This is a genomic window from Mesorhizobium sp. WSM4849 (assembly GCF_055811385.1).
Map to the genome: position 1 here is coordinate 1 of NZ_JBVVPW010000009.1, position 47,575 is coordinate 47,575.

At 61.7% G+C, this 47,575-nt stretch carries 45 protein-coding genes and 1 pseudogene; 23 read left to right on the forward strand and 23 right to left on the reverse strand.

What is annotated here, in order from left to right; translation table 11 throughout:
• Together AC0L3L_RS11590 and AC0L3L_RS11595 are read right to left on the reverse strand one after the other, a co-directional pair.
• Positions 1-320: pseudogene (locus tag AC0L3L_RS11590) on the reverse strand (terminase); the annotation flags it as partial.
• A 545-nt stretch (positions 321-865) separates the two neighbouring features.
• Positions 866-1,024 (reverse strand): hypothetical protein, encoded by a 159-nt coding sequence (locus tag AC0L3L_RS11595; protein WP_258117762.1) that lies wholly within the window; start codon positions 1,022-1,024, stop codon positions 866-868.
• Between the two features lie 112 nt (positions 1,025-1,136).
• Between AC0L3L_RS11595 and AC0L3L_RS11600 the strand changes: the two genes are divergently transcribed.
• Positions 1,137-1,316, forward strand: a complete 180-nt coding sequence (locus AC0L3L_RS11600) for a DUF3606 domain-containing protein (protein ID WP_258117761.1) — start codon at positions 1,137-1,139, stop codon at positions 1,314-1,316.
• A gap of 121 nt (positions 1,317-1,437) precedes the next feature.
• On the forward strand, positions 1,438-1,902 hold the full coding sequence (locus AC0L3L_RS11605) for a hypothetical protein (protein WP_473489897.1): 465 nt from the start codon (positions 1,438-1,440) through the stop codon (positions 1,900-1,902).
• Positions 1,903-2,014: 112 nt separating this feature from the next.
• Here AC0L3L_RS11605 and AC0L3L_RS11610 read toward each other — a convergent pair whose 3' ends face one another.
• Positions 2,015-2,293 (reverse strand): hypothetical protein, encoded by a 279-nt coding sequence (locus AC0L3L_RS11610; RefSeq protein ID WP_473637654.1) that lies wholly within the window; start codon positions 2,291-2,293, stop codon positions 2,015-2,017.
• A 296-nt stretch (positions 2,294-2,589) separates the two neighbouring features.
• On the opposite strand from AC0L3L_RS11610, the gene AC0L3L_RS11615 reads away from it, so the two are divergent.
• Positions 2,590-3,012, forward strand: coding sequence for an ATP-dependent DNA ligase (locus AC0L3L_RS11615; RefSeq protein WP_473489895.1), 423 nt, complete (start codon positions 2,590-2,592; stop codon positions 3,010-3,012).
• Between the two features lie 421 nt (positions 3,013-3,433).
• A complete protein-coding gene (locus tag AC0L3L_RS11620) occupies positions 3,434-3,775 on the forward strand; it encodes a hypothetical protein (RefSeq protein WP_473637655.1) in 342 nt (113 codons plus the stop codon).
• A 693-nt stretch (positions 3,776-4,468) separates the two neighbouring features.
• On the opposite strand, the gene AC0L3L_RS11625 is transcribed toward AC0L3L_RS11620, so the two are convergent.
• The 4 genes from AC0L3L_RS11625 to AC0L3L_RS11640 all read right to left on the reverse strand — a co-directional run bounded on the left by AC0L3L_RS11625 (position 4,469) and on the right by AC0L3L_RS11640 (position 9,061).
• A complete protein-coding gene (locus AC0L3L_RS11625; RefSeq protein WP_473637656.1) occupies positions 4,469-5,722 on the reverse strand; it encodes an O-antigen ligase family protein in 1,254 nt (417 codons plus the stop codon).
• Entirely contained in the window at positions 5,719-7,254 is a 1,536-nt protein-coding gene (locus AC0L3L_RS11630) for an undecaprenyl-phosphate glucose phosphotransferase (RefSeq protein ID WP_473637657.1), read from the reverse strand. Before AC0L3L_RS11630 ends, AC0L3L_RS11625 begins: the two co-directional genes overlap by 4 nt.
• Positions 7,255-7,361: 107 nt before the next feature.
• Positions 7,362-8,492, reverse strand: coding sequence for a glycosyltransferase family 4 protein (locus tag AC0L3L_RS11635; protein ID WP_473637658.1), 1,131 nt, complete (start codon positions 8,490-8,492; stop codon positions 7,362-7,364).
• 5 nt (positions 8,493-8,497) lie between these two features.
• A complete protein-coding gene (locus AC0L3L_RS11640; RefSeq protein ID WP_473637659.1) occupies positions 8,498-9,061 on the reverse strand; it encodes a polysaccharide biosynthesis/export family protein in 564 nt (187 codons plus the stop codon).
• A gap of 350 nt (positions 9,062-9,411) precedes the next feature.
• On the opposite strand from AC0L3L_RS11640, the gene AC0L3L_RS11645 reads away from it, so the two are divergent.
• Positions 9,412-11,598, forward strand: coding sequence for a GumC family protein (locus AC0L3L_RS11645; protein WP_473637660.1), 2,187 nt, complete (start codon positions 9,412-9,414; stop codon positions 11,596-11,598).
• A 25-nt stretch (positions 11,599-11,623) separates the two neighbouring features.
• On the opposite strand, the gene AC0L3L_RS11650 is transcribed toward AC0L3L_RS11645, so the two are convergent.
• The gene (locus tag AC0L3L_RS11650; RefSeq protein ID WP_473637661.1) at positions 11,624-12,853 is read right to left on the reverse strand and encodes a GNAT family N-acetyltransferase; all 1,230 of its coding nucleotides are present in this window, start codon (positions 12,851-12,853) and stop codon (positions 11,624-11,626) included.
• A 91-nt stretch (positions 12,854-12,944) separates the two neighbouring features.
• Here AC0L3L_RS11650 and AC0L3L_RS11655 point away from each other — a divergent pair, with 91 nt between their 5' ends.
• Both AC0L3L_RS11655 and AC0L3L_RS11660 read left to right on the forward strand, forming a co-directional pair.
• Positions 12,945-14,000, forward strand: coding sequence for a polysaccharide deacetylase family protein (locus tag AC0L3L_RS11655; protein WP_473637662.1), 1,056 nt, complete (start codon positions 12,945-12,947; stop codon positions 13,998-14,000).
• Positions 14,001-14,456: 456 nt separating this feature from the next.
• On the forward strand, positions 14,457-19,067 hold the full coding sequence (locus AC0L3L_RS11660) for an nSTAND1 domain-containing NTPase (protein ID WP_473637663.1): 4,611 nt from the start codon (positions 14,457-14,459) through the stop codon (positions 19,065-19,067).
• Between the two features lie 446 nt (positions 19,068-19,513).
• Here the strand turns inward: AC0L3L_RS11660 and AC0L3L_RS11665 are convergent, their stop codons facing one another.
• The gene (locus AC0L3L_RS11665) at positions 19,514-19,732 is read right to left on the reverse strand and encodes a DUF2842 domain-containing protein (RefSeq protein ID WP_029353452.1); all 219 of its coding nucleotides are present in this window, start codon (positions 19,730-19,732) and stop codon (positions 19,514-19,516) included.
• Positions 19,733-19,884: 152 nt separating this feature from the next.
• Between AC0L3L_RS11665 and AC0L3L_RS11670 the strand changes: the two genes are divergently transcribed.
• Entirely contained in the window at positions 19,885-20,976 is a 1,092-nt protein-coding gene (locus AC0L3L_RS11670; protein ID WP_473637664.1) for a COX15/CtaA family protein, read from the forward strand.
• Here AC0L3L_RS11670 and AC0L3L_RS11675 read toward each other — a convergent pair.
• From AC0L3L_RS11675 to speB, 3 genes are read right to left on the reverse strand one after another with little or no spacing between them, the layout of a single operon-like run.
• Positions 20,966-21,805: an aminoglycoside phosphotransferase family protein gene (locus AC0L3L_RS11675; protein ID WP_473637665.1), complete on the reverse strand. Its 840-nt coding sequence runs from the start codon at positions 21,803-21,805 to the stop codon at positions 20,966-20,968. The two genes, AC0L3L_RS11670 and AC0L3L_RS11675, sit on opposite strands and share 11 nt — an antisense overlap.
• On the reverse strand, positions 21,806-22,738 hold the full coding sequence (gene argC / locus AC0L3L_RS11680; RefSeq protein WP_473637666.1) for an N-acetyl-gamma-glutamyl-phosphate reductase: 933 nt from the start codon (positions 22,736-22,738) through the stop codon (positions 21,806-21,808).
• Between the two features lie 23 nt (positions 22,739-22,761).
• Positions 22,762-23,769, reverse strand: a complete 1,008-nt coding sequence (gene speB, locus AC0L3L_RS11685; RefSeq protein WP_473637667.1) for an agmatinase — start codon at positions 23,767-23,769, stop codon at positions 22,762-22,764.
• Positions 23,770-23,945: 176 nt separating this feature from the next.
• Here speB and AC0L3L_RS11690 point away from each other — a divergent pair, with 176 nt between their 5' ends.
• Together AC0L3L_RS11690 and AC0L3L_RS11695 are read left to right on the forward strand one after the other, a co-directional pair.
• The gene (locus AC0L3L_RS11690; RefSeq protein WP_473637668.1) at positions 23,946-24,113 is read left to right on the forward strand and encodes a hypothetical protein; all 168 of its coding nucleotides are present in this window, start codon (positions 23,946-23,948) and stop codon (positions 24,111-24,113) included.
• A 93-nt stretch (positions 24,114-24,206) separates the two neighbouring features.
• On the forward strand, positions 24,207-25,265 hold the full coding sequence (locus AC0L3L_RS11695; RefSeq protein ID WP_473637669.1) for a glycerophosphodiester phosphodiesterase family protein: 1,059 nt from the start codon (positions 24,207-24,209) through the stop codon (positions 25,263-25,265).
• Positions 25,266-25,332: 67 nt separating this feature from the next.
• Here the strand turns inward: AC0L3L_RS11695 and AC0L3L_RS11700 are convergent, their stop codons facing one another.
• Complete coding sequence (locus AC0L3L_RS11700) at positions 25,333-26,205, reverse strand: aldo/keto reductase family oxidoreductase (protein WP_473637670.1); 873 nt, start codon at positions 26,203-26,205, stop codon at positions 25,333-25,335.
• 94 nt (positions 26,206-26,299) lie between these two features.
• Between AC0L3L_RS11700 and AC0L3L_RS11705 the strand changes: the two genes are divergently transcribed.
• On the forward strand, positions 26,300-27,208 hold the full coding sequence (locus tag AC0L3L_RS11705; protein ID WP_473528366.1) for a LysR family transcriptional regulator: 909 nt from the start codon (positions 26,300-26,302) through the stop codon (positions 27,206-27,208).
• A 78-nt stretch (positions 27,209-27,286) separates the two neighbouring features.
• Here the strand turns inward: AC0L3L_RS11705 and rpsI are convergent, their stop codons facing one another.
• The 5 genes from rpsI to AC0L3L_RS11730 form a co-directional block, all read right to left on the reverse strand.
• A complete protein-coding gene (rpsI, locus tag AC0L3L_RS11710) occupies positions 27,287-27,769 on the reverse strand; it encodes a 30S ribosomal protein S9 (RefSeq protein ID WP_023717316.1) in 483 nt (160 codons plus the stop codon).
• Position 27,770: 1 nt separating this feature from the next.
• The gene (gene rplM / locus AC0L3L_RS11715; RefSeq protein WP_023798353.1) at positions 27,771-28,235 is read right to left on the reverse strand and encodes a 50S ribosomal protein L13; all 465 of its coding nucleotides are present in this window, start codon (positions 28,233-28,235) and stop codon (positions 27,771-27,773) included.
• A gap of 280 nt (positions 28,236-28,515) precedes the next feature.
• Positions 28,516-28,914, reverse strand: coding sequence for a type II toxin-antitoxin system HicB family antitoxin (locus AC0L3L_RS11720; protein ID WP_473637671.1), 399 nt, complete (start codon positions 28,912-28,914; stop codon positions 28,516-28,518).
• 24 nt (positions 28,915-28,938) lie between these two features.
• Entirely contained in the window at positions 28,939-29,118 is a 180-nt protein-coding gene (locus AC0L3L_RS11725; protein ID WP_473637812.1) for a type II toxin-antitoxin system HicA family toxin, read from the reverse strand.
• A gap of 51 nt (positions 29,119-29,169) precedes the next feature.
• Complete coding sequence (locus AC0L3L_RS11730) at positions 29,170-29,625, reverse strand: PaaI family thioesterase (protein ID WP_473637672.1); 456 nt, start codon at positions 29,623-29,625, stop codon at positions 29,170-29,172.
• A gap of 178 nt (positions 29,626-29,803) precedes the next feature.
• Here AC0L3L_RS11730 and AC0L3L_RS11735 point away from each other — a divergent pair, with 178 nt between their 5' ends.
• From AC0L3L_RS11735 to AC0L3L_RS11760, 6 genes are all read left to right on the forward strand, one after another.
• Complete coding sequence (locus tag AC0L3L_RS11735) at positions 29,804-30,625, forward strand: enoyl-CoA hydratase (protein ID WP_473637673.1); 822 nt, start codon at positions 29,804-29,806, stop codon at positions 30,623-30,625.
• Positions 30,626-30,641: 16 nt separating this feature from the next.
• Positions 30,642-31,064 (forward strand): VOC family protein, encoded by a 423-nt coding sequence (locus AC0L3L_RS11740; protein ID WP_473528363.1) that lies wholly within the window; start codon positions 30,642-30,644, stop codon positions 31,062-31,064.
• A 12-nt stretch (positions 31,065-31,076) separates the two neighbouring features.
• Positions 31,077-31,853 (forward strand): AAA family ATPase, encoded by a 777-nt coding sequence (locus tag AC0L3L_RS11745; protein ID WP_473637674.1) that lies wholly within the window; start codon positions 31,077-31,079, stop codon positions 31,851-31,853.
• Positions 31,850-32,371 (forward strand): CoA-binding protein, encoded by a 522-nt coding sequence (locus tag AC0L3L_RS11750; protein ID WP_258117695.1) that lies wholly within the window; start codon positions 31,850-31,852, stop codon positions 32,369-32,371. The genes AC0L3L_RS11745 and AC0L3L_RS11750 overlap by 4 nt, the downstream gene beginning before the upstream one ends.
• Positions 32,372-32,544: 173 nt before the next feature.
• Positions 32,545-33,825, forward strand: a complete 1,281-nt coding sequence (locus AC0L3L_RS11755) for an O-acetylhomoserine aminocarboxypropyltransferase (protein ID WP_473637675.1) — start codon at positions 32,545-32,547, stop codon at positions 33,823-33,825.
• 21 nt (positions 33,826-33,846) lie between these two features.
• The gene (locus AC0L3L_RS11760) at positions 33,847-34,197 is read left to right on the forward strand and encodes a cupin domain-containing protein (protein ID WP_473637676.1); all 351 of its coding nucleotides are present in this window, start codon (positions 33,847-33,849) and stop codon (positions 34,195-34,197) included.
• Here the strand turns inward: AC0L3L_RS11760 and AC0L3L_RS11765 are convergent, their stop codons facing one another.
• Positions 34,198-35,451, reverse strand: coding sequence for a cytochrome P450 (locus AC0L3L_RS11765; RefSeq protein ID WP_473637677.1), 1,254 nt, complete (start codon positions 35,449-35,451; stop codon positions 34,198-34,200).
• Positions 35,452-35,609: 158 nt separating this feature from the next.
• On the opposite strand from AC0L3L_RS11765, the gene AC0L3L_RS11770 reads away from it, so the two are divergent.
• Positions 35,610-36,707 carry an NAD(P)/FAD-dependent oxidoreductase gene (locus tag AC0L3L_RS11770; RefSeq protein ID WP_473637813.1) on the forward strand — a complete coding sequence of 366 codons (1,098 nt, stop codon included), beginning with the start codon at positions 35,610-35,612 and terminating at the stop codon, positions 36,705-36,707.
• A 245-nt stretch (positions 36,708-36,952) separates the two neighbouring features.
• On the opposite strand, the gene AC0L3L_RS11775 is transcribed toward AC0L3L_RS11770, so the two are convergent.
• On the reverse strand, positions 36,953-37,198 hold the full coding sequence (locus AC0L3L_RS11775; RefSeq protein WP_473488883.1) for a hypothetical protein: 246 nt from the start codon (positions 37,196-37,198) through the stop codon (positions 36,953-36,955).
• A 335-nt stretch (positions 37,199-37,533) separates the two neighbouring features.
• Between AC0L3L_RS11775 and clpP the strand changes: the two genes are divergently transcribed.
• From clpP to AC0L3L_RS11795, 4 genes are all read left to right on the forward strand, one after another.
• Positions 37,534-38,163, forward strand: coding sequence for an ATP-dependent Clp endopeptidase proteolytic subunit ClpP (gene clpP / locus AC0L3L_RS11780; RefSeq protein ID WP_292393103.1), 630 nt, complete (start codon positions 37,534-37,536; stop codon positions 38,161-38,163).
• Between the two features lie 293 nt (positions 38,164-38,456).
• Entirely contained in the window at positions 38,457-39,731 is a 1,275-nt protein-coding gene (gene clpX / locus AC0L3L_RS11785; protein ID WP_029353486.1) for an ATP-dependent Clp protease ATP-binding subunit ClpX, read from the forward strand.
• A 284-nt stretch (positions 39,732-40,015) separates the two neighbouring features.
• On the forward strand, positions 40,016-42,427 hold the full coding sequence (gene lon, locus AC0L3L_RS11790) for an endopeptidase La (protein WP_473637678.1): 2,412 nt from the start codon (positions 40,016-40,018) through the stop codon (positions 42,425-42,427).
• A 193-nt stretch (positions 42,428-42,620) separates the two neighbouring features.
• The gene (locus AC0L3L_RS11795) at positions 42,621-42,893 is read left to right on the forward strand and encodes an HU family DNA-binding protein (protein WP_023798342.1); all 273 of its coding nucleotides are present in this window, start codon (positions 42,621-42,623) and stop codon (positions 42,891-42,893) included.
• A 104-nt stretch (positions 42,894-42,997) separates the two neighbouring features.
• Here the strand turns inward: AC0L3L_RS11795 and AC0L3L_RS11800 are convergent, their stop codons facing one another.
• Positions 42,998-44,020, reverse strand: coding sequence for an aldo/keto reductase (locus AC0L3L_RS11800; RefSeq protein ID WP_473488884.1), 1,023 nt, complete (start codon positions 44,018-44,020; stop codon positions 42,998-43,000).
• 298 nt (positions 44,021-44,318) lie between these two features.
• Here AC0L3L_RS11800 and AC0L3L_RS11805 point away from each other — a divergent pair, with 298 nt between their 5' ends.
• A complete protein-coding gene (locus tag AC0L3L_RS11805; protein WP_473637814.1) occupies positions 44,319-45,062 on the forward strand; it encodes a creatininase family protein in 744 nt (247 codons plus the stop codon).
• 276 nt (positions 45,063-45,338) lie between these two features.
• Here AC0L3L_RS11805 and AC0L3L_RS11810 read toward each other — a convergent pair whose 3' ends face one another.
• On the reverse strand, positions 45,339-46,256 hold the full coding sequence (locus AC0L3L_RS11810; protein ID WP_029353494.1) for a carbohydrate ABC transporter permease: 918 nt from the start codon (positions 46,254-46,256) through the stop codon (positions 45,339-45,341).
• A 13-nt stretch (positions 46,257-46,269) separates the two neighbouring features.
• Positions 46,270-47,391, reverse strand: a complete 1,122-nt coding sequence (locus AC0L3L_RS11815; protein WP_123150058.1) for a carbohydrate ABC transporter permease — start codon at positions 47,389-47,391, stop codon at positions 46,270-46,272.
• Positions 47,392-47,575: the final 184 nt, after the last annotated feature.

Sequence of the window (47,575 nt, forward strand, 5' to 3'; positions counted from 1 at the left end):
TTTCGCCGACCTTGACTGGCGATGTAGTTCTGGACGTAGGGCTTGCGGTGATCGGGGTGACCCGGATCGCCGAGGTCCTTGCCGCTGCCGGTCTCCAAGTTCTCGATCCAAGGCAGGCCGAGGTCGTCGATCTGCTCGCGCGTCAGACCGATGCGCTCGACGCGGATCGGCGACGGATCGAAGTCGACGCCCTTGACGTTGGCGCAGTCCATCAGGTTCGACTTGATGACATCGGAGATCAGCAGGCCAGCGGGATCGTGGTCGCCGACGTAGAGCAGCACGCACTTCCGCACGGCTTCGTGGTGGGTCTTGAACCGCATCAGCATTCGGCGGCGCAGGTTGATGTCGGCGAAGCCCTTGCTGGGTCAAGGGGTCGTCGGTTCGAATCCGGCCACTCCGACCATTAAATCCTTGAGATCCCTAGTTTTTATTGAAGGCGCTTCTGGCGCCTTTTCCATTTTCGGAACGAAAGGCGCTCAAATCGCCCGTTTTCGGAACTCGGAGTCCCGAAAAGTCCCGAAGTGAAAGCCCGAATGTTCTGCATTCGTGGGCCTCGGCTACTCCGAATCTAGCCTGCGTAACTCCTCTAAGGGAACCCGAAATGCGTATCCTTTCTGTTGTGCTCGCCACCAACCCTGGTCTGTTGTGCTCGCCACCAACCCTGGCGACGCGCGTTTTCCGGGCGTCGCCAAGTTCGATGCAGAGATCACAGCCGCCTCGAGCGCCATCCACGAAGCCCCCTATGACCACTTCCCACGCCGTCACCATCGGCGACGGCACCGTTCAAGCTCGCCGCATAAGTTGGAACGAATTCTGGAAGATCAGGCCAGACTTGAAGCCCGCGAATGACGATGAGCAAGCGCCCCTATGGCGGCTCGCCGAACTCTGCTTCGTCGCTTGCCGTCGGGCGATGCTCGTCATCGACAGGCGGCGATAGCAACGCTTCGGCTTCGGCGCGGCCGTATTCTCTACCAATTTGGAATGCCGCGTAGAGGGCGCCTGCAACGAGCAACAGTCTAAGCATAGTTGTCTCCCTTAGGCGGTAGAAACCATGCGGCCGGCAGATAGTTCCACATGGGTGGAACCTCAACGTTCGACACTCGTTGCCACTGACCGTGGAGCAAGGAGGCGCAGAGGTGGCCCGAAAGAAATCGACCGATACGAGCCGGGTCAAGAAAGGTGCAGAGCTTGAGGTTGAGCACTTGACGGAGGTCACAGACGTGACGCCGAAACAAGCGCGAGCCCTGCTTCGCAAGCACGGGGCCGACTGGCAAAAGCTAAGAGAAGAAGCCGAGATCCAGAAGGAAGACGACTAGGGGCCTTCCGATCCTTGGCTGGCGCGTTTGATTTTTCTACCGACACGCACTTTGCGGAAACGGACTGCCCGGCCTGGCCGGTTCACCACCATCCTGGCGGATGACTTCATGGGGAAATCCAATGTCTTTCAAACAGCTCGATCGACTTGCGCTCGAGGCCGGTATCGCTGTTGATGACAATCGTAGAAAGCCCGAGACCGATGAGATCGAATGGTCGCCATGCCGCGTCAAACGTCCCCTAGGAACGCCTATCACTCGCTCGGGAGACGGCCCTTCACCGGAGCAATTTATCGCGTCGGGTTTGGCTTGGTATGCCGGCGAGCCACGCGAAGCAGCCAATGACAACTGGCCGCTCGCGAAGGTGCTGCGCCGGAACGGCTTAGATCACTGCCTTACATTGGCCGAACGATATCTTGAAGAGTTTCAAATCGCCCATCGTTATGAACTCTGGGTCCGCTGCCTCGACAGCGCGGCCGACGGCCTGTTCGAGCACCCTGACCGCACGCTGCATTTGTTGCATGGGGGAGGTTGTCGCGTCGGATCCTCCGGATCATCCAGCTTAAAATCGTACCTTAGGCGTGTGTAGTCATTTGAAAGAGTGCGCGAGTGGATGAACTTCTCCACGGCCTTTGGCACCACAAGCCCGAGGCTTGCTCTCATCAAGCATTTTGCCGAAATGGTGCTGGTACTCGCGGACTTCATCCGGCGTTTTTGCCCTGGAGCAGAAGGAAGCACCGGAGATAGTTTTCTAGCGCCTGGAAGTAGAGAAACGTTCTCGGGTGATCGGACAGGCTTGGCCCGATCTGTGGGACCACTAGGACATCGGCGTTCAACCTGTAGGTTTTGGCGAAGATGAACACGCCATAGGGCGTCATATCGGCGCCGTAGACCGTCTTTGGCTCTTTCGCTGCAACATCCCCCATGGCTAGGAAGATGCCGCTTTCGAGCCGCGAGGGCAAGACGAGCCGCAAGGGCAAGACGGGCTTCCGCCCGGACGAGGCGAGGCCTGTTCCATCAAAGTCTAACGACTGGGAAAACGCACTGGAAAGCACGTGCAGTAACAGTTGATTCAACCATTACTGGTATTTTGGAGGAGTGTGGTAGCGGCTCCGACAGTGGCGCGGGAAGGCGAATTGCCGGAGCCGCCAGCGCAGCCCGTTTGGGGTTTAGACCGCGCCGTCCTGTTCTGGGACAGCGCGGTCAACGATTCATTAAAATTTTCCGGAACTAATTAAGAGCATGCTAATTGAATCGCGGTTTTGCGAGTCAAAGCATGCGTTTGAAGTTTGTCCCGCCACTAATGCCGACCTTGGTCGACAAGCCGCCCAAAAGTGACGATTGGCTTCATGAAGCTAAGTTCGACGGCTACAGGTCACAAATCATCATCGAAAACGCGGACATTCGCATTTTCACCCGGCGCGGCCTTGATTGGACTGCCAAATACCGCGACCTAGCGACGGCGGCCAAGACGATGGACGTCGAGAGTGCCATTATCGACGGCGAAATCATCGTCTTGAACGAGGATGGTATTTCGCTGCGAAGAGAGCGGGAAAAGCAAATCTTAAACCAAGTTAAGCTTGGTCCGCGCGGTCTAAGCATGATCCTGCTTTGCGCAAAATTCAAGCCATCTCTAATATGGGTAGTTGGTCAGTTTGAAATCCAAAAGCCGGAAGTAGATCTCATCCGGCTGGATTGAACTTGTGCCATTGGGCGCGAAGAAGCACGTCCATCTGAATCTGTGATAGGCCTCGAACTTCATATGGGGAATGATCGTTCGATAAAACGTCGTTAGCCGTTCGCAGATATGGTATCGATCATCAGGCGAGGTCTGGACACGCTCTCTGGGGATAAACCACTCCGCTTCCTGGGTTTCATTCAAGTAAGCGGGGCGCGGCAGCCTGACGAAATAGCCGTCTTTAGTCATCCTGACGTCGTTGGAATCGATCGGGTGGCAATCCTTGTTTCCGCAGCAGTCATAGTGAAGAACGGGATCAGTCTTGCCCGTATACCAATCATGGGCGTCTGCATCGCCGGGCAGCACAAGCCACGCCAATGCAATGTGTCCTAGCAACTGTCTCATGGAACTAGCCCCTCACCATTTTGCGTATAGCATATTAGTGAGAGCTAATCATAGCGCTGAAAGTTGCATTGATTTCACGCAGAGGTCGACGAAGCTCGACATCGAGGCGCTGACTGACAGGCTCGGCCGTGACCACGGCTCGATGCATGACGACCTGGTCGGGCTCTTTATCTGCTCAAATTGCAAGGCTGCCGGCCGTGTCCGCCGGCAGGTGTTCTTCACATGCATTCCTGACTACGAAGGCCAGCAGCGGGCGCGCAATCGCGACTGGAAGCCGACCTTCGAAAGTGAAGGGCTCGAAACGCGGGAACCTTTCATCCGCGAGCCGCTTTGTGTGCATGTCCCAAGCCGTGCAACCACCCATATTGCCAAAGGGTAGCCCAGATCGGGACGTCAACTGTGAAGTCGCCTTGGAAGTCGCATTTGCAGCCCTGGTGACCGCCTCGGAAGCGCAGGGGTGGACGCCGCGCGAAACGGCTGCAGCCCTACTTAAAATCGCAACGGAGCATGCCCAGCGGTTCAGGCTTGTGCCGGCTGAGCCGCCAAGGTGGCGAACGCGAAGAGGTATGTTGATCGCGGGTGCCGCGCTCGTGTTTTTGCTGTGTGCGGCCATCGTTTGGTGGGGTGCTTAGATGACGATCAACGTTTCGCCCCCCGGATACGGCCGTTGCCGCGGTCGTGTTGATGGCGTTGCCGCCTGGACGTTAGATTGCGCGACGCCTAAGTTCATCCGGCCAGCGCCATGCCGACAGCTATGCCTATGCCCATCACCAGCCCTGCTGCGAGTTCGCGCTATATTCGACGGCAATGGCTAAGACCACCACTCGCTACGCCTACGTGCTGAACGAAGAGCTGGCCGCAGCGATGGACTTGCTCCAAAACGCTGCCGCGAAGTCCCGAAAAAAGCCCCGAACTAGGAAGGGGAAAACGGCATAACGCGATGACTTAAATAGAAATCCGCGTTGCGCCCAATTTCCTCGGGGTCAAGGGGTCGCCGGTTCGATTCCGGCGACTCCGACCATTTCAAAACTTAGACTTGCCCCCAAAAACTTAGACTTGCTTCAGAAATCCATCATGCCGCCGGCGCAGGCAGCGCCAGCGGTCGCAACTGCCGCTGATGGCGGTATTCCAATGCGATGGCGCCCCAGATCAGGCCGAGCAGCAGATAGACATGGCGCCAGTGATCGATGTCGATGAAGGTGCCCAGCCCGATATTGCCGATGAAGGCGACATAGGCGCACAGAAGGTAGGGCTGCCACGGCCTTTCGCGCAGGAGAATGCGGAAGCCGGCTGATATCGTCCAGCAGGTCAGCGTCAGGAACGACACGAAGCCGAGCCAGCCATAATCCATCAGCATCTTTAGCCAGATGTCGTGTGTGTCCTCGCCGAAAATCGTGCCGAAGACGAGTGGGCCGATGCCGAGCGGATGCTCCAGCGCCATCTGGAAACCGATCGTGTAGCGGGCGAAACGGCCGAGGCGGGCGGTGTCGTAGCTCTGTTCCAATTGGGCGCGGCTGGAAAACATCTCCGAGACGCCAGGCAGCTGCAGGACGATGAGCATCGCGATGACCAGCAGCGAGATGGAGGTGACGGTCATGACGACGACACGCAGCCGGAATTTGCCGCTGGCGCTCTGCAGGAACAGGGCGCTGGTGAGCAGGATCGCCGAAACGCCGAACATGCCCCAGGCGCCGCGCGAGAAGGAGAACAAAATGCCGGCCGTGATGATCAGCAGCGGCACCGCCAGCAAGGGCATGCGTGAGACGGGGCCTGTCAGCAGGAGGTAGAGCAGGTAAATGCCGGGCAGCACCAGGAACGGCCCGAACACGTTCGGATCCTGGAAGGCGCCGGTGGCGCGGTCGTATTTTGTGAAGACCTCTGCCCCCAGGAAGGCATGGAAATAGGCTGCTATGCCGAGCAGCGAGGTCAGCACCGCCGACATCACATAGGCCAAGAAGATCACGCGGTAGAGATTGGGCTGGACCGATGTCACCGAGGCGAAGAACACCGCGGTGAAGGCAAGGAACAGCGACACGGAGAGATAGAGCGGAGTGCCGGCAATATCCGACATCTGGGTCATCGAGATCATACCGCCGATGTTCATGACCACCAGCAGCACCAGCAGCGGCGCCGCCGCGCGCGATATCCTCAGGCCGAACAAGCACCACACTATGATCAGCCCGACCATGCAGAGGTCGTATGGCGCCGGCTCGGCGATGACGAAGCCGGACAGAAAGACGCCGAGGAAAACCGCGCCCGACGCAATCAGCGCGATCAGCTTGGCGTTGACTGCAGCCGGCGGCAGTTCATGCGTGACTGCGCTCAATAGGCATTTTCCGTATTGAGCAGCCGGATCGGCGTCAGGAACAGAATCCTCAAATCGAACAGCAGCGACCAGTTCTCGATGTAATAGAGGTCGTATTCCGTCCGCATGCGAATCTTCTCGTTGGTATCCATCTCGCCGCGCCAGCCATTGATCTGCGCCCAGCCGGTGACGCCGGGCTTGACCTTGTGGCGTGCGAAATAGCCGTCGACCACCTCATTGTAGAGAAGGTTGTGCGACTGCGCGGCAATGGCATGCGGGCGCGGCCCGACCAGCGACAGCGAACCGAAAAGCGAATTGAAGAACTGCGGCAACTCATCGATCGAGGTCTTGCGGATGAAGCGGCCGACGCGGGTGACGCGCGGGTCGTTCCTGGTCACCGTCTGCTTGGCCGTCGGGTCCGCCTTGTCCGTGTACATCGAACGGAACTTGTAGACCTCGATGATCTCGTTGTTGAAGCCATGCCGTTTCTGGTGGAACAGCACTGGTCCCTTGCTGTCGAGCTTGATGGCGATTGCGGTCACCAGCATGACCGGCGAGAACACAATGATGCCGATGATCGAGAAGACGATGTCGAAGGCGCGCTTGGCGACCGAATCCCAGTCGTTGATCGGCTTGTCGAAGATATCGAGCATCGGCACCGAGCCGATATAGGAATAGGCGCGCGGCCGAAACTGCAGCGCGTTCGAATGCGCAGAGAGCCGGATATCGACCGGCAGCACCCACAGCTTCTTCAAAAGCTGCAGGACACGCGATTCGGCGGTCAGCGGCAGCGACACGATCAGCATGTCGATGCGGGCGATGCGGGCGAACTCGATGAGCTCGGAAACGGTGCCGAGCTTCGGATATCCGGCGACGATGGGCGGCGAGCGCTTGTCGCCGCGGTCGTCGAAGATGCCGCAGATGCGGATGTCGTTGTAGGGCTGCTTTTCGACAGAGCGGATCAGGACTTCCGCCGCCGTGCCGCCGCCGACGATGACGGCCCGGCGCTCCATGCGCCCGTTGCGCGCCCAGCGCCGGATCAGCTTGGACATCATTAGCCTGAGACCGAAGATCAGCATGAAGCCGACAACGAACCAGGTGCCGAAAAACAGGCGCGAATAGTCTTCCGACATCTTCATGGCGAATGCCGTCAGCGCCATCAAGGCGAAGGTGCCGGCCCAGACCAGCAGGAGACGGCCGAAATTGGCGAGCGGCCGCATCAACGAGACGACCTGGTAGCAGTCGGTGACGTCGAACAGCACCACGGCGAGGAACGAGGCGGCCGCGATCGTCAGCGGGTATTGCCAGGCGAGATGGCTGAAGAAGCCGACATGGTAGAAATAGACGCAGAGGCCCGACAGGAAAAGCAGCGCGAATTCGACCATGCGCAAGACGCCGCTGACCATGATCGGCGACATCGTATCGCGCCGGTATTGCGACGCGACCTGACGGGCGACGTCGTTCATCCCGCCAAGCTTATCGCCGCTGGCCGGGCCGTCGAATTTGCGCACCGCGTCTATCGAAAAGCGGCGTGCGGGATCGATCTCGTTCATGGGTGCATCCGCAAAGCTTTCCCTCAGGTGAATAGCAAAAGAGAGCTAAGAAACCCTTGAAACAACAGGTGGCTTTGGAGAAGCTTTTGGGGCTAGCGCCCTTGGGGCTAACGCTTGAGCGCGGCGAAATAGGCCGTCTCGATCGCGGCGGCCATCACGTCGGCGCCGAATCGCGTCTTGAGGTCGGCGGTGTCGGGCATCACACTGCTATACGCTTCGGGGTCGGCCAGCGCCACGCTCATCTTGCCGGCGAGTTCGCGCGGGTCAGGCCGGATCAGGGCAGGGGAACCGGCTCCGAAGATTTCCGGGATGCCGCCGACGGCGGTGGCGATCATCGATTTGCCGGCGGCGAGCGTTTCCAGCACGATGTAGGGCATGGCTTCCGCGCGCGAGGGAACGACAACCAGTTCGGCCAGCGCGAAGGCCTTTCGCGCCGGCATCGGCGGCAGGAAGCGCATATGGCCTTCGAGCCCGAGCCGCTTCACTTGCGCATGGTAGCGTGGCAGGTCGTCGCCGTCGCCGACCATCACCGCTTTCACCGGGCGGCCAAGCCGCGTTCCGGCAAGGACCAGCGCATCGATGAAGATGTCCGGCCCCTTGAGGTCGCGCATCATGCCGATATAGAGGACGTCGGCCGCAGTCTGCTCGGTCCGCACCGGCTCGAACTCGGCGGCGCTCAGGCCGTTGTAGACAAGGTTGTTCGGGATGGGCGGTTCGCCGACCTTTCTGCGATATGTCTGCCTTTCGTAATCGGAGACAAACAGAAGATAGTCGGTGAAGCGCGCCATGAACCGTTCGAGCGCGAAGAACAGCTTCCCCGTGGCGGTGGTCTCGTCATAATGAAGAGAGCCGCCGTGAGGCGAATAAAGGCGGGCTACGCGAGACCTTGATACCCGCAACAATGAGCCGAACAGGCGGGCATAAGCGCCACCCTTGGCGCCGTGCCCGTGGAGCACGTCCGGCCGCAATTCCTTGATGATCCCAAATGTGCGCCAGGCCGAGGCGAGGTCGCCCGGTCCGACATGCCGCTGCATCGGCGTACGATGGATGCCGAGCGCCATTGTGCCCTTCATCTGTTCGAACAAATGTTCCTCGAAGTCGCCGCCCGTCGTCGAATCGCAGACGATGCCGACGGCATGCCCGGCGGCGGCCTGCGCCTCGGTCAGGTCGCGCACGTGACGAAAAATCCCTCCGACAGGTGAGCGAAAGCAGTGAACGATCCTGAGTGTGTCCGCCACGTGGACTAGAACAGGCGTTCGCGAACATAGACCGTGTCGCCGGGCAGGAGCGGGTCGGAGGTGGCCACGCGACCGGTCATGACTTTGCCGTTGATGTCGCGGGTGATATCGACGCTTTCCTGGTTGGCGCGGGGACTGAAACCGCCGGCGATGGCAATCGCCTTTTGCACGGTCAGGCCGGGAACATAGGAGTACTGGCCCGCGGCACCGACTTCGCCCATGATGAAGATCGGCCGGTAGCGGTCGATCTCGACCGAAACGTCCGGATCGCGCAGGTAACCCTGGCGTAATTTGTCGGCGATCTCGCCTTCAAGTTGCTGTGCGGTGTGGCCGCGCGCCGGTACGGCGCCGACGAGCGGGATCGACAGGTAACCGGATTGGTCGACGCTGTAGAAGTTGGTCAATCCTTCCTGCTCGAACACGGTGACGCGGACCCGGTCGCCGGCGCCGAGGCGATAGGGCTGATCGAGCATTTTATGAAAGGCGGCCGGCGCCGGCCGGTAGCTGGAGCAGCCGGCAAGCAACGACACGGTGAGCAGCGCGCGGAAGAGGGAAGCAGTGCTTTTCATGCCGGACACGTACCTTCGACTGGCCGCTGTTACACCGCGGCAAACTTTGGGAGTCGAGGTCCGTTATCATCCCGTTAGGGTTAATGGCCGGTAAAGGCGCGCGGCCGAAGCGACGAGAGACGGCCGGTTCCGATGCTTTTACCTGCCGCTTGCGAGTAAAAACCTAACAGATGCTTACCGCGATATTAACGGCTGAGTTACCATAGTTGTTTACGGTGCATCCTGACCAATGCATGTCGCCCCAAAAGTGCGCAGCGGTTTTGGGGCAACGACATGCATGAAAACAAGAGCTTAAGCGCGTCGCATGAACCTGTGCAACGCGACGTGCTTTAGGTACCGGAGCAGGATGCATGTCCGTTCAATCCGCGGCCGCAGATGTCGACGTCGATCTCAGGCAGCTCTTCGCAAGCCTTGCGAGGAATTGGCTGCGCATTCTAGTCGTCGCGCTAGTCATAACCGGCCTGGCGTTCGCGCTCACCTGGCTCGCCACGCCGCATTACAGGGCCGAAACACGGCTTTTGATCGAAACGCGTGAATCGGTCTATACGCGCCCCGACGGCACCAATGACAACGACAAGCCGATTCTCGACGAGGAAGGCGTGACCAGCCAGGTCGAGGTCATTTCCTCGACCGACATCCTCAAGCAGGTGGCGCAGAAGCTCAATTTGTCGCGGCTTGCCGAATTCGACGAGACGGCGGACATGCCGGTACTGAGCCGTCTGCTCGTCATCGCCGGTCTGAAAAGCGACCCCAACGAGATTCCGCCGGAAGAACGCGTGCTGACGAAGATGCGCGAGAAGCTCAACGTCTATCGCGTTGAAAAATCTCGCGTTATCGTCATCGAATTCTCCTCGGAAAATCCCCGGCTCGCTGCTGAAATTCCGAACGCCATAGCCGACGCTTACATCTCCGTCCAGGGCAATGCCAATATCGAATCGAATTCCGCCGCGACCGACTGGCTGGCGCCGGAGATCGCCGACCTGTCGAAGCGGGTGAAGGATGCCGAGGCCAAGGTAGCAAGCTACCGCGCCCAGTCCGATCTTTTGATGGGCGGCAACAATTCGGTGCTCGCCACGCAACAGCTTTCCGAACTGTCCAGCGAACTGTCGCGGGTGCGCGCCAATCGCGCCTCGGCGGAAGCGACTGCCGACAGCGTGCGCAGGGCGCTGCAGAATGGCGGCTCGCTGGATGCGGTACCGGAGGTGCTGTCTTCCGAACTCATCCAGCGGCTGCGCGAGCGGCAGGTCGAGCTCAAGACCAACATAGCCGACCTTTCCACCTCATTGCTCGATAATCATCCGCGCATCCGGGCGCTGAAGTCGCAGCTTGCCGATCTCGACCGCCAGATCCGCAACGAGGCCGAAAAGATCATGAAAGGGCTGATGACGCAGGCGCAGACCGCCCAGGCCCGCGAAAACCAGCTTGTCGCCGACGTCAACACGCTGAAGGCGGCATCGGCGCGCGCCGGCGATCAGCAGGTCGAACTGGACGCGCTGCAGCGCGAAGCGACCGCCCAGCGGCAACTGCTCGAATCCTATCTCACCCGTTACCGCGAGGCGTCCTCGCGCAAGGACAGCAACTATCTGCCGGTCGACGCCCGCGTCTTTTCCCGCGCGGTGGCGCCGTCCGAGCCCTATTTCCCAAAAATCCTGCCGATCACCGGTGCGGCCTTCGTCGGCTCGTTGCTGCTGATGGCGACGGTGACGCTTCTGCAAGAGCTGTTTTCGGGTCGCGCCATGCGGCCGGCCGCCGGCGCCCGCTTCGAGCGGATCGAACAGGTCGCGATGCCGGTTGCCCGCGAACCGTCCAACCGCGAACCGGCCGATATCGAGGACGTCGAGGATCGGGCGGAAGCGCAGGCAGAGCCGGAAGCGGCTGCCGCGGCGCCGGCAACTGCCCCAGCAACTGGCGAGGACGTCGAGCCGGCGCGCCCCACCCTTGGCGAGGTCGAAATCGACAGGGCGGTTGAAAAACTGATCACAAGCGCTGCGGCACGCGCCATATTCGTGTCGCCGGAAGGCGACGAGGCGGCCGCCTCGGCGGTGCTGGTGGCGCGTGAGGTTTCCGACGCCGGCCTGCGTGTGCTCCTGCTCGATCTCACCGCTTCGGGCGCCGCCTCGCGGCCGATGCTGGACAGCGGGCTTTTCCCGGGCATCACCAATCTGCTCGCCTCCGAAGCGCAGTTCAGCGACGTGATCCACCCCGATCTCTATTCGGACTGCCACGTCATTCCCGTCGGCACCGCCGCTCCGGTCCGCGCCATGCGCGCCGCCGACCGCCTGCCGATCATCATGCAGTCGCTGACCACCGCCTACGATCTGGTCGTGGTCGAATGCGGACCCGCAGACGCGCAAGGCATCAGCCGCCTTGTCGGCGAGGACACCGAGGTCTTCCTGTCGCTGCTGGAGCCGGACGACGAGGTGGCTCAGGCCGCAGTCGAGCTGATCGAGAGCGGCTATCCCGACCTGACGCTGGTGACGCCGGTCGGCCACGAGACGCCAGGGACGCCGATACCCGGACGGCGCTCCGCCGCCTGAGACGTCCCGGAAATCTCGGCAGCGATCAGCTGTCTTCTTCGCCCGCCGCAGGTGCTGCCTGTCCGGCGGTCCTGCGGCGCAGCATCTTGGTCAGCTTCCAGATCGTCGGGCTGTTCTTGATGACGGCTTTCAGGCGCGCGCCTTGCCGCAGGACGAACACCAGCGCGCGGCCCTTCATCGTCAGCGGAATCAGGACCTCGAAATGCTGGGTCTCGATATCGCACCACAGCCGCTTGTAGGGTTCGTCGCCGACCGAGAAATCATAGACATCGAACCCCCTCTCGCAGGCTTCCTCGATGTTGTCGAAGAACAGGAAGTCGCCGGGGCTGGCATGGGCGACGTCGTCGTCGGCGATCGCTCCGAACTCGCAGATCAGGCGTTTTCCCGAGCGGCTCGATCCGGTGACGGCGCGAAGCTTGCCCGCGACTTCGAGCCCGTGCAGCACGAAGGACGGCGTGTCGTCGGAAAGCGCTTCGACGAACAACGCGCGGAAGAAAGCACGAACCTTCGGCTCGCCGAAGACGTTAGCGACGCCCATCTTGCGGAAGCGGAACTCCTTCATCTCGAAAAATGCATCGAGCAGTCTGTTCACCTCGTCCACTGTCTGCGCCTCGATGCGGCGGTGGCTGCCGACGGCTTCTAACTTGCGCGCCTGCGAGCGGTGCCTCTTGCGCCTGCGCTTGCCGCTCGCGCGGGAGAGCAGCGCATCAAAACCTCCCGCCAAGTCGACGGCCAGCGACAGGTTGGGGCTGGGAAAATGCGGGAGGGATAAAAGCGGATTGGCAATGCCGTCGAGATCGGGCAGCAGCCGTTCCAGTGCGACGAGGTCGATGTCCGGCCGCGCCCTGGCGATCGCCGCCAGCATCGAGCGGACTGCCGCGCCATCCGCCTTGGTCAGCCAAGACGGATCGGCGGCGGCGAAATTGCCGTTGGCATGGCGGCCGCCCATGAAACGGGCGACGCGGAACGGACCGCGGCTGGTGACTTCCAGCGCCAACGAAAAAGCCGGTCGGCCGTCAGCGTTCAGCGTCACTAAGGCGGTGTTCGCTTCGGCATATCTGGCCCAGTTCAGGATCCAGGCCGGGCTTTGCGCCGGCGCGAACAGCGCCGAACCGAAGAACTCGGCATAGCCCGCAAGTGCCGCACCGTCGGCGACCGAGACCGACAGGCCGGCATGATCCGCAGGCAACGCGCGCGGCGCCGCCTCCATTGCTTCGAGCCGATTGCCGTCAAATGACGCGGTGGCGTCAACCATACCTCAATCCTTTAAGGCGTATTCACCGCGATTGGGGGCTCGCATAGGCGCATTCCGTGCTTGGATGAGCCTAGGCGCAAAAGGTGAATGAATGATCGACGGGGGCGAGGCGATCCGGAAACTGGCGCTCAACGTCGTCCGCTATACCGGTCTTGCCCCGCTGGCCAAGCCGTTTGTCGGCGGCATCGGCGCCATCCTGATGCTGCACCGGGTCACCGCGAGGCCGGAAAAACCTGATAGCGTCAACCGGCATCTCAACATCGCGCCGGAGTTCCTCGACGCCGTGATCGCCGATATGACGGTGAACGGCTATACGTTCGTCACGCTGGACGAAGCGATCGAGCGCATCAAGGCCGGCGGCAAGGATGGCCAGTTCGCGGCGATCACCGCCGACGACGCCTACCGCGACAACATGACCGAGGCGCTGCCGGTGCTGGAAAAGCACGGCGCGCCGGTTGCCATCTATGTCGCGCCGGGGCTGACAAACGGCGCCGCCGATCTATGGTGGGAGGTGGTCGAGGACATCGTCAGCGCGCGCGACCGCTTGATTCTGACAACACCGGACAGTCCGGTGACGATCGACTGCTCGACCCCGGGCAAGAAACTCCAGGCCTTTGCACGCCTGCACGACCATCTGACACTGGAGGTCCGCGAGGAGGACCAGGGCGCGGTGCTGCGCGAATTGGCGCGGTCGAACGGCATCGAGCGGGACGCGCGCCAGAGCACTTTGATGAACTGGGACGAGATCCGCGCCATGGCAGGGCATCCGCTGGTGACGATCGGCGCGCACACCGTCAATCATCGCAATCTGAAGCGGCTTCCCGAAGCCGATGCGCGGCACGAGGTCGACGACGTCAGGCGCATCTTGCAGGCCGAACTCGGCGAGGCGCCGCGCCATTTCGCCTATCCCTATGGCTATGCCAGCGCCGTTGGCGACCGCGAAGTCGGCTTTGCCCGCGACGCCGGCTATGCCTCGGCGGTGACAACACGCCACGGCGTGCTGCGCGCCGAACATGCCGGCTTCCTGCACGCGCTGCCGCGCATTTCGCTCAACGGTCGCTATCAGAGCGTTGCCCATATCCGCACGATGCTGTCGGGTGTGACGACGCCGCTGGCCAATGCCGGCAAGATGCTTGTCACCATCTAAGTGGTGAAAGTCTGACACTTGGTACCGGTGGACGGCAAGAACCGACCCCTTGCGGACCATCCCTGATGGGAGGTCAAGGGAACGTCGTGACCCCTAGCTGCCGTTCCGTGGAACCACCTTGGAAGTCCGGGTCAGGTCAAACCCGGTCGTTTGCGAATGGCAATTTTGAAGCCGTGTGCGAAAACGCGATCTTCGGTTGATAGGCGGGACTTATGCCGGTGTCCCGTTGTCGCAAGTGCGCCACGGGATGGAGGTCCAATGGACGATCAATAAAACTAGAATTATGCTGGTATTGGCAGAACCGACTGGGATTGGACTTCTCCGCTACAAAGGCGGAAACTGTGCGTTGAGGTCAAAAGGAATAATTGCCAACGCCGTCCTTCGGGTAAGCTTGGTGCCTCCCTCCTCATCGGCCGCCATTTCCTTTAGGATGCTTCAGGATTGCGGGAGCTGGCTATGGCCGTGGATCGCGTTCAGCGCAGAATGGCTGCCATCCTTGCAGCCGATGTGGTCGGCTACAGCCGGCTGATAGGCAGGGATGAGGAAGGTACTCTTGCGACCCTGAGAGCCTATCGCCAGATCATTGACCGGCTGATTGTGCACCATGAGGGACGGGTGTTCGGCAGCGCCGGAGACAGTGTCATCGCGGAGTTCGCAAGCCCTGTCGAGGCGCTGCGGTGTGCCACCGAAATCCAGTTGGAAATCGATAGACAGAACGCCGACCTCCCCGAGCCAGGCCGCCTGCGATTTCGCATCGGCATCAACCTCGGCGATGTCGTCGTAGAGGGTGACAACCTCATGGGCGACGGCGTCAACGTCGCCGCGCGTTTGGAACCGTTATCACGGCCGGGCGGAATATGTGTCTCCGAGGCGATCTATGCGCAGGCTCGCGATCGGCTTTCGCTCGATTTCATCGATCTTGGCGAGCACAAGGTGAAGAATATCGCCCGGCCTGTGCACGTCTATCGTGTACCCCTCGCTTCGGAGGAACAGGTCAGGTCGCCTTTTCGCGGTCTCGACGTCTTCGAATTTGAAAACGCCGACCTCTTTTTCGGCAGAGCGCGGGCGATCACTGCTTGCACCGAAAGGCTGGAACAGCTCGCAGCCAACGGCAAAGCATTTTTGCTCATCTACGGGATGAGCGGCTCCGGTAAGTCTTCTCTTCTGCGCGCGGGGCTGATGCCTTCAATCACCCGACCCGGCGCAGTGGTAGGCATCAGTTTGTGGCGCCGTTGCCTGATCCGCCCGTCCGAAGGGCCTGATGCTGTCGCCTCGTTGACCGCGGGACTCCTTCGCGAAGGTGCTTTGCCCGAGTTGGCTCTCGAACTGACAGCGGCAGAGCTGACTCAACTCTGTCGAAGCGCTCCCGATCGCGCGATGACTCTGATCCGCCAGGCACTCGGCAAAGCAGCCACCGCCGCTGGCTCGGTCCCTTCGCAAATACGATTGCTGATCGCCATCGATCAGACAGAGGAGCTGTTCACGACGGAGAAGGAACCGGCGTCGCGCGAAGCGCTTGTGCGGCTCTTGGCGGCGTTCGCCGGCAGCGGACTGGTCTGGGTGATTGCGACGATCCGGTCGGATTTCTTTCACCGCTGCGGCGAAGTCCGAGGTTTCTCGGCGCTGAAGGACGGCCTCGGCAGCTATGAGCTCTTGCCGCCGACGAGCCCTGAGATCGCCCAGATCATTCGCGAGCCGGCTCGTGCTGCCGCACTCCGCTTCGAGGAGCGCGCCGATCTGGGGCGGCTCGATGACGTGCTGCAGGACGCGGCAGCCGCCGATCCCGGATCGTTGCCGCTTCTCGAATTCGTTCTCGATGCGCTGTACGAGGTAGGCCGGGAGCGCCGGATCCTCACCTTTGCTGCGTATCGTGCGCTTGGCGGCCTCGAAGGGGCGATCGCGCGCCGCGCCGATGAAGTCGTCGACGCGCTCCCGCCCGACATCCAGGAGGCATTGCCCGCGGTGCTGCGCGCTCTCACCACGGTGCGTCCGGGCGATGAAACTGTTACGGCAAGTCCAGTCCTGCTCAGCGAAGTGGCTGGAAAGCCGGCACGATTGGCTCTCGTCGACGCGTTGATCGCCGCCCGGCTCCTCGTCAGTGATGAAGATGCCGCGGGCCATGTCTTCGTCCGCGTGGCCCATGAGGCGCTGCTCAGCCGCTGGCCGCGCGCCAGCGACATTGTCAACGCGAATAGGAGCTTCCTCGAGACGCGGGCTCGGCTCAAGGCTGACGCCCATCGATGGCACTCGGACAACAAGAACCGCGATCTTTTGCTGCCGTCCGGCAAGCGTCTCGCCGAGGGCGAGGAATTGCTGCTGTCGAGACGCCAGGAAATCGACGATCAAGTCGTTGAATACATCGAGGCGTCCTCACGTGCCCAGAAGGAGAGAGAGGAGAAGGACCGGCAAGCAGAGCGGGCACTGATCGAGGCTGCTGAAGTAGCAAGACGCGAACGCTTGGAGCGCGAGGCCGACCGGCTCGCGGGAGAAGCTGAGCGTCGGGATCTGGCAGCAACTGCTGCGATACAGCTGGCACGACGTACGCGCTATGCGGCCAGTGTCGCGACGGTGTTGGCTCTCTTGGCTGGAGCAGGCGCATTCATTGGGTTCAGAGGACAGCAGGAAGCAATGCGGCAGGCGGTGCTGGCGCAAATGAGCGCCGACAAGGCCAGGTCGGCCGAGAGGAAGGCCCTTGAGGCGCGCGACCAGGCGCTGCGCAACCAGTCTCTTTCGCTTGCGTTTCTTTCGCAGCAAACCGCAACGAGCGGTAATACTGAGGCCGCGGTTTTGCTGGCGCTAGAAGCGCTGCCGACGGGCACATCTGAGCACAGACGCCCATACATCGTTGATGCGGAGGCCGCGCTTTACAAGGCTTTGTTAGCGCATCGTCAAACGAGGATCTTCCATCAAGACGCCAGTGTGACGCATGCAGCTTTCAATCGGACCGGCGACCGCATTGTCACCTCATCGCATGACGCGACGGCACGCATTTGGGACGCCCTGAATGGTACCGAGACTGCGGTTCTGAAGGGCCACCAAGGCGCCGTTGAGAGAGCCGAGTTCAGCCCGGACGGAAGCCGCGTCATTACAGTTGCTAGAGATGGCACCGCGCGCATCTGGAACGCCACCTCAGGGGAGCAGCTCTTTTTACTTCAGCCGGTCGGCAATTTTCCTACGGCGATTTTCAGCCCAAACGGCACCCGGGTGCTGACAGCGGGGGAGAACAGCGATGCATCACTCTGGGACGCTCAAACCGGAAGGAAAATCCTAAGTGTAGAGAGACGTGGAAGCTCCCTGGCTAGCTTTAGTCCCGATGGCCAGAGCTTCGCAATCGCACAACGCGATCAACGCTCCGTTCTTATCTGGAATGCGGAAGATGGCAAACTGAACCGGACTCTGCGGGTTAACGCTTGGCCGTACAGCGTCGCATTCAGCCCGGACGGAAGCCGGCTCCTGATAAGCTCGTGGGGCCCAATTTCATACCCTTTCCTTTCGCATCTTTGGGACGTGTCGAAAGGCATGGAAATTGCGACATTGGCCGGTCACAAGAGCGACACACAATTACAAGGCGTAATGTTCAGTCACGACGGCCGTCGAATTGCGACGGTATCACTCGATGGTAGCGCACGACTCTGGGACGGAATCTCGGGTAATTTGCTTGGCGTGCTCGGCCAGGAGTCCTCGGGGCTCAAACTAAGTTACATGGGCCCGGATGAGCGCGATCAGGAAATGAACAGCGTCTTCAGCCAAGACGATCGGTTCTTGGCTGCCGCTTCCCTCAACGGCACGGTTCGTATTTGGGATGTCGAGCGCACGTCGCTGCTCACCACCATCATCGGCCATGACGCCTTGGTCGAGCACGTGGAATTCAGCCCAGTTAACAACAGCATTCTTCTCACTGCATCGCACGATCGCACCGCTCGGCTCTGGGATATCGACGGGGTTCTGACAACTGCGCTGTCCCATGAATATCCACCGGCCTTTGCGGTCTTTAGTCCCGATAATGTGCACCTTTTGACTGGAGGTGGGGATAGCGCAGCGCACCTGTGGGATGTTGTAAGCGGACGTCAGATAGCCGAGCTTGACACACACGAAACTGTCCAAAGTGCGACGTTCAGCCCTGATGGAAGTCGCGTTGCAACCACATCTCTTGGGGGCCGAGTTCTTGTTTGGGACGTTGCAAGCAGACGCGAGGTCGCGCAGCTCAAATCTCGTGACGGGCTACTTCAAGTTCAATTTAGTCCCAAGGGAGACATGTTAGCGACGGGTTCGGCTCACGGTACCGCACAGTTGTGGGACGCGGCAAGCGGCGCCGAACTGGCCACCATCAAGACAAGCGGGAAGTTGCCACAGGCGATTTTCGGCCAGGACGGGGATCTCGTCCTTACCGCGACGGACGACAACGCTGCCCACCTTTTGAAGACGGACGGAACTGAATTCAAGGTTCTCATCCGGCATCAGAACCGAATCACCGCGGCCGCTTTCAGTCCAGACGGCCAACTGGTTGTCACGGGTTCACTCGACCGCACCGCGCGGATCTGGTCGATCAAGGACGGAAACAGTGTCGCGACGCTGAAGGGCCACAGCGACGAGCTGACAGCAGTCGCGTTCAGCCAGGACGGTCAGTCTCTCCTAACTGCCTCACGCGATGGGACCGTTCGAATCTGGAGCGTTCCGGTAGGAACAGAAAAGGTCGTTCTCAGGGGTCACAGCGGCGCAGTGGACAGCGCGCAAATCAGTCCTAACGGTTTGTATGTCGTGACGACGTCGTCTCAGGATCGCACGGTCAGGCTCTGGGCGGCGCAGTCGGGGCGCGAGATCGCAGTGCTTGCCAGCCGGGAGGACGAGGCCAACCGACCGGCGCTGATGCGCGCGGCTTTCAATTCCGATGGAACGAGGATCGCAATCGTGTCCGGTGATGATAGCGTCCGAATAATTCGCGCGTTCCAAACACCTCTGGACCTCATTGACTACGCACGTGGGATTGTGCCACGCGAACTGACCGCCTGCGAACGGCGACGTTTCTTCCTTCCTGTCGAAGGTGAAGTTGGCGACTGTCCAAGCTGATATCGCTCCAATGCGCTGTCGACCTCACCACGCGATGGTCGGCGTCAGCCGTTCCGAGCTAAGAGCGAATGGCAGTTCTGGCGTTCAAAAATTCCGCCTTGCTGAACCGCAATTTTGAAGCCGGGTGCAAAAAAAGCGATCTTCGGTTGATAAACGGAGCCTATGCCAGCCCACCTTCTCGTACGTGCGCCCTAGAGGAGGTCTAACGGGACGGCCAATCAGCGACGTTTTATGCAGCCAGCGGCAAGGGTGCTAGAGCAAGGGCATTGGTTGAGCGGCCGGGATGCGTCGACTCCCGCCGTTGGATGTTTGTCAACTGAACAGCCGCTTCTGGCGCCGCCTGCGCGTGCCGATCGGCGACACGGAAGGCAGAAAACCACCCTGAGCTGCCCTACGCGTCGGGTAGCAAGCGTCAGGCTTTCACCACTAGTGGCGGCGAGCGAGCGTCAATTCTTCGGCCGCGGGGGCTCCAGGATCAGCCATTTGATGATGCCCATAGCCGGCAGCACCCAGAGCATGCCGCTGAGCAGGAAGAACAGGAAATGCGCCCACGGTCCCGATTCCGCCAGTTGGGCGACCGCCACGATCGATGCGACCAGCGCATAGACGATGACCAGCGCCACCAGCAGGAAGGTTCCGATCAGCTTCTTCAGGCGAATGGGCATTTCGCGATCCGGTTGATCCCTATCGCTTAGGCCCAACGGAAGAGGCACGCAACAGCCAAGAAGCGGCGCGACGGCGTGCCGCGCTGTCCGGTCTTGCCAGCGGGGTTGCGATGGTTCACCAATCCGCGACTGCAACCTGCCGGGACAAGCCTATGGCTGCCATATCAGCTGCCGCGCCTTTCGTGGCCCGCGACCGCGACCTGCGCAACCGGGCGCTGGTGCGCGGCTGGCTCTACGTCGTGCTTCTGGTGCTGTTCTTACTGGTGCTGGTCGGCGGCGCCACCAGGCTCACCGAGTCCGGCTTGTCGATCACCGAATGGAAGCCGATCCACGGCATCATCCCGCCGCTCAACGACGCCGAATGGCAGGAGGAGTTCCAGCGGTACCAGCAGATCCCGCAATATGCCGAGCTCAACAAGGGCATGAGCATCGAAGCGTTCAAGTCGATCTTCTGGTGGGAATGGGTGCACCGGATCCTGGCGCGCGGTGTCGGCGTGGTTTTTGCCGTGCCGCTGGTGTTCTTCTGGGCGACGCGTCGCATCGAGCGCGGGCTTGGGCCGAAACTGATCGGGATTCTTCTTCTCGGCGGCCTGCAGGGCGCGATCGGCTGGTGGATGGTGGCGTCCGGGCTGGTCGACCGGGTCTCCGTCAGCCAGTACCGGCTGGCGACGCATCTGACGCTGGCCGCGCTGATCTTCACCGCGACCATGGTGGTCGCGCGTGGATTGGCCCCACACTCCGCGCCCGCCGCCGATCGTTCGACGCAGCGTCTGGCCGGCTTTCTGGTGTTGCTGGCACTGATCCAGATCTATCTCGGCGGGCTGGTCGCCGGCCTCGATGCCGGCCTGAGCTACAACACCTGGCCGCTGATGGACGGCAAGCTCATCCCCGGCGATGTGTTGATCCTCGAGCCGGCATGGCGCAACTTCTTCGAGAGCCCGAAGACAGTCCAGTTCATCCACCGGCTCGGCGCCTACACGATCTTCGTCGCAGCACTTTGGCACATGATCGCGACGCACCGCCGCCAGCCAGGCACGACGCATGCGCACCGCGCGACGTTGTTGTTTCTGCTGGTGCTGGCGCAGGCCTTGATCGGCATCGGCACGCTGCTGATGCACGTGCCGCTGCACATGGCGCTGATGCATCAGGCATTTGCGCTTGTCCTGCTGGGTTTCGCCGCAGCGCATTGGCGCGGCACCAAGGGCGCTTATCCCATGCCCAACCAGATCGCCGTCAGAGGCTGAGCCGCACAGTCCTGATCGCCGTGGCAATGGATAATTCGCGGCTTTCCTCGATCGCGTTGCCATCCTCATGATGCCATGACGCCGACAGGCAGCCATAGGCGATGGCGTGATCCAGAATGGCTGGCGGCGTCTGGCCGAGCGTCTTGGCGAAGATCTCGGCCATGTGGGCAATCCGCCGGGGATCACGGCAAAGATCGTCGCGGTCGAGCGGGTTGTAGAACATGTTCGCCGCATCGAAGCCGGGATCGCCGAGAACGCCCTTCGGGTCGATCGCCAGCCAGCCGCGCGGTCCCAGCATGATGTTGTCGTGATGCAGGTCGCCATGCAGCGGCAGCACGTCGACAGGATCGACCAACAGCCGTTCCGCGGTCGCAGCCGCTTCGACATAGAGGCTCTTTTCGCCGGCGTCGCGATCGATCTTCGCATTCTTGAACAGGCTGGAAAACCGTACCCGCAGCGGCTGCAGATCCGGTGGGGCAGGGTGGTCAGATGGCGAGAACAGTCTTGCCATCACTTCGGCCGCGATTGCTGTGGCGGCATTGTCTCCCTGCTCGGCGAGAACCTGTGACAGCAAGGTTTCGCCGGCATGTTCGAGCAGCATGCAGTGACCGTCGCGGCCGAGCAGCCGCACCGCGCCTTCGCCGCGCCGCCAGGCGAGAAAATGCTCGCCGCGCAACTCGTCTTCGACATCGTCGAAAGGTTTGAGGGCCTTAACGATCGCCGGCGAGCCGTCCGCGCGAACAACCTTCCAGACGCGGCTGCTGAACGTCTCGGCAATCAGTTCTGGCGCGTTGACCTTCCAGCGTTTTGGAAATGCCGGAGCGTCCATTCAGGGCTTGAGGCCGAGCATCAGATCCATGTTCTGTACGGCAGCACCCGAGGCGCCTTTGCCGAGGTTGTCGTAGACGGCGAGCAGCAGCGCCTGGGCCCTGTCGTCGTTGGCGAAGACATAGAGCATCATCCGGTTGGTGCCGTTGTAGATTTCGGGATCGATCTCCGGCACGCGCTCAAGCTGCACATAGGGCGCCACCTCGACCACGCCGCCATCGATAGCGGCGAAATGGTCGGCAATCGCCGCATGGAGCTCGGCGCCGGTCGGCACATAGTCGAGGCCGCCGAGCTGCAGCGGCACCACGGTAATCATGCCTTGCGCGAAATTGCCGACCGCCGGCTGCATGATCGGATCATGCGACAGCTTCGCATAGGTCCTGAGCTCCGGCACATGCTTGTGCTGCAGGGTCAGCCCGTAGGGCAGGAATTCCGACGCATCCTCGCCCTTGGCGACATAGTCCTCGATCATCGGCCGGCCGCCGCCCGAATAGCCCGAAATGCCGTTGACGGTAACTGGAAAATCCGGCGGCAACAGCCCGGCCGCGACCAGCGGCCTGAGCGTCGCGATCGGACCTTGCGGCCAGCAGCCCGGATTGGCGACGCGCTTTGCCTTGGCGATTGTCTTCGCCTGATCCTTGTCCATTTCGGCAAAACCATATTCCCAGCCGTCGGCCACGCGATGCGCGGTCGAGGCGTCGATGACCTTGGTTGTGTCGTTGGTGATCAGCGAGACGCTTTCCTTCGCGGCTGCGTCCGGCAGGCAGAGGATCGCGACATCGGCGGCGTTGAGGAACTCGGCTCTAGCTGCCGGTTCCTTGCGGCGCTCGGTCGGAATGGAGATGATCTCCAGGTCGCCGCGCTCGGCAAGCAGCGCCCTGATCTGGAGACCGGTGGTGCCGTGCTCGCCGTCGATGAAGATTTTCGGTTTCATTGCCTGCCTTTAATTCCTGATAGTTATATGCCGCCTGCCTGATTCAATGCGGCAACGACGTTATTGCCGCTGTTCAGCTCTTCGAGTCGGGCCTTTCGTTCCGCCAGCAGCCCGAGATAGTGCATGGCCACCGTCGACCCGGCAATTGCCGTTATATCGGCGTGATCATAGGCCGGCGCAACCTCCACGACATCGGCGCCGACGATATCGACCTGATTGATCTGGCGCAGCACCGACAGGATTTTTGCCGAGGACGGCCCACCGGCGACCGGTGTGCCGGTGCCGGGCGCGAAGGCCGGGTCCAGGCAATCGATATCGAAGGTGACATAGGCCTTCTTGCCGCCGGTGCGGTCGACGATGGCATAGGCGATATCGGACGCGCGCATTTCCTCGACTTCGTGGCCGTACAGGATCTTGATGCCGAAGGTGTCGGGTGCATGGGTGCGGATGCCGATCTGGATCGAACGGTCGGGATCGATAATCCCCTCCTTGACCGCGCGGCCGACGAAGGAGCCGTGATCGATGCGCTTGCCATCGTCCGGCCAGGTGTCCTGATGGGCGTCGAACTGGACCAGGGCCAGCGGGCCGTGGATGGCGGCATGCGCCTTGAGCAGCGGCCAGGTGACGAAATGGTCGCCGCCGAGCGATAGCAGGAAGGCGCCGGATTTCAGGATCTTTGCCGCCTCGCGCTCGATCGTCCCAGGCGTCTTCTGGTGATTGCCGCTGTCGAGCAGGCAATCGCCATAGTCGACCACGGCGAGATGTTCGAACAGATCGCGCGAAAACGGGTATTGCGGATCGTTGTCGAGGATGGTCGAGGCGCGGCGAATCGCCTGCGGTCCGAAACGCGCGCCCGGCCGGTTGGTGACGGCGGCGTCGAAGGGGATGCCCCACACCACCGCGTCCGCGCCCTTCACGTCCTTCGTGTATTTGCGTCGCATGAACGACAGCGCGCCGGCATAGGTCGGCTCGAAGGACGCACCTGTCCTGGCCCGGGCGGTGAAGGCGTGGTCGATGTTGGTGTTCGGCATGAAGGTCTCCTGTGCGTCGAGGCGCAACCTTATTGGATATAATTCCCAGAAATGCGACCCCCTCCGAGGCCATGGCCATTCGAGCTCGGTCACAAATTCTTGCTTGCCAGGTGAGCCCGCATGGCAAACCCGGAAATTGCGTAGGTAAGCATGTATGCAACCGAAAGTAGAAAGCCATGCCCTCATCGGATGGCATCGGCCGGGAGCGGAACAGATATGGGCGCGCGCCACCCGGCCAAACCGACCGCTACGGCGGCGGCATCGATCTCGTCGACCTGATTGCTGGCGACCTGCTGATTGCCGTCGGTTCGAGATTGCAGAACGGTCGCTTCAGCCGGCATTGACCTGACTTTTCGGCATTTGCGAAGCCGGCTTCGTTCACTGGGCTGTCACGTGCGTCGCTTAACCGGGTTCCCATCCGGTACGGAGCGATTCTCATGCAAACGACCTGGCTGAACCTTCTGCTTTCTGCCGCCCTGGTGCTCGTCACAGGCTCGGCATCGGCAGGCGAAACACGCGCCAGACAGATTCTCGACCGTTTCGAACACGCCAACCAATGGCGCGACCATGTCATGGTGGCGGCACACCGCGCCGGCAGCATGCAGGCCCGCAAGACGCTCTATGCGGAGAACTCGATCGCCGCCGTCGAGGCATCGATCGCGCTTGGTGCCGAAATCGTCGAGGTCGACGTCAGGCGCTCCAAGGACGGCGAGTTCGTCGTCATGCACGACAGCTGGCTCGACCGCACGACGAACTGCAAGGGCGAGGTGGTCAAGCGCACGCTGGCCGAACTCAAGACCTGCAGACTGGTGATCGAGGGCACTGGCGCCGTCTCCGATGAGCCGGTTTCGACGCTGCGCGAGATGCTGGTGGCGACCAAGGACAGGATCCTCATTAACATCGACAACAAGCTCGACGTCGACAGCCTGGCCGGCATGATCGCAGTTGCGCGCGACCTGGGCATGGCCGAGCAGGTGATCGTCAAGGAAAACCTGTGGAACCCGGCCAGGATCACCACTGTCAAGGCCGCCATGGGCGCGATCGGCAGCGGTTTCCAGTTCATGCCGATCATCGCCGACGACGCGGTTCGTGACGCCGGTTTCGCCGAGAAAGTCAGCGGGATATTTTCGCCGCGTGCGGTCGAGATGATCAACTGGCGGGCCGGCGCGGAGACGTTGACCGACACCGGCGGTCCGCTGTTCAGCCCCCGCATGCGCGCGGCGGCGATAAGGGGCGACTGGCACATCTGGGCCAATACCTACGCTATCGTCAACAAACCGGGCGGCTTCCTTGCCGGCGGTCGCGGCGACGAGTTGGCGGTGCTCGCCAGTCTGCCGCGCGAGACGTACGGCTTCTGGGCCGAGCGCGGCGCCACAATCATCCAGACCGACGAGCCGAAAGCGGCGATCGATTGGCTGGCGGCAAACGGCTACCGCGTGCCATATTCTGATGAGGCGCGACCAGCGGAGCCGGCGAACACCGCGAGCATCAACTAGACGTGGTGGCTGAAGCTGCCTCGCCCCCTTGTGGGGGAGATCGGCTCGTTGCCGCTTTCGCCAATCCTCATGCAGCCATCGCCACGCCGTCCAGCTCCCTGACGGCATCCTTGGGCAGATCGAGTTCGGCTGCGGCGAGGTTCTCCCGCAAATGCGCGACGGACGAGGTGCCGGGGATGAGCAGAATATTGGGCGCGCGACCGAGCAGCCAGGCGAGCGCGACCTGCATCGGCGTGGCGCCCAGGCGCTGAGCGACGCCGGATAGGGTAGACGACTGCAGCGGGTTGAAGCCGCCGAGCGGAAAGAACGGCACATAGGCGATACCGTTGCGGGCGAGTTTTTCGATCAAGGCATCGTCGCCCCTGTGCGCCAGATTGTATTGGTTCTGCACGCAGACGATCCTGGCGATCCGTCGCGCCTCTTCGATCTGCGCTGACGTGACATTGCTTAGCCCGATGTGACGCACCAAACCCTGCCGCTGCAACTCGGCCAGCACAGTGAACGGCGCCTCGATCGACCCTTCGGCAGGGCCATGCGCGTCGAACATGATCCTGAGATTGACCACGTCCAGCACGTCGAGCCCGAGATTGCGCAGATTGTCGTGCACCGCCTGGGTCAGCGCTTCGGCCGAGAAGGCCGGCAGCCATGATCCGTCTTCGCCGCGCCGGGCGCCGATCTTGGTGACAATGACGAGGTCGTCCGGATAGGGCGCGAGCGCCTCGCGGATGAGCAGATTGGTGACGTGCGGCCCGTAGAAATCGCTGGTGTCTATGTGATTGACCCCGCGCGCAACGGCTTCGCGCAGCACGGCCAAGGCTGCGTCGTGATCTCTGGGCGGACCAAATACGCCGGGTCCTGCGAGCTGCATGGCGCCGTAGCCGAGCCGTTTCACGGTGCGGTCGCCGAGAGTGAATGTGCCGTAATTGTCGGTACTGGACATGGTCTATCTCCGTTCAGGATGACGCTGAGATAGGCGCTGTCCGATCTCACGATAATTGGGTACATTCCGCACGGGCTGTACGGAATATCGAACAATGAAGATCGACCTCGGAGACCTGAACGCCTTCGTGGCCGTAGCGCGGGCCAAGGGTTTTCGCGATGGCGCCCGCGCCAGCGGCGGCAGTGCGTCGGGCTTGAGCGAGGCGGTGCGCCGCCTCGAGACGCAGCTCGGTGTCAGGCTGCTCAACAGGACGACCCGCAGTGTCGTCCTGACCGAAGCGGGTGCGAGCTTGCTGGCCCAGCTCGGCCCAGCCTTGACCGAGGTGGAATCGGCCCTCGACGTTGTGAATGGCTTCCGCGACAGGCCGGCAGGTACGTTGCGCCTTAATGTGCCGGTCAGCGCGGCGCGGCTGGTGCTGCCCAGCATCGTCCCAGGGTTTCTCGCTGCCTATCCCGGCATCCGGCTGGAGGTGATCGCCGAGGAGAGCTTTGTCGACGTGCTGGCGGCAGGCTGCGATGCCGGGATCCGTTACGACGAGCGGCTGGAACAGGACATGATCGCGGTGCCGATCGGACCGCGCCTTCAGCGCTTTGCCACCGCCGCCAGCCCTGCCTACCTTGACCGCCATGGCCGGCCGGAACACCCGCGCGACCTTCTCGGTCACGCCTGCCTGCGCGGCCGCTTCGCCAGTGGTGCGATGCCGCCGTGGGAATTCGAGCGTGCCGGCGAGGTGGTGCGGGTCGATCCGACGGGGCCGCTTCTCGTGACCCTGGGTGGAGCGGCCGATCTCGCCGTCGATGCCGCTATCGCCGGTACCGGCATTGTCAGCCTGTTCGAGGACTGGCTTCGCCCTCACTTTGAGAGCGGTGTGCTCGAACCCGTCCTCGAACCTTGGTGGCAGAGCTTCCCCGGGCCGTTCCTCTATTATCCCGGCCGGCGTCTCGTGCCAGTGCCGTTGCGGGCGTTTATCGACTTCATCAAAGTACCGGCCGATCGTTCCTAAATTTGGGCCAGGTTAGTATCACCAAAAGAAAAGGCCGCCCGGAGGCGGCCTTTTCGAATGTCTGAAGCTGCGCAGTGCTTAGCGCTTCGAGAACTGGAACGAGCGGCGGGCCTTCGCCTTGCCGTACTTCTTGCGCTCGACGACGCGGCTGTCGCGGGTCAGGAAGCCGCCCTTTTTGAGCACGGCACGCAGCGCCGGCTCGTAATAGGTCAGCGCCTTGGAGATGCCGTGACGCACGGCACCGGCCTGGCCGGAAAGGCCGCCGCCGATGACCGTGGCGACGATGTCGTACTGGCCGGCGCGGTTGGCGGCGATGATCGGCTGGTTGAGGATCATCTGCAGGACCGGGCGTGCGAAATATTCGGCGAACACCTTGTCGTTGACGACGATCTTACCGGAGCCGGGCTTCACCCAGACACGCGCGATGGCGTTCTTGCGCTTGCCGGTGGCATAGGCGCGGCCCGACTTGTCGAGCTTCTGGACATGGACGGGTGCCGCCGGCTGCGTGTTGGTGTTGCCGGTGGCAGTTCCGAGTTCTGCGAGCGAGGAAAGCTCAGCCATTTTACGAAACCTTCTTGTTCTTGGCGTTCAGCTTGGCCACGTCGAGCGTGACGGGCTGCTGGGCGACATGCGGATGTTCCGTGCCTGCATAGACGCGGAGATTCTTCATCTGGCGACGGCCGAGCGGGCCACGCGGGATCATGCGTTCGACGGCCTTCTCGACGACACGCTCGGGGAAACGGCCCTCGAGCAGCTGGCGCGCGGTGCGCTCCTTGATGCCGCCGGGGTGGCCGGTGTGCCAGTAATAGACCTTGTCGGTGAATTTCTTGCCGGTGAACACCACCTTGTCGGCGTTGATGACGATGACGTTATCGCCGTCGTCGACATGCGGGGTGAAGGTGGGCTTGTGCTTGCCGCGAAGATGATTGGCGATGACAGTGGCGAGACGGCCGACGACGAGACCCTCGGCGTCGATCAGCACCCACTTCTTCACCACATCCGCAGGCTTCTGCGAAAAGGTTGCCATGGATTGTTGCTTTCGGTTCGGACCTTCCCCATCGACGAACGACAAGGAAAAGCGTTTCTTGTTGCTTGGATTGACGCCGAGCGCTCGCCCGCCGCCAATAACAAAACGGCGGCCTTTGGCGGGCCGCTGTTCCGTGAGGGCTTATAGGCGAGGGGGAGATAGCACGTCAAGGCGAATTAAAAGACGCGTAGCTCAGAAAATGAAGCAAAAACAAAGGATTGAATAATAGGTACTATTTTACCACACTGATCTAGTGTTAATTGCGGTGCAGAATCTGGCCTTAGTGCTTTGCCTCGATTTCCTTACGGGCCGCGCTGGAGAGGAACGCAGATCGCGTTATGCCGCGTTCGCGCGCTGCGATGTCGATCGCCCGCAAAACGCCGCGCTCGAAAGTCACGTTTGCCCTGACGACGGCGCTGTCATTGTCGATGAGCGGCACCGAGACCAGATAGGCTCCTTCGGCGAGCGCGTTGCGTATGTCGGGAAGCGCGACAATCGCTTCATGGTTGGACGGCTCTGGAACGGGCATATCCTCTGCCCACAATTGCAAGGCTTCAACGGCATTGGGCACGATGTCTTCCGCCGCGTCCGCAGCCGAAAAGCAGCCGGGAATGTCCGGAAAGCGGATGCCGAATGCGCTGCCGGGATCTTTGTCGACCAATGCGAAATAGTTCTTCATTTGCAATCTCCAGGACGCTCGTCCTTACCAGCCTGCCTGCTTGGCGATCGCGCGAGCGGTACGGGTTGGCAGATTCTTCTCGGGATGCGGAACGATCAACACAATCTCGCCCTTTCGGAATTTGTGATGCGAGCCGCGTATGGAAATCAGTTCGAAACCATCGTCTTTGAGACGCTTCACGATCTTGCGGCTGTCACGTTCCAGCAAAGGTCACCTAATGCGCACATATATACACATCAACCGGAAATTCAATTGTCAAGATGGCGACCGCTTCGGCGGGATCGAATAGGTTCCCGTCGCGTGCGCAACCGTATGTCCCTCCGGTCCGGCGACGATGTCGATTTCGAACACCATCAGGCTCTTGCCCAGCTTCAGGATCCGGCAATGGCCGTCGATCGGTCCCGCCTCGGCTTTGCGGACGAAATTGATGTTGAGATTGGTGGTCACCGAAAGCGCATCCGGCCCGGCATGCGAAAGCACGCAGACATAGCCGCCAATGTCGGCCAGCGTGAACAGCGACGGGCCCGACACGGTTCCGCCGGGGCGCAAATGCCGCTCGTCGGCATTCAGGCGCACCGTGCAGCCGCCCGGAAACACGTCGATCGCCTCGTAGAAGGTGAACTGGTCGTTGAGCTGCGGATAGACGGTCTCCATCAGCGCATTGACTTGCGCGGCAGTCAGCATCGGCTTGAGATTGTTTTGGGCGGGCATAGGCGGTTTCCTATATACGGCGCCGTAGGGCCGGCGGTCTCAAGGCGAGGGCGCTTGGCTGAGGCCGCGCAGCCGAGAAAACACGTCTCAAGGCTGTTCTTCAATCGGTAGCGTGCTAGTTCTTTTGTTCCATGGCCCGCGAATCCGATGCCCGCTGGCCGATGAAGAGGTTGGAGACATGGCTGAAATCGTCGCCATCAAGCCGGCTGTTGCCGAAGGTCCTGTTGTCGCGAGGCTGGACAAGGGCGTGCTCCGCCTCACGCTCGCCAATCCGCCGGCCAATGCCCTGTCGCTGGCGGTGATGGCGGCGCTGACGGCGGAGCTCGACCGCGCGAAATCCGACAGATCCGTCCGGGTCATCATCCTGGCGGCGACCGGAAAGGTGTTCTGCGCCGGACACGACCTCAAGGAAATGACCGCGCGCCGCGCCGACGCCGATCGCGGCAAGGCATTCTTCGAGGAGACGTTTTCCGCTTGCGCGGCACTGATGCAGGCGATCGTGCGCCATCCCAAGCCGGTGATCGCCGAGGTCGATGGTCTGGCGACGGCGGCCGGGGCGCAACTGGTCGCGAGCTGCGATCTGGCGATCGCCTCGCATGAGGCGGCCTTCTGCACGCCGGGCGTCAATATCGGCCTGTTCTGCTCGACGCCGATGGTGGCGCTGTCGCGCAACGTCTCGCGCAAGCAGGCGATGGAGATGCTTTTGACCGGCGAGACGATCGATGCGGCGACGGCCAAGGAATTCGGCCTGATCAACCGCATCGTGCCGCGCGAATATCTGAATCAGATTGTCACCAAATACGCGCAAACCATTGCTGCCAAATCGGCTTTGGTGGTGAAGACCGGCAAGGAGGCCTTCTACGCGCAGGCCGAGATGGGGCTGGCCGAGGCCTATGCCTATACCGGCCGCGTCATGGTCGACAACATGCTGGCGCGCGACGCGGAAGAGGGCATCGGCGCCTTCATCGGCAAGCGCAAGCCGGAATGGACGGACGAATAGACATGGAGGAATAGACATGGAGCCTCGCATCTCCATCGTCACCATTGCCGTCGACGATCTCGAGCGCGCCACACGCTTCTACGAGGCGATGGGCCTGACCCGCCATGCCGGGATCACCGACGGCGTCGCCTTCTTCCAGATGGGCGGCGTCATTCTCGGGCTGTTCCCGCGCGAAAGCGCCGAAGCGGATTCAGGCATCACCTTCGGCCCGGCGCCGTCGGCGATCTACCTCGCCTACAACACCCGCTCGGACACTGAAGTCGATCACGTGCTTGCGATGGCCGAGAAGGCCGGCGGCCGCATTGTCAAGCCGGCCGGCCGCGCCTTCTGGGGCGGCTGGTATGGTTATTTCGCCGACACGGAAGGGCATGTCTGGGAGGTGGCGCACAATCCGGCTTTTCCAATCGCGGAAGACGGCAGCATCTCGCTGCCGGGCTGATCGCTCTGCCAGATGGCATATCGCAAGCAACTGACGCGACTGAAGGCTCCCTATCTCAAGCGCATCCTGATCGAGCCGGCGCGGGTCGAAAATTGGGAAAAATATCCCTGGAACCTGCCGATCTTCCGCGGCCACGATTTCGAACTCGAATTCACCACGCCGATCACCATCATCGTCGGCGAGAACGGCACCGGCAAATCGACATTGCTCGAGGCGATCGGCGCGTTGGCCGGATACGATGAGGCCGGTGGCGGCAAGGGCTACATGCCCATCGACCACTCCCGCGCCATCGACAAGAGCGGCGCGGCGCTCGCCGCCACGCTGCGCGGCCACTGGCTGCCGAAGGTCACCGCCGGCTGGTTCTTTCGCGCCGAATCTTTTTACTCCGTGGCCCGCTATCTCGATCAGGCCGCCATCGACGCCCATGCGGCGCCGCCCGATTTCCTGTCCTGGTCGCATGGCGAGGGTTTCATCCGGTTCTTCGAGGAGCGCTGCCGCCGGCAAGGTATCTACATCCTAGACGAGCCGGAAAGCGCCTTGTCGCCGACGCGCCAGATCGAGCTTCTCAAGATGCTGCGGCGGATGGATCTATCAGGCACGGCGCAAGTGATCATGGCGACGCATTCGCCGCTGCTGATGGCCTGTCCCGGCGCGCGGCTGTTCCGCATCAGCCGGTTCGGCCTCGACCCGACCGATTTCCACGACACCGATCATTTTCGCATGATGCGCAGTTTCTGCAACGACCCGGATGGTTTTCTCGCCGAAGCTCTGTATGAGGACGAGGCATGAACCACGACGCCTACGACAATGCCTATATCGCCGGCATCCTCAATTCGGTGAAAACCATCGCCATGGTCGGTGCGTCCGCCAATGATGTGCGGCCGAGCTACTTCGTGTTGAAATACCTGCTGGGCAAAGGGTTTTCGGTTTTCCCGATCAACCCCGGCCAGGCCGGCAAGGAAATCCTTGGCCGGATGACCTATGCCAGGCTCGCCGATGTTCCCGAGCCGATCGATATGGTCGACGTGTTTCGCGGCTCGGCGGCAGTGCCGGGCGTCGTCGACGAGGTCTTGCGGCTCGACCCGTTGCCGAAAGTCATCTGGATGCAGCTTGGCGTGCGCCACGACGAGGCGGCCGCGCGCGCCGAGGCCGCCGGCATCAAGGTGGTGATGAACCGCTGCCCCAAGATCGAATATGGCAAGCTGTCGGGCGAAATCGGTTGGACCGGCGTCAACTCAGGCGTGTTGTCGTCGAAGAAGCCGCTGATGCGGCCGGGATTCCAGAGTTTTGGCGTCCGCCAGAAGTAGGTAGTGAATGGTGAATAGTGAATAGAAGGATTTTTCTGGAAGGCGGGCAAAGCGGCATATGAGCCGCTTGCAATCAGAATGGGGCTGGCCGACTTTGCCATTCACCATTCACCATTCACCATTCACCATTCACCATTCACCATTCACCATTCACCATTCAGGGGAGATCTTCGATGACCCGCACGCCCGGTTTCAACACGCTCGCCGTCCATGCGGGTGCCAAGCCCGATCCGGCGACCGGCGCGCGTGCCACGCCGATCTACCAGACGACCTCCTTTGTCTTCGATGATGCCGATCATGCCGCCTCGCTGTTCGGGCTAAAAGCCTTCGGCAACATCTATACCCGGATCATGAACCCGACGCAGGCGGTGCTGGAAGAGCGTATCGCGGCGCTCGAAGGCGGCACGGCGGGGCTGGCGGTGGCGTCGGGCCATGCCGCGCAGGTGCTCGTCTTCCATAATCTGATGCAGCCCGGCGACAATTTCGTCGCCGCGACAAGGCTTTACGGTGGCTCGATCAACCAGTTCGGCCACGCCTTCAAGAATTTCGGCTGGCAGGTGCGCTGGGCCGACACCAACGACATCTCGACCTTCGAAAGCCAGATCGACGAAAAGACCAAGGCGATCTTCATCGAGAGCCTGGCCAATCCGGGCGGTGTCTTCGTCGACATCGAGAAGATCGGCGACATCGCCCGTAAACACAGCCTGCCGCTGATCGTCGACAACACGCTGGCCTCGCCCTATCTGGTGCGCCCGATCGAGCATGGCGCCGACATTGTCGTGCATTCGCTGACCAAGTTCATCGGCGGCCACGGCAATTCGATCGGCGGCGCCATTGTCGACGGCGGTACCTTCGACTGGTCGAAATCCGGCAAATATCCGATGCTGTCGGAGCCGCGCCCCGAATATGGCGGCCTCGTCCTGCACGAGACCTTCGGCAATTTCGCTTTCGCCATTGCCGCGCGCGTGCTCGGCCTGCGCGACATGGGCCCGGCGATCTCGCCCTTCAACGCATTCCTGATCCTGACCGGGCTGGAAACCCTGCCGCTCAGGATGCAGCGCCATTGCGACAATGCGGTCACTGTCGCCGGCTGGCTGTCCAACCACCCGAAGATCGCCTGGGTGTCCTATCCCGGCCTGCCCAGCGACAGCAACAATGCGCTGCAGAAGAAGTACTCGCCGCTTGGCGCCGGTGCGGTGTTCACCTTCGGCCTGAAGGGCGGCTATGCGGCGGGCATCAAATTCGTCGAGGCGCTCGAACTGTTCTCGCACCTCGCCAATGTCGGCGACACCAAGTCGCTGGTCATCCACCCGGCATCGACCACGCATCGGCAACTGTCGGACGAGCAGAAGGTCGCCGCCGGCGCTGGGCCGGATACGGTCAGGCTCTCGGTCGGCATCGAGGATGTCAACGACATTGTCGCCGATCTGGAACAGGCCCTCGCCAAGGTTTGATCCCCGCTGGAAGGAGTTTCCATGACTGCGCCGAAATTTCTCTCGGTCGATATTGAAAGCGTCGAACCGGAACTTGGTGCGCCGGCGCCGGATCGCCTGATTTCAGGCGATCCAAAATTCCGCACCTGGAATGTCGAGGAGCAGGACGGCGGGCTCTATGCCGGCATCTGGGAGGCGACGCCGGGCAAATGGCGCATCGAGTATGACGAGTGGGAGTTCTGCCACATCCTGTCGGGCGTCTCGGTGATATCAGAGGACGGCGGCGAGGCGCGCACCGTCAGGGCCGGCGACAGTTTCGTACTTAGGCCGGGGTTTAAGGGAAGCTGGGAAGTGCTTGAAACGACTCGCAAGGAGTATGTGATCAAGCTTTGATCACCGTCCGGTGTGCACGACGAGCGTTTCCAGCCCGTGGAAATGATAGGTATCGCGGAAGCGCGGCTGTTCGGCAAGATGGAGCTGGGGTAGGCGCTCGAACAAGGTTTTCAGCGATACCTGCAATTCGAGCCGGGCGAGCGGCGCGCCGATGCAGAAATGAATGCCGGCGCCGAACGAGACGTTCTTCTGGTCCGCACGATCCGGCCGAAAGGCGAGGGGCTCGGCAAACGCAGCCGGGTCGTGGTTGGCCATGCCGAGCAGCAGGCCGATCGTCTCGCCCGGCCGCACGATCACGCCTGGCCCGGCCTCGATCTCTTCATAGGCATAACGCGTGAACATGTGCAGCGGCGCGTCGAAGCGCAGGCATTCCTCGACGGTCGCTGCGGTCGTTTCCGCGGACATGAAGAAGCGGCGCGGGTCGCCGCCTTGCGCAAGGATCGAGCGCACCGCATTGCCGGTCTGATGGACGGTTGCCTCGTGGCCGGCATTGAGCAGCAGGATAGCCGAGGACACCAGTTCATCCTCCGAGAGTTTTTGGTTGTCCTCCTGCGCCGAGATCAGCAGCGACAATAGATCGTCGCCGGGGTTTTTGCGCCGCTCGGCAACATAGCCGCGCAGGAACCCCGAAAAGTCGCGCGCGGCGCGATTGGCCGTCTCTTCCGTTTCGCGCGTGCGGCCGTGCATGTACATGGCGACCATCTGATGCGACCAGCCGAGCAGTTGCGGCCCCATCTCGACCGGCACGCCGAGCATTTCGGCAATGATGGTGATCGGCAAAGGCGATGCGAAAGCCGGCAGCAGGTCGACCTGGTCCGGTTCGAAACGGTCGATCAGCTCGTTGGCCAGCGCCTCGACGCGCGGCCTGAGGCGCTCGACCTGACGCGAGACGAAGGCGCGGTTGACCAGCGTTCTGAGCCTGGTGTGAACGGGCGGTTCCAGCTCCAGCATCGAATTGGCCTCGATACCGTCGAAGGCGTTGAGATGCGTGCGATCCCGGCCGATGCCGCTTCTGTCCGGGATGCCGGCCGGGTTCTGGCGGCCGAAGCGGCGGTCGCGCAGCAGCCGGCTGACGTCGTCGAAGCCGCCAAAGCACCAGAAGCCGAACTCTTCCCAGAAGAAGGCGTTCGATGCGCCATGCATGAAGGCATAGGCCTCATAGGGGTTCTGGAAGAAAGCAGGCTCGTGCGGGTCCAGTCGCACATGGCGGGTGCCTGGATCGAAGGCAAGATAGGTCAGCATCAATTTGGTCATGCCAGACAATTAACGCGGCTTGCCAGCTTGATGCCAGACCGTATGTTGGCGCCCGGCAATCTGATGCGTGTCGCCCAAAAGTGTGAAGCGGTTTTGGGACAACGACATGCACAAAAAAGCGTTGAGCCAGCCGGCGCGGCTGCGGAAAGACTGACTTGATGAATGTGATCGTGGTTGGCGCAGGCATTGCAGGGCTTTCGACGGCCTGGTCGCTGGCTAAGGCCGGGCACCGGGTCACGATCGTCGAGCAGGGGTCGATTCCCAATCCGCTTGCCGCCTCAGGCGACCATCACCGCATCATCCGCCGCGCCTATGGTGCAGCGGCGGGCTATGGCCGGCTGATCACCGAGGCCTATGAGGCCTGGGACGAGATGTGGGCCAATCTCGGCGAAAACCATCTCGACCGGCGCGGCTTCATCTGCATTTCGCGGGAGCCGGGAGACGAAGCCGAGGAATACCGCGAGGGCATGGAGGCCGGGAACTATCCGATCGAACTGTTCGAGCCGGACGCCGCGGCCAAGCGCTGGCGGTTCCTGCAGCCCGGCTCGTTCCGCTACGCGTATTTCTCGCCGGAGGGTGGCGCGCTGCATTGTCGCAAGATTGCCTCCCGCCTCGCCGAATGGCTGCGGAGAAACGGCGCCAATGTCTACGAAAACAGCAAGGTGGTGGAGGTCGACGCCGAGGCTGGCCGCCTCGTGCTTGAAAGCGGCGAGACGATGCAGGCCGACCGCATCGTGGTCGCCGCCGGCGCCTGGGTGCTGAAACTGTTTCCGGAACTGGGCGGCGACCTGAAGACCTGGCGCACCGCGCTCGCCTATGTCGAACCGCCGGCGGATCTGAAAGCGGCATGGCGTTCGGCCCCGGTCATCCTCAATGTCGGCGGCGCCGTCGACGGCTACGTGATCCCGCCGTCCGGCGGCGCCGGCATGAAATTCGGCTCAGGGCTGCACAAAGTGCCGACCAGCGACGCCGACTGGAACCGGCAGCCGGTGGCGGGCGAGGGCGAGGCGATCCGCGACCTGTTTTCGCCGCCGATCGCCCGTGTCGAGGAATACAAGGTCACCGAGGTCGCCACCTGCGCCTACACCTTCACCGCCGACGAAAAATTCCTGGCGCATGAGAAGGGCAAGTGCCTTGTTGTCTCGGCCTGCTCCGGCCACGGCTACAAATTCGGCGCAGCGGTCGGCCGGCGTGTCGCGGCTTGCGTCGACGACGGCGATTTCGGCGGGCTGAAGAAATGGCTGCGGGCGGAATAGTTTCCAATCGCCAACGCCAAACAGGCTAAAATCTGCAATGGCTGCTAGCCGCCTAGAGGGTAGAAGAAAAGCGCTATGGCTGCGATCGTAAGCAAAACGAAAAAGACGGCATATGCGTAGGCTGTCGTCGGTTCGGATGCGCTTTTCCATTTCAGCGATGAAGCATCGTACAAATCATATCGCGTAAAAACAAACGCGGCGGTTATTCCAAATACAATCACAACCGACACCAGCATGTTTTGCCGTTACCCCCTGCAGTGCCTTAGCGTATACACGCGCCGCCAGCTGGACGAACCGTCCCTGACCATCACGCGGCGCACCACTGTCTGGTAGGAGGCGGGAACCTCGATGATGCGTCGCTGTTCAGGCTGCACCAGAACCTCTTCGGCGATGCTCTCATGCTCGGCGGCACCAACGACGCGGCGCCTGCGCTCCGGCTGCAGCACCACGGTCTCGGCCACGTGGTCGAGGAAGTCAGTTTCCCTGATCACGGCACTTCCCCTGTTTGAGCCTTCAGCGCAAGTTCAACGTTGAATTGTAGGGGAAGCCGCATCGCGGGAAAGCAGTTTCGAGATATTTCGTTAAGCGACGCGGTTAAGAAAGTGCTACGCAGCCGTGCTGCTTCAACAGCAGCAGATGGCTGCCGAAATAGCCTCGGGCGAATTCTGTGCAGAAAGCTTGATTCGACTTAACCGGATGGCTAGGAGGGGCGGCCTTGCGCTAGGGTGAGCCGACATCCTATTTACAGGACAACGATCCAGAACCGATTCTGCCCGACTTGCTAATTTCCCGGCGCCGGAATCCCACCTTTGAAAAGGGATAGTCCATGAAAAACCCCATCGAAACCTACATGAACCTCGTTCCGATGGTGGTCGAACAGACCAATCGCGGCGAGCGGGCCTACGACATTTTCTCGCGGCTCCTGAAAGAGCGCATCATTTTCATCACCGGCCCGGTCGAGGACGGCATGGCGACGCTGGTCTGCGCGCAGCTCCTGTTTCTCGAGGCGGAGAATCCGAAGAAGGAAATCAACCTCTACATCAATTCGCCTGGCGGCGTCGTCACGTCCGGCATGGCGATCTACGACACCATGCAGTTCATCAAGCCGGCGGTAGCGACGCTGTGCATCGGCCAGGCGGCCTCGATGGGTTCGCTGCTCTTGACCGCAGGCGAGAAGGGCATGCGCTTCGCCACGCCGAATGCCCGCATCATGGTCCACCAGCCTTCCGGTGGCTTCCAGGGCCAGGCTTCCGACATCGAGCGCCACGCCCAGGACATCATCAAGCTGAAGCGCCGTCTCAACGAGGTCTATGTCAAGCACACCGGCAAGAGCTACGACGAGATCGAGAAGACGCTCGACCGCGACCATTTCATGACCGCCGACGAGGCCAAGGATTTCGGCCTCATCGACAAGGTCATTTCGTCGCGCGAGCCGGCTGAGGTTGCCGCCGCATAAGCCTGGTGGCAGTGGATGGTGGGAAAACACGCTTTTGATGCCGCTTGCGGCATTTCGGCCACAATTGGCTGTTCCCTCGACGGGAGCAATTGCCTACGTTAAGCCTATGTTGATTTTCGACGGCTTAGCTTTGTGTGGGGTTGGTGCGAATCATTGCGACGTTTTCTGATATGTGTTTCGTATGGAATGCGTTGCGGGAGCCGGAATACTGGCGGCGGCGATTTCCCGCGATAGATTGAGTTATGCGCCCTTTCAACCAGACCATCGGCGGGCGGCTATGAAAGGACATGAAAATGAGCAAGGTCGGCAACAACGGCGGTGATTCCAAGAACACGCTTTATTGCTCGTTTTGCGGCAAAAGCCAGCACGAAGTCCGCAAGCTGATCGCCGGCCCGACGGTGTTCATCTGCGACGAATGCGTCGAGCTCTGCATGGACATTATCCGCGAGGAGAACAAGACCTCGATGGTGAAGTCACGCGAGGGCGTGCCGACCCCGCAGGAGATCCTCAAGGTTCTCGACGACTACGTCATCGGCCAGCCCTACGCCAAGCGCGTGCTGTCGGTGGCCGTCCACAACCATTACAAGCGCCTCGCGCATGCCGGCAAGAACAACGACGTCGAGCTGGCGAAGTCCAACATTTTGCTGATCGGCCCGACCGGTTGCGGCAAGACGCTGCTTGCGCAGACGCTGGCCCGCATCATCGACGTGCCGTTCACCATGGCCGATGCGACGACACTGACCGAGGCGGGCTATGTCGGCGAGGATGTCGAGAACATCATCCTGAAACTGTTGCAGTCGGCCGACTACAATGTCGAGCGCGCCCAGCGCGGCATCGTCTACATCGACGAGATCGACAAGATCTCGCGCAAGTCGGACAATCCTTCGATCACCCGCGATGTGTCGGGTGAAGGCGTGCAGCAGGCGCTGTTGAAGATCATGGAAGGCACGGTCGCCTCCGTCCCGCCGCAGGGCGGCAGGAAACATCCGCAACAGGAATTCCTGCAGGTCGACACCGCCAACATCCTGTTCATCTGCGGCGGCGCCTTCGCTGGGCTGGACAAGATCATCTCGGATCGCGGCCGCAAGACCTCGATCGGCTTCGGCGCCACCGTCGCTTCGCCCGAGGATCGCCGCACCGGCGATGTTTTCCGCCTGGTCGAGCCCGAGGATCTGCTGAAGTTCGGCCTCATTCCCGAGTTCGTCGGCCGTCTGCCGGTCCTGGCGACGCTGGAGGACCTCGACGAGCCGGCGCTGATCCAGATCCTGACCGAGCCGAAGAACGCGCTGGTCAAGCAGTATCAGCGGCTGTTCGAGATGGAGAATGTCGACCTGACCTTCCATGAGAATGCGCTGTCGGCGATCGCCAAGCGCGCCATCGAGCGCAAGACCGGCGCGCGCGGCCTGCGCTCGATCATGGAAGCGATCCTGCTCGACACGATGTTCGAGCTGCCGGCGCTGGAAGGCGTGCGCGAAGTGGTTATTTCGGAAGAGGTGGTGTCCGGCAACGCCAGGCCGCTCTACATCTATTCCGAGCAGAAGGAAAAGAAGGGCAACGTCAGCGCCTGACGTGAGCACCTGCAGTGGAATTCTTCAAACGGCGCCGTGAGGTGCCGTTTTGTTTTGCGGACGGGCCGACTTATGATGAACGGATTGTGACAGATTGGATGAACGGTTTCGTGTTGACCCTTGATCTTTGCCCCCCGTGCCTCCAACTAACTGAGGAAGGCCGGGGTGCTGAATTCTGTGCTGTAAAACTCCCGTCACAAACGGTGGTAGGCGGAACGATCCTCGGTCGTTAATATGAGATTCGCGGTTGGCCGATTGGCGGTCGCGACATGAAAGGTTGGACAATGGCCAAAATATCCAAGGCTCCCAGCGACGGCGTCTTCGCAGTCCTCCCACTGCGCGACATCGTGGTGTTCCCGCACATGATCGTTCCGCTCTTTGTCGGGCGTGAAAAGTCGATCAAGGCGCTGGAGGAGGTGATGGGTCAGGAAAAGCAGATCCTGCTTGCGACCCAGATGAATGCCGCCGATGATGATCCCGAGTCCGATGCGATCTTCGACATCGGCACGCTCGCCAATGTGCTGCAACTGCTGAAGCTGCCGGACGGCACCGTTAAGGTGCTGGTCGAAGGCGCCTCGCGCGCGAAAATCGTTTCGTTCACCGACCGTCCCGACTTCCACGAGGCCCGCGCCGCGGCGCTGGTCGAACCGGATGAGGAAGAGGTCGAGGTCGAGGCGCTGGCCCGTTCCGTCGTCACCGACTTCGAGAACTACGTCAAGCTGAACAAGAAGATCTCGCCCGAAGTGGTGGGTGCCGCCAGCCAGATCGACGACTATTCCAAGCTCGCCGATACGGTTGCCTCGCATCTTGCCATCAAGATCCCCGAGAAGCAGGAGATGCTGGCCACGCTTTCGGTCAAGGAGCGGCTGGAAAAGGCGATGGGCTTCATGGAAGCCGAAATCTCCGTCCTGCAGGTCGAGAAGCGCATCCGTTCGCGCGTCAAGCGCCAGATGGAGAAGACGCAGCGCGAATACTACCTCAACGAGCAGATGAAGGCGATCCAGAAGGAGCTCGGCGAGGGCGAGGACGGCCGCGACGAGGCCGCCGAGATCGAGGCGCGCATCAAGAAGACCAAGCTCTCCAAGGAGGCCCGCGAAAAGGCGGAAGCCGAGCTGAAGAAGCTGCGGACGATGTCGCCGATGTCGGCTGAATCGACCGTCGTGCGCAATTATCTCGACTGGATCCTGTCGATACCATGGGGCAGGAACTCCAAGGTCAAGCAGGATCTGGCCTTCGCGCAGAACGTGCTCGACACCGACCATTTCGGCCTCGACAAGGTCAAGGACCGCATCGTCGAGTATCTCGCCGTGCAGAGTCGCCAGAAGAAGCTGAAAGGGCCAATCCTGTGCCTCGTCGGACCTCCCGGCGTCGGCAAGACCTCGCTCGGCAAGTCGATCGCCAAGGCGACCGGCCGCGAGTTTATCCGCATGGCGCTGGGCGGCGTGCGCGACGAGGCTGAAATCCGCGGTCACCGGCGCACCTATATCGGCTCGATGCCCGGAAAGGTCATCCAGTCGATGAAGAAGGCGAAGAAGTCCAACCCGCTCTTCCTGCTCGACGAGATCGACAAGATGGGCCAGGATTTCCGCGGCGACCCGTCGTCGGCCTTGCTTGAGGTGCTCGATCCCGAGCAGAACTCGACGTTCATGGACCACTACCTCGAGGTCGAATACGACCTGTCGAGCGTGATGTTCGTGACGACGGCGAACACGCTGAACATCCCTGCGCCCTTGATGGACCGCATGGAGATCATCCGTATCGCCGGCTACACCGAGGACGAGAAGATCGAGATCGCCAAGCGCCACCTGATGCCCAAGGTGATCCGCGATCATGCGCTGCAGCCGAGGGAGTTCTCCGTCGGCGAGGACGCGATCCGCGGCATCATCCAGACCTACACCCGTGAAGCGGGCGTCAGGAGCCTGGAGCGCGAGCTGATGAAGCTCGGCCGCAAGGCGGTGACCGAGATCCTGAAGACGAAGAAGAAGACGGTCGACATCACGGCGGACAATCTCGCCGATTACCTTGGTGTTCCGCGCTTCCGCTTCGGTCAGGTCGAGGCCGACGATCAGGTCGGCGTGGTCACCGGGCTCGCCTGGACGGAAGTCGGCGGCGAGCTGCTGACGATCGAAGGCGTCATGATGCCCGGTAAGGGTCGTATGACGGTGACCGGCAATCTGCGCGATGTGATGAAGGAATCGATCTCGGCGGCGGCCTCCTATGTCCGCTCGCGGGCTATCGATTTCGGCGTCGAGCCGCCGCTGTTCGACAAGCGCGACATCCACGTCCACGTGCCCGAGGGCGCAACGCCCAAGGACGGGCCGTCGGCGGGTGTGGCGATGGCGACGGCGATCGTCTCGGTGCTGACCGGCATCCCGGTCAGGGCCGATGTGGCGATGACCGGCGAAATCACGCTGCGCGGCAGGGTGCTGCCGATCGGCGGGCTCAAGGAGAAGCTGCTTGCAGCGCTGCGCGGCGGCATCAAGAAGGTGCTGATCCCGGAAGACAATGCCAAGGATCTGGCGGAGATTCCGGACAACGTGAAGAACGGTATGGAGATCGTTCCGGTCGGGCGGGTCGGTGAAGTCTTGCGACATGCGCTGGTGCGTATGCCGGAGCCGATCGATTGGGTTGAACCGGTCAATGCGCCGGCTGCGGTGGATGCCGGAGACGACGCCGGCAAGTCGCTAGCTCATTAGCACCTTCTAAAGTTGCAATGCACAAGAGAGAGCCGGGTCGAGCGCCCGGCTTTTTCATGTGAAAAACCCCGGAATTCCGCGGTTTTTTCGACTCTTTTGACGCTTTTCGACTTGGTTGCGGAAGCGCTTCTTTCTAAAGTCCGTTTCCTGCCGGATGAGTCTACGTTCCGGTTTCTCATGGAAGGGAATTTTTATGAACAAGAACGAACTGGTGTCCGCTGTCGCCGATGCCGCGAGTATTTCGAAGGGTGACGCGCAGTCGGCGGTTGATGCGGTGTTCTCCGTCATCACCGGCGAACTGAAGAAGGGCGGCGATGTCCGGCTTGTCGGCTTCGGAAATTTCACCGTGTCAAAACGCGCTGCCTCGACCGGCCGCAACCCGCAGACCGGCGCGGAAGTGCAGATTCCGGCGCGCACCGTGCCGAAGTTTTCGGCCGGCAAGGGCCTCAAGGACGCAGTCAACTAAGCGGCCTTCGTACCCTTTTCAGAGATCAGAAAAGCCGGGCATGCCCGGCTTTTCTTTTGCGCCCACTTTGGCGGGCTCTATTGTCGAGATAACAGCGGACGGCTCTATGCCGTCGGCGCATCGGCGCGCATCAGCTCTTCCTTCTTGAGATCGGCCCAGAGTGCTGGTGGCAGCTTCGCGTCGAGCAGCGACCGGTTGCTTTCGACCTCGCTCGGCCGCTGTCCGCCGGGGATCACCGACACGACCGAAGGATGCAGCAGCGGAAATTGCAATGCCGCCTCGATCAGGCGCACGCCGTGGCGTTTGCAGATGGCCTCGATGCGCGCGACGCGGTCGATGATGTCCTGCGGCGCCTCGGAATAATTGTAGTAGGCGCCGGGCTTCGGACCGGTTGCCAGAATGCCGGAATTATACGGCCCGCCGAGAACGATGCCGATGCCGCGCTTCTGGCATAGCGGCAGGAAGGATTGCAGCGCCTCCTGCTCCAGCAGCGTATAGCGCCCGGCAAGCAGGAAAAGATCGAAGTCGCCACGCTCGGCAAGTGTCTGGGCAACCTGCCATTCGTTGATGCCGCCGCCGAACGCCTTGATGACGCCCTGATCACGCAGGGACAGCAGCCCGTAATAGCCCGAGCGCATGAACTCCTCGATGCGTTGGTCCGAGGCCTCCTTGCTGCCGTGCGTGAAGATGTCGACATCATGCACGAAAAGGATGTCGATGCGGTCGACGCCGAGGCGCTCGAGCGAGGCTTCGAAGGAGCGCATGACGCCGTCATAGCTGTAGTCGTAGACCTCGCGGCGCGACGGCGTGTCGAAGAACTTGCCGATGCCGGTGCGTTGGTCCGGCGGGCAGGCGCGCATGATGCGGCCGACCTTGCTCGACAGCACGTAGTCGTCGCGCTTTTTCGAGCGCAGGAACGGATTGAGCCGCGTTTCCGACAGGCCAAGCCCGTAGAGCGGCGCGGTGTCGTAGTAGCGGCAGCCGACCCGCCAGGCGGTCTCCAGAGTGGCGTTGGCATCTTCATCGGAGACGGCGCGATAGAGGTTTCCGAGCGGCGCCGTGCCGAAGCCGAGTTCCGTGAAACTGATGCCGCCATTGCCGATGCGGTCGAAATGCCGTGTCTTCATGTCCTGTTGTTTCCTCACCTGTGCAATTGCCACGACACTATCACGCCTGGGGCGCTGCAAAAGCAGCCGTTGGACACGAATTTTCACGGTGATAGGATGAGCAAAAACAAGCTGTTCGGGGAAGATGTGACCAAACAATCCAGACAGGTTTTTGACCCCGGTAAGCTGGTGGGCCTGTGACGAGAACACCGGCGCAAATCTGTTCAGGATTGCGCGCGACGAGCTTGGCAGCGTGCTGGCGCGGACGGACGAGAGCCGTATCGATGCGCGCCCGCCATACCAACATGGAGTAGGCGTCATGCGCTACGAGCTGATGCTGCCGCACCAGATCCGCAAGGCGATCGCCGAGAACTGGCCGGTCGTGCTCACGCTCGGCGTGCTCGAATACCATGGCGAGCACATGGCCGTCGGCATGGATACGCTGGCCGTCGTCAAGATGCTGGAGCTGTTCGAAAAGGAAGCCGACATCGTCATCCTGCCGCCGTTCTACTACGGCGCGGCGAGCTACGCGGTGGCGCCGCCGGAGGGCAATGGCTCGGTTCAGGTCGGCGGCAATGCGCTGGCGCCGTTCGGCGAAGAGCTGTTCTACAGCCTGCTGCGCATCGGCTTTCGCAACATCCACGCCATCATCCACCACCAGACCGAGAATTTTGCTGCCGGCATGCCGACCGATCTCGCCTTCAAGACCGCCGGCCGCCAGGCGATCTTCCGTTTCCTGGAGAAGGAACGCGGCGAGGGCTGGTGGGGCTCGGAGACGATGGCAGGCTATTATGCCGAACACGCCGAAGGCGCCAATTACTTCAGCTGGGTGCAGGTGCATCCGCTGATGCCGGCTGCAATGAACGGCCAATATCCGTTTGACCATGCCGGCATCGGAGAAACGTCGCTGATGCTGGCGCTGTGCCCGGAAGCGGTGGACGCCGGCCATTTTACCGACAATACGGGATGGTACACTGCGACCGCTCCCGACGCCTCGGCGGAACTGGGGCAAAAGGGCGTCGCCATGATCCTCGGTCATCTGCGGGCGATACTGGCGCGCTAACGGACGCGCCTTTTCGAGCGTTGCAGAAGCGCAGAATGAAAGCCGTAGCGATCCTTCGCGCCTCCCTCTGTCCTGCCGGACATCTCCCCCACTTGGGGGGAGATTCGCTGTTTCAGCGCCCCGCTCGTTCCTGCGGCGTTGGAGATTAGCGAAAACCGGCGTGACGGCCGATCTCCCCCCGTGTGGGGGAGATGTCCGGCAGGACAGAGGGGGGCGCTGTCCCGCCGGCGTTCAGAAGGCTATCCACAGTTGCAACGTCGGAGGAGTGGCGAGGGCCTACTTCACCGCGCCCGCGGTCATGCCCATGATCAGATAACGCTCCAGCGCGATGCCGATGACGGCAAGCGGCGTGATCGCGGCGGTGGCCAGCGCCGCCATCGACCACCAGTTGATGCCTTGCGAGCCGGTCTGGCTCGCCACCATCACGGGAATGGTCTTGGCATCGGTCGAGGTCAGCAGTGCGGCGAAGAAATACTCGTTCCAGCACAGCACCATCGCCAGGATGAAGGCGGCGACCATGCCCGGCAGCGCAATCGGCATGACGATGCGGAAGAAGGCGCCCCAGATCGACAGGCCGTCGACGAGGGCTGCTTCCTCCAGTTCGACCGGGATCGAATTGAACTGGTCGCGCATGATCCAGATGACGATCGGCAGCACCATCAGCGTGTAGAGCAGGATCAGCCCGATGCGCGTGTCGAGCATGCCGACTTCCCGGTACAGCACCAAAAAGGGCAAGGCGAGCACGACCGGCGGCAGGATCAGCTGCGACAGGAAGAAGAAGGAGATGTCCTCATTCTTGAACCAGGCGAAGTGATAGCGGTAGCGGGTGAGGCCATAGGCCGCGAGACTGCCGATGACGATGGCGAGGCTCGATGCGCCGACCGAGGTGATGACCGAGTTCATGAAGCGCTTGATGAATTCATCGCGCACCGTCGAGGTCCGGAAGATCGAGTCCGGCGACAGGCCGAGCGAGCGCCAGCCCTTCCAGTCCGGCCGGAAGTCGACGAACGGGATGAGATGGCCCTGGGTGACGTCGACGGCTGTCTTGAACGAGGTGGTTATCGTCCAGTAGATCGGGAACAGGCAGATGAAGGCCCAGAACACCAGCGCGCCATAGATGAAGACGCGGTTGGCGAAAAAGCTCGCCGGCGAGCGGATTTCGGAAGCGGCATACTCGGTGGTCTGAACGCTCATGTCGCCGCCCCTATCAGTTGACGTTGCGCACGAAGCGGTTGGCGAATTTCAAAAGCCACGTCACGAATACGATGATGATGATGAGGTAGGCCATCGCCAGCATGGTGCCGTAGCCGACATTCGAGCGGTCGCGATACTCGCGATAGATGAAGCTCGATACGGAATCGGTCGCGCCGCCCGGGCCGCCGGAGGTGACGGTGATGATGATGTCGGCAAGCTTCAGTTTGAAGATGATGCGCAGGATGATCGCCGTCACCGACACCGGCAGCATCAGCGGGAAGGTGACCTGCCAGAAGGTCTGCCAGGCATTGGCGCCGTCTACCCTGGCCGCCTCAAGAACTTCGCGCGACATCGCCTGAAGGCCGGCGAGCAGCATGATCATCATGAACGGGATGAACGTCCAGGCATCCAGCACCATGATCGAGATGCGGGCGGTGATCGGGTTTGAAAAGAAGGCGGGATTTTCCCAGCCGAGCTGGCGCGCCAGCGTTGCGGCCGGTCCGAACCGGTATTCCATCAGCGATTTGCCGATCATCCACGACACCGCGACCGGCGACAGCATCAAAGGCATGAGGAAGACGACACGGAAGAATTTGCGCGCCCTGATCTGTGCGTTGAGCAACAGGGCGAGGCCGAAGGCGATGACATATTCGACCAGCACCGCAAGCACGTAGAGCACCATGTTGAACAGCGCGTTGCGGTAGTAGGGGTCGGCCAGCATCTGCCAGAAATTGTCGAGCCCGTTGAACTTCCGGCCGGAGAAGGAACTAAGGTTCCAGTCGGTCAGCGCGATGTAGAGGCCGAACAGCGTCGGGAAGATCACCATGGCGACGGTGAACAGCAGCGCCGGCAGCAGGAACAGCGCGCGCTGGCCGTCTTCGCCGCGTGTCAGCACCTGGCCGATGCCGAGTGCTGTACCCCACAGCACATAGGCATAAACGACCGGCCGCCAGGTCTCGAAGCCGACTGCATTGACGTCGGTCTTGTACAGGATCTGAACTGCGATCACCGCCAGAAGGCCGAGCGTCGCAGCAGCCATCAACGCCCGGCCGAGCCGCTTGCGGCCCGGCGATATCAGATCGGATGGAGCGGCGTTTGCCGGCCACGCATTGGTGGGCAAAGTCTGGTCAGCCACGCGTCTCGTCCGTTCACTGAAGGCTTTTATGACCGGCTGGCCGGTCAAGCTGTGGTGGGGGGGGGGGGGGGGGGGGCGGCCCCCGGGGGGGGGGAAAAAAAAAAAAAAAAAAAAAGAGGGGGGGGGGATTTGGGGGGGTGGGGTGGGGTTTTGGGGCGACCGGCGTTGGGGGGGGGGGTGGGGG

Coding starts and splice junctions, on each gene's coding strand:
- AC0L3L_RS11595 (WP_258117762.1), bottom strand. CDS start 1,024: ATGCTTAGACTGTTGCTCGTTGCAGGCGCCCTCTACGCGGCATTCCAA.
- AC0L3L_RS11605 (WP_473489897.1), top strand. CDS start 1,438: ATGTCTTTCAAACAGCTCGATCGACTTGCGCTCGAGGCCGGTATCGCT.
- AC0L3L_RS11615 (WP_473489895.1), top strand. CDS start 2,590: ATGCGTTTGAAGTTTGTCCCGCCACTAATGCCGACCTTGGTCGACAAG.
- AC0L3L_RS11630 (WP_473637657.1), bottom strand. CDS start 7,254: ATGAACGAGATCGATCCCGCACGCCGCTTTTCGATAGACGCGGTGCGC.
- AC0L3L_RS11640 (WP_473637659.1), bottom strand. CDS start 9,061: ATGAAAAGCACTGCTTCCCTCTTCCGCGCGCTGCTCACCGTGTCGTTG.
- AC0L3L_RS11645 (WP_473637660.1), top strand. CDS start 9,412: ATGTCCGTTCAATCCGCGGCCGCAGATGTCGACGTCGATCTCAGGCAG.
- AC0L3L_RS11650 (WP_473637661.1), bottom strand. CDS start 12,853: ATGGTTGACGCCACCGCGTCATTTGACGGCAATCGGCTCGAAGCAATG.
- AC0L3L_RS11655 (WP_473637662.1), top strand. CDS start 12,945: ATGATCGACGGGGGCGAGGCGATCCGGAAACTGGCGCTCAACGTCGTC.
- AC0L3L_RS11660 (WP_473637663.1), top strand. CDS start 14,457: ATGGCCGTGGATCGCGTTCAGCGCAGAATGGCTGCCATCCTTGCAGCC.
- AC0L3L_RS11665 (WP_029353452.1), bottom strand. CDS start 19,732: ATGCCCATTCGCCTGAAGAAGCTGATCGGAACCTTCCTGCTGGTGGCG.
- AC0L3L_RS11670 (WP_473637664.1), top strand. CDS start 19,885: ATGGCTGCCATATCAGCTGCCGCGCCTTTCGTGGCCCGCGACCGCGAC.
- AC0L3L_RS11675 (WP_473637665.1), bottom strand. CDS start 21,805: ATGGACGCTCCGGCATTTCCAAAACGCTGGAAGGTCAACGCGCCAGAA.
- argC (WP_473637666.1), bottom strand. CDS start 22,738: ATGAAACCGAAAATCTTCATCGACGGCGAGCACGGCACCACCGGTCTC.
- speB (WP_473637667.1), bottom strand. CDS start 23,769: ATGCCGAACACCAACATCGACCACGCCTTCACCGCCCGGGCCAGGACA.
- AC0L3L_RS11690 (WP_473637668.1), top strand. CDS start 23,946: ATGCCCTCATCGGATGGCATCGGCCGGGAGCGGAACAGATATGGGCGC.
- AC0L3L_RS11695 (WP_473637669.1), top strand. CDS start 24,207: ATGCAAACGACCTGGCTGAACCTTCTGCTTTCTGCCGCCCTGGTGCTC.
- AC0L3L_RS11700 (WP_473637670.1), bottom strand. CDS start 26,205: ATGTCCAGTACCGACAATTACGGCACATTCACTCTCGGCGACCGCACC.
- AC0L3L_RS11705 (WP_473528366.1), top strand. CDS start 26,300: ATGAAGATCGACCTCGGAGACCTGAACGCCTTCGTGGCCGTAGCGCGG.
- rpsI (WP_023717316.1), bottom strand. CDS start 27,769: ATGGCTGAGCTTTCCTCGCTCGCAGAACTCGGAACTGCCACCGGCAAC.
- rplM (WP_023798353.1), bottom strand. CDS start 28,235: ATGGCAACCTTTTCGCAGAAGCCTGCGGATGTGGTGAAGAAGTGGGTG.
- AC0L3L_RS11720 (WP_473637671.1), bottom strand. CDS start 28,914: ATGAAGAACTATTTCGCATTGGTCGACAAAGATCCCGGCAGCGCATTC.
- AC0L3L_RS11730 (WP_473637672.1), bottom strand. CDS start 29,625: ATGCCCGCCCAAAACAATCTCAAGCCGATGCTGACTGCCGCGCAAGTC.
- AC0L3L_RS11735 (WP_473637673.1), top strand. CDS start 29,804: ATGGCTGAAATCGTCGCCATCAAGCCGGCTGTTGCCGAAGGTCCTGTT.
- AC0L3L_RS11740 (WP_473528363.1), top strand. CDS start 30,642: ATGGAGCCTCGCATCTCCATCGTCACCATTGCCGTCGACGATCTCGAG.
- AC0L3L_RS11745 (WP_473637674.1), top strand. CDS start 31,077: ATGGCATATCGCAAGCAACTGACGCGACTGAAGGCTCCCTATCTCAAG.
- AC0L3L_RS11750 (WP_258117695.1), top strand. CDS start 31,850: ATGAACCACGACGCCTACGACAATGCCTATATCGCCGGCATCCTCAAT.
- AC0L3L_RS11755 (WP_473637675.1), top strand. CDS start 32,545: ATGACCCGCACGCCCGGTTTCAACACGCTCGCCGTCCATGCGGGTGCC.
- AC0L3L_RS11760 (WP_473637676.1), top strand. CDS start 33,847: ATGACTGCGCCGAAATTTCTCTCGGTCGATATTGAAAGCGTCGAACCG.
- AC0L3L_RS11765 (WP_473637677.1), bottom strand. CDS start 35,451: ATGACCAAATTGATGCTGACCTATCTTGCCTTCGATCCAGGCACCCGC.
- AC0L3L_RS11770 (WP_473637813.1), top strand. CDS start 35,610: ATGAATGTGATCGTGGTTGGCGCAGGCATTGCAGGGCTTTCGACGGCC.
- clpP (WP_292393103.1), top strand. CDS start 37,534: ATGAAAAACCCCATCGAAACCTACATGAACCTCGTTCCGATGGTGGTC.
- clpX (WP_029353486.1), top strand. CDS start 38,457: ATGAGCAAGGTCGGCAACAACGGCGGTGATTCCAAGAACACGCTTTAT.
- lon (WP_473637678.1), top strand. CDS start 40,016: ATGGCCAAAATATCCAAGGCTCCCAGCGACGGCGTCTTCGCAGTCCTC.
- AC0L3L_RS11795 (WP_023798342.1), top strand. CDS start 42,621: ATGAACAAGAACGAACTGGTGTCCGCTGTCGCCGATGCCGCGAGTATT.
- AC0L3L_RS11800 (WP_473488884.1), bottom strand. CDS start 44,020: ATGAAGACACGGCATTTCGACCGCATCGGCAATGGCGGCATCAGTTTC.
- AC0L3L_RS11805 (WP_473637814.1), top strand. CDS start 44,319: ATGCGCTACGAGCTGATGCTGCCGCACCAGATCCGCAAGGCGATCGCC.
- AC0L3L_RS11810 (WP_029353494.1), bottom strand. CDS start 46,256: ATGAGCGTTCAGACCACCGAGTATGCCGCTTCCGAAATCCGCTCGCCG.